The sequence below is a fragment of the Nonomuraea solani genome, assembly GCF_900108335.1.
In the GTDB taxonomy this organism is placed as follows: domain Bacteria; phylum Actinomycetota; class Actinomycetes; order Streptosporangiales; family Streptosporangiaceae; genus Nonomuraea; species Nonomuraea solani.
Window position 1 is genome coordinate 1 of sequence record NZ_FNVT01000037.1, and the last position, 57,671, is coordinate 57,671.

Sequence of the window (57,671 nt, forward strand, 5' to 3'; positions counted from 1 at the left end):
TGGGCTGGCGCGGCAGCCTACGCACCGTCGAACGCTACGTCGCCCAGCTGCGTGAACGGACGGACCCGCCACCGACCGCGCCGACACCCCCGAAACCGCGCAAAGTCACCGGTTGGATCATGTCTGATCCCGACCACCTGACCGCAGGCGCCGCCGTGCAGCTCAAGAACATCCTCGCGCGCTGCCCCGAGTTGCAAGCCACGCGCCATCACGTCGGCAGCTTCGCCAACATGCTCCAGAACCTTGACGGAGCCAGGCCGCCGGCGTGGATCGAGGCCGTCCAGGCCGACGGCCTGCCCGCCCTCCACAGCTTCGCGACCAGCCTCACCCGCGACCAGGCCGCTGTCACCGCCGGACTCACCCTGCCCTGGAGCAACGGCCCCACAGAGGGCACCGTGAACAGACTGAAAATGATCAAGAGAAGCATGTACGGCCGAGCCAACCTCGATCTACTCCGCCGACGAGTCTTGATCATCTGAACTCAACAAGATCAGCGCCAGAGCCAGCAATTGACAGCGCCTCGCGACAAGATCTGTCAGTAACGCACGGGTGGGGGCCCTAGCCGCTTCAGGCAAGAGCATCATCGCCAGCAGCCCGCGAACCTCGGGGTTGTTCGGAAGCAGTTCGGCAAGCGCGCGTCCCAACCAGATTGCCTCTGCCACGAGCTCGTCGCGTCCGCCGTAGCCCTCGTTAAAGATCAGGTAGACGACGGCGAGAACAGCGTCGAGTCGCTCGCGGATCAGGTGATCCGGTGGCACGCGAAACGGGATCCCCGCGTAGACGGAGCGAAAGCGGGAGCGGGGATTGACGCTATCCAGCCGGCGGAAAAGCCCCGCACCCTCACGGTGACTTACCGGCGATGTTGAGGTGCATGTGCGTGTAGTCGAAGGTGATGGCGAACGGCCTGACGAAGTCGTGGCTGAAGTTGGCGATGATGTCGAAGCCGAACTGGCTGGATTGACCGGGCCCGGGCCCCATCGGCGACGACGGACCCGCGATGCCGTCCGCATCGTGCCGGACCGTGTCGCCGAGGCTTATCCGGTCGGGCTTGATCGGGAAGTGCGTTCCTCCGGTGTCCACAGGATGGTCGTAGTCCACCTCGAGTCCCGCACGTTCGGCAATCTCCACGGTCGTGCCGACGCCTGGGCCGAGGCCGCCGGTGTCGAGGGTGATGATCCGTGGCCCGTAGTCGCGGAGGCTGCCCAGCGTGCAGGGAAAGTGGTCGCCGGCCAGCCACAGGGGCACCTGGTCGTATCCGTTCTGCCGGGCCTTCGCCTGAAACCGGCGCAGCTGTGTTCCGGTCTTGCGCCGCAGCACCAGGCTCTTGCCCATGTAGTCCATGGTGGTCAGGAAGTGATAGAACAGCGTCGTCCCGATCGCGCCTGCCGGGCGCGAGCCGTCCGGCGGGCGGGGCATCTCCGGTGTGCCCTCCCCTGTCCACTGGATCGGGATGTTCCTGAGCTCAAGGTCGCCGAGCCGTAGCGAGTCCAGAACGCCCAGGGACAAGGTGATGGGCTGGCTGCCGACGTGCCCCGTCAGTTCGGCGAATGCGCGAAGGCCCAGTTCCTCCGCGACCTCCTGGGTCAAGCCGGCAGTCGCATAGCTGTCGATGAGGAACAGCCGGTTTCGCCCGCCGTTCACCGACGCCTCGACGAATGGCAGAGGGTCGATGGCGTACCAGGGCACTCGTGTGCTCTGCGCGCCGTGCACTTGCCAGGGTGCTCCGTTGATATGGGCGTACTGCTCGGCAAGTGCCTCGTCGCGCTTGCTGCCGGTGCTTCTCAGCAGTGGTATCGCCGGGGCGAGTTGGTCCTGGCGTACGTAACACTCCGCGAGCCGCTGCTTGGAGGCGATGTCACTCGGGGCCAGGTTGACCGCATGGGCCAGGAACCTCTCGGCGATGCCGAACCGATTGGCCAGCAGGGCGATGTATCCCCGCTGAGCCATGGCGTGGGCATTGTCGTGGTCCTCGCGCAGCAGCCGTGCATAGGCGCGATCGGCCCGGTCGAATTCCCCCGCCTTGAAGAGCTGGTCAGCGCTGGTGCCCGTCGAAGCGGCCGCGCTGGTCGACCCGGACCCCAGCACCGGAAGAACCGCACCGGCCGTGACCGCCAGCCCGGCCTGCTGCAGAAATCCACGCCTGTCGACGTTCTCATACGTCATCGCATGCTCCTTGCCGTAGCCCTGTGGTGTGGCCGCCCTTTCTAGCGGCGATGCCCGTGGGGACCCGATGGATGGGAAGGCGGCTCGTCGTGACCGTCCGCCTTGCCGTCCAGGGCGGACCTATCAGTCCTCACCCCGTACAAGGGCAAGGACAAGCCCGAGTCCCAGAAGCAGGCCAACCGCGCTCACGCCAAGCTGCGCGGGCCCGGCGAACGCGCGAATGCCCAGCTGAAGAGCTGGAAGATCCTTCGCAAGCTACGCTGCAGCCCCTCCAAGGCCGGCCACCTGTGCAAGGCCATCGCCGTCCTTCAAAACCACCGCATCGCACAGGCCGCGTGAGGATGAAAAAGGTTCAGTCAATTGGCCCATCAAGAACCTCCCATGCCGGCCTCAGCGGCCTCCTTCTGGCACTTCTCCTGGGCGGCCTTGAAGTCGGGATCCTGGTCCACGTCGCCGTTGATGCGCACCGTGTTGCCCTCAGGGTCCGGGTAGTCTTCCACGCCGTTGTCACGCATGCACTGCGCGACCTTGCGCATCGCCTCGGCCCTCTTGGGATCGCCCCCGTCGGCCCGCTGACCGCTCGGCTGGTGCTGCTTGCAGACCTCCTGGGCCTTCTGCATCGTCTCCTGGGACGTGTCCTTGTCGAGCTTGAACATGACGCCGCCCTGGTTCGGGTCAGGGTCGGGCATGTCGACGCCGTTCTCGCGCATGCACTGGGCGTACTTGAGCATCTTCTCGCGCGGGTCTTCGCTCGGCTTCGCGCTGCTCGCAGCCTGGTTGCCAGTGCCGTTGCCGGTCCTCGACGCCACGTCGGACCCGCCTTCGTCGGCGCCGCAGCCGGCCAGCAGCAGGGTCACCGCGGCCAGGGCGATAAGGACTCGTCCTCGCATGAATGATCTCCTCCGTCGAAGGAACGTCGTTCGAGGGGAGATGCAATCAGAGTGGCCGTTTCCTCAGCGTTTCCACCCTGTCCCGCTCAAAAACACGATTTCGTGCTCTGAGCTGGGGTCTAGCTGCGCGATCAGAGCGGCGGCTGCGACCATCGCAAGGCGTTGTTATCGCTGGTCTACCGGTTGGTGAGGGGCTTGTTCGGCCTGCTGACGGTGCTGGTCCGCTCTGATCGGTCCAAGGACGTTGAGCTGCTGGTGCTCCGTCAGGAGAACCAGGTGCTTCGCCGTCAGCTTGGTGGTCAGCCGCGGTGGGGTCACGTCGACCGGCTCTGGCTCACGGCGTTGTCCCGGCTGATCAGCCGCTGCCGGTGGGCGGAGGTCTTCCCGGTCACCCCAGCGACGATCCTGCGTTGGCACCGCAACCTGGTAGCGCGTAAGTGGACCTTCGCGAGGTTACCGCCATCCGGCGGACTGATGCAGGCGGAACCTCTGGTAGCCTGCGGCGTCGCAGCGCGTCCCGAGATAATCTCCGTTATCTGGCAAGATGGCGATCACCGGCATAGTGCGAGCTGGGCCGCCGTCGTTTGGCGCGGACGCTTCGTTTCCCGGTTATCTGGCAACCCGGCGGATGGTGGAGGTCGGCACGGTGGATCCGGTCATCGCCGAGCAGCTCGGCCGCTCCCACCCGCTCGCCCGGCACCTGGACGACTTCCTCACCGACCTGGCCAACGCCGGGAAATCGGCGCACACCCGGCGCGCCTACCGCGGCGACCTGATCGCCTTCGCCGCCCACCACGGCGAAGAACTTGGTGAGCTGACCGCCGCGCCGGTTCGAGCCTTCCTGGCCGAGCTCGCCGAGCTGTCGCCGGCTAGCCGCAAGCGTAAGCGCGCCGCGATCGCCTCCTTCGCCAAGTGGGCCGTCCGCCACGACCTTCTGGCCGCCAACCCGATGGACCGCATCGGCACCGTCAAGGTGCCCAAGAACCTGCCCCGCCCCGCCGACGTGGCCAAGGTGCTGGCGGTGATCTGCTCACGGCGGCCGCGCAAGGAAACGCCGCTGGACCGGCTGCGGGATCGGGTGCTGTTCGAAACCGCCTACGTCTGCGGCGCCCGCGCCTCCGAAGTCTGCGGCCTGTACGTCGAAGACCTCGACCTGCGCCTGGACGACGAACACGTCCGCATCCACGGCAAGGGCGGCAGCGTACGCACCGTCCTGCTGGACGACCGTGGCTATGTCACCCTGCTCAAGCTCTACCTCGCCCGCGCCGGCTACACCGCCGGGCCATTGTTCCGCGCCTCCATCAACGGCCGCGGCGGTCCGCTGTCCTACGACGCCGCTCACCATCGCCGGCAGAGTTACTGCGCGCAGGCCAGGGTCGAGATCGACATCCACCAGCTGCGGCACGCCCACGCCACCGAACTCATCAACGTCGGCGTCTCCATCAAAGCCGTGCGCCGCCGCCTTGGCCACGCCTCCGCCGAGACCACCCAGCTCTACGCGCTGCTCGACGACAAGGTCGCCGACGCCGAGATTCGGGCCGCGCGACGCCGTCGCGACCGCGCCACCTGACCGGAGGCGGTCCTCGACGACGTCTTCACGATGGACGGTGCGGCAACAGCTCCTGTTCGGCCCGATCAGCAACCAGATCGGTGACCGTGCCTGAGGCGTCGGTGAGACGGACCGACAGACGGGCGCCGTCGCTAGATTCGGTGAACACCAGCAGGGCCTGGTTCCCACCCACCGGTCCCGATCCGAAGGCGTAGGCCGTGCCCTGTAGTTCCCCGGCCGACAGCGCTACCCGGCGGACGTCGGCGTACTCGGTGAGCTCAACCTTGAGCCCTACCAGGCGCAGCAGTTGTGGCGGGGTACTCTCACGCCGCAGGAAGACGTCCGCCGGGCCTGACCAGACGGCTTGCTGCTCAACGCGCACCGGCCACCCCTGCTTGTACATCGCTGCGATCGCGGGTCGCGGGATCGAGATTATCCCGCGTGCTCTCGATCAAGTCGGCGATGCGCCCGACCTCGGTGCCGTCGGCGGTGAAGAGCACATGGTTGAGAGTGAGTTCGCTTTCGTGCAGCTGCCCGTCGTCGAGTTCGACCTGACCGTGAATGGCGACCAGGTCCCGGCGCACGATGGTGTGCAGGTCTACCAGCGGGTGCCTCAGCCGGGCCAGAGGCCCGTCCTGGTCGATGGGCCGCTGCGGGGTGACGACCTCGATGTTGTAATGGCGAGCCTTGCTCGCTGCGGCCTTGGTGAAACCCGAGGCCGAGACCAGCACCAGCCGGTCGGTCGGCACGTCGGCGTGCTTGCCGTGCATCTCCTCCACCCAGGACACGTCGGCCTTGCGGCCCCGGTCGCGGCACTCCACACCGATGCGGATCCGATGGCCGGCCACCTGGGCGGCGAGGAGGACATCGACCTCGCGCGTCTCCCCGGTCGTGCGATCGGGGAGGCCGGCGGATTCGGTGACGACAACGTCCGGATCCAGGTGCGCCTTGACGAAGTAGACGACGGCCTGAAAGTCGTTGGAGCGTGCGGGCACCCGATCACGGTAACCGCCTGGACCGACAGCTCTGCATCGTTGGAGGGGGCAGCGGCGGTGTCGCCATTCTTCTGACTAAATGTGATTGCCCTGCTACTTTCTGCTTATTGGTATCCCGTTGCGGCCGGGAGGTTGCTGTGACCAGACCCGACCCCGAACAGCGGAAAGCCGTCCTGGCCCGGCTGGAGGCCCTGAAGGCTGCCGGGCAACTGAGCACGGAGCACGTGCTGCTCGCGGCCCAAGGGCTGCACCTCAGCGAGCGCACCGTGTGGCGGCATCTCGAGAAGGGTCTGCCGGCCTCGCCGGATTACCGGCTCAGCGAGACCGACCGGGGAGGCCTTCGCCTACTACCGCGGCAACATCGCCGCCGTCCACCGCGCCCGCGCCGCGGCGTTGAGCAAGCAGGACACCATGGGGGCTCCGGTACCGGACTTTCTGGCCTCCGGATGGGCGCAGAGTGCGCCGGTATCGCTGCGCACGCTGCAGCGGGCGTTTCGGCGCGAGCTCACTCCGGCGCAGTTGGCGGCCTGGCGGCGGGGGGAAGAGGGCCGGCGAGCGGCGACCGTGTATTTGACCCGCGCGCCTCCCACCGCAACGAAGTGCGGCGCGTACGCCGCGCACGTCGCCATCGCGGCCGCCCGCCAGGAACTGCTCGTGCTCCCCGTCGCCGACCGCGACCGCATCACCGAACTCATCCACGCCCGCGTTGAACTCGCACGCACCGCGGCGCTCCTGCCCGCCACCGACGCGCACACGCTCCTGCCCGCCCTGACCCGGGCCGCCCAGCGGGTCGAGGCCGCCGCCGACGCCATCGCCCGCCACCCGGCAGCCACGCCGAAGGGGCGGCCGCGTTGATCGCGATGGTGCATCCCGGGCCGCGCTCGCGCACCCGCGACCTGCTGCGCGAACTGTACGGCCCCGGCAAGAGCCGCTACGAGCAGCAAAGCGACCCGCATCTGATCGCCACCCGGGACCCCTTCGAGCCCGACCCGGCACGCACCGACGCGACACTCGACGACCTGGCCACGCACCTCAACCGCCCAGCCGAGCACTACGCCCGCCCGCTGCACCGCTACGTCTGGCACTGCACCGCCCTGACCGCCCGCCACGACCGGCCCCTCACCGACACCACCTGGGCGCAGATCGCCGCCCGCCTCCTCGATGCCGCCGGCATCGCCCCGCTTGGCGACCTCGAAGCCTGCCGGTGGATCGCGCTTCGGCATGCCCACGACCACATCCACCTGGTGGCTACCCTCGCCCGCCAGGACGGACGAATCCCCGAGATGCACGGCAACTGGTACCGAATGCGGGAGACATGCGATCGGATCGAAGCCGAACTCGGGCTACTCCCTGCGCAGGCGTCCCGGACCTGAACCTACAGCGCTCAAGGTCCCACACCGGACCTGAGGCTACGAAGAGTGAGGGATCTTGCTGACACCGGTGTCGCGCCGACTGTCATCCGTTGTCGTTCTCCACTGACATTCCGTGTCGCTCAACAATCGACACACCACCCTCCCTGACGCCGAGCGAGGAGGAGACCCGTCCGCGCCGGCCGTAGGCGATGCGCCGGTGGTGCACAAATTACTCAGGTGTCGTGACCCGACGTCAATGAAAGGGTTTGGGGGCTGCTGCTGTTCGTCGCTGGGCACTCTTGGCATTCGATTCGCCGAGGTGGGCAGGGACGCTGTCATTTGTGGCGAGCATAGGAATCCGCCGGAAGGCCGGAATTTGCGATATGGGAAAAGATCCGCCAATAAATCTGTCAACCCGTGAAGAGTCGCGCCCGCCGGAACGCGTTACACTCCCCATGATCCGCGATGCCGCCCGTCCTGGGAGGAGCGCGTGTACGCCGTTGCCTGGTTCGGGGTGCTCGGCCCGCTGGAGGTGACGGCCGCCGGGCGACCGGTCCCGGTCCTGGGACGCAGCCAGCGCGAGCTGCTGGGGGCGTTGTTGCTGCGCGCCAACGCGCTCGTTCAGGTCGACTTCCTGGTCGAGGACCTGTGGCCGGATCAGCCCCCGCCCACCGCCCGCAGGCAGATCCAGAACACCGTGGGCCGCCTGCGCAGGACGCTCACCGGCGGCGGGGTGCCGTCCGAGACGCTGGAGACCCGGCCGGGCGGCTACTTGCTGCGGGCCTCGCGGGACGAGCTGGATCTGCTGTCCTTCCACTGGCACGTCGAGGAGGGCAGGCGGCTGGCGGGTGCGGGACGCGGCGCCGAGGCCGCCGCCCGGCTGCGTGCCGGGCTGGCGCTGTGGCGTGGCACGCCGCTGGCCGACCTGGACGGCCACTTCGCGGTGGCGCGGGCGCGGCGGCTACAGGAGGACCGGCTCGCCGTACTGGAGGAGTGCCTGGCGCTCGACCTGCGGCTGGGCCGGCACCACGAGGTGGTGGGCGAGCTGGCGGCGCTGGTGGAGGAGCACCCGCTGCGGGAGCAGCCGCGCGCGCTGTTGATGACGGCGCTGCACCGGACGGGGCGCACCGCAGAGGCCCTTGAGGAGTACCGCAGGGCGCGGACGGCGTTCGTGGCCGAACTGGGTCTGGAACCCGGGCCGGAGCTGCGCGAGCTGGAGCGGAGCATTCTGACAGGCACACTCGACCCGCCGCCGGAGCCGTCGGAGCCGCCGGCCGCCGCGCCACCGGCCCGGCGCCGGCCCCGCCAACTTCCGCCGGACATCGCCGACTTCACCGGCAGACAAGAGCTGATCGGCTGGCTGGAGGAGCTGCTGGCCGACGCCGGCGACTCCACGGCCGTCGTGGTCGCGGCCATCGCGGGCCCGGCAGGGGTCGGCAAGACGGCGCTGGCCGTGCACGTGGCGCACCGGCTGTCCGGCACGTTCCGCGACGGACAACTGTACGTGGACCTGGGCGGCGGCCAGGCGCGGCCGGCCGAGCCCGCGGAGGTGCTGGCCCGCTTCCTGCGCGCGCTCGGGGCGCACGGCTCGCAGATCCCCAAGACCCTGGAGGAGCGGACCGAGGAGTACCGCTCGGCGGTGGCCGGGCGGCGCATGCTGGTCGTCCTGGACAACGCGGTGGACGAGGCGCAGGTGCGTCCGCTGGTCCCGGGCGCGCCGGGCTGCTCCGTCCTGGTCACCAGCCGCTCTCACCTGGCCGGGTTACCCGGCGCGCGCCTGGTCGAGCTGAGCGTCCTGGACAGCGCACAGGCGGTGGAGCTGCTGGCGCGCATCGTGAGCGGCGACCGGGTCACGCCGGAGCCGGAGGCCGCCCGCGAACTGGCCCGGCTGTGCGGGCACTTGCCGCTCGCGCTGCGCATCGCGGGGGCGCGGCTGGTGACCCGTCCCGACTGGCCGCTTTCCGAGCTGGCCGGCCGCCTGACCGACGAGCGCCGCCGCCTGGACGAGCTGGCCTACAGCGACCTGGAGGTGCGCGCCGGACTGTCCGTCAGCCTGGGCAGGCTCAGCGCCAGGGCACGGCGGCTGTTCGGCCTGCTGGGCCATCTGTACGCGCCCGAGTTCGCCGCGTGGGTGTGCGCCGCGCTGCTGGACACGACGGCGGCCGGCGCGGCCGCGCTCATCGACGAGCTGACGGACGCCCAGCTCCTCCAGCCGTCGGGCACCGGACGCGGCAGGTACCGGCTGCACGACCTCGTCCGGCTGTTCGCCAGAGAGACCGGCGCCGATGACCCCGGCCCGGCGCTCGCCCGCGCAATGGGCGGCTGGCTGGCGCTGGCGGGGCGCGCCCACATCGCGGTCTCCGGCGGCGACTACGCCACTTTGCACGGCGGGGCGCCGCGCTGGACCAGCGGGCTGCCCGACCTGCCCGACGACCCGCTGGCCTGGTACGACAGCGAGCGGCTCAACCTGATCATGGCGGTGGACCAGGCCGCTGCGGCCGGACTGGACGAGCTGTGCTGGGACCTGGTGAGCAGCACGTACACGCTGTTCCTGACTCGCGGGCACAACGACGACTGGGAGGAGACGCTCAAGGCGGCGCTGGCGTGCACTCGCAGGGCTGGGAACGCGCGAGGCACCGCGACCATGCTCATGGGCCTGGGGTTACTGGGCGCCTACCGGCACGACTACGCCGAGGCGGCCGTGGTGCTGGAGGAGTCGGTGCGCACGTTCCGACAGATCGGCGAGCAGCAGGGCCTGGTGTACGCGCTGGGCGTGGCCGCGCACGTGGACGGCATGATCGGCCGCTATGACGAGGCGGTGGCCTTTCACGAGGAGGCGCTGGAGGCCCACCGCGCCTCGGGCGACCTCGGCGCGGAGGTCCTGCTGCTGCGCTCGCTGGGCCAGCTCCTCGTGGAGATCGGCCGGCTGGAGCGGGCCCGGCCGCACCTGGAGCGGGCCCTGGTGGCGGGCCGCGGCGGCGACCGGCGCGTGCACGCCGAGGTGCTGTACTGGCTCGGCCAGCTCCATCTCGGCGCCGGCGAGGTGGACCAGGCCGAGTCCGACTTCAAGGAGATGCTGGCCATCGCCGAGGACCTCGCCGATCCGCGTGAGGAGGCCGAGGCACGCTACGGGCTCGGCCTCGTCCGGCTCCACACCGGGGCGCTCGGGGCCGCCTCGGGCCTGTTCCGGCAGGCGATGGAGCTGAACCGGCCGCTCGGCGAGCCGCTGACAGACGGCCGGATCAGGACCGCGCTCGCCCTCGTGCACCACAGGCGCAGGGAGTTCCGTCAGGCGATCGGCTACCTGACGGAGGCGATCAGGATCTTCGACGCGATCGACACGCCGCTGTGGCAGGCGAGGTCGTACCGGGCGCTCGGCGACGTGCACGCGGCCCGCGGCGACCGCCCCGCCGCCGACGCGGCCCGCGCCCGCGCCCGCGACCTGTTCACACGGGTCGGCTCTCCGGAGGCCACCGAGGTATAGAAGGCCGGAAATGTCCCTTCTATGAGGGATCTATGACGCGTTCGTCCTAAGCTGCGGGCGCCTGGGGACAGGACGGCACCACCCTCGGCAAGACCCCCTGGCAGTTCCGCCGTCGTCACATCAGGTTCCCGCCCTGGAGGCGCTATGTCCGGGTCGTCGCGTGTCCCGTTCCGGATCCGGGTGATCACCGTCGCCGCGCTGATGCTGGCAGGCATGGGCTTCACCTCCGTCGAACCGGTGGCGGCGGAGCCGCCGCCGCTGGACTGGAGGGCGGCAGCCGACCGGCTGGACAGCGGCGGGGACCCGCCGGCGTCCCCGCCGGTCGAGCGGCCGCGCTCGGCTCCGGCGATCCGCAGCGCCGCCGCGCCGGCGGCCCCGGCGCGGAACCTGCCCGCGGCGGTGTCGGCCGAGGTCACGCTGGGGACAGCCGCCAGTGCCAGGCGCGTGCAGGGCGCGCCGGTCGAGCTGGCCGCGGGCAGCTCGGCGGCCACCGGACGTCGGCTGCGAGTGGAGGTCCTGGACGAGGCGACCGCCGCCCGCGTGGGGGCGTCCGGATTCGTGTTCCGCGTGTCCGGGCAGGGCGGCGCGCCGCTGGGCGAGACGGCGCTGCCGCTCTCGCTGTCGATCGACTACGCCGGATTCGCCGAGCGCTTCGGGGCCGGGTACGCGGGACGGTTACGCCTGGTGGCGCTGCCACCGTGCACACTGGACACCCCGCTACCCGCTGGCTGCGCGGCCCGCGCCACCGTGGTGCCCAGCCACAACGAGCGCGGCAGGTCCCGGCTCATCGCCTCCATCCCTGACCTGACCGCGCTGACGCCGCCGGCGGCCCCGCCCGGGCCCGGCGCTCCCGCGAGAGCGCCCGCCAGGGACGCCCGCGAGGCGGTGCTCGCGGTGACGGCCGCCCCCGAGGGCGAGGAGGGCTCCTACAAGGCCACTCCCCTGTCGCTGTCCGGTGACTGGCAGGTCAGCACCGGTTCTGGCGAGTTCGCCTACACCTACGACGTGCCGCTGCCGGCGGCGCCCGCCGGCCCCACCCCGAAGGTCGGCCTGCGCTACTCCTCCGGCGCGGTGGACGGCCTGGTATCGGGCAAGAACACCCAGGGCGGGCCGGTCGGGGTCGGCTGGGCCGACCTCGCGGACTCCTTCGTCGAGCGCCGCTACAACTCCTGCCTGGACGACGGGCAGGTGTATGCGGACCTGTGCTGGAAGTCCGACAACGCGACCATCTCGCTGAACGGCCACGCGGCCGAGCTGGTGCCCATGGCCGGCACCAGCCCCCGGCAGTGGCGGCTGAAGAACGACCCGCGCTGGAAGGTCGAGCAGCTCACCGGCGCCGACAACGGTGACGCCGACGGCGAGCACTGGAAGGTCACCACCCCCGACGGCGTCCAGTACCTCTTCGGTCGCGGCGTCAACCCCGACACCGGCCAGCGGACCGACTCCGTATGGACGGTGCCGGTGTTCGGCGACGACGCCGGCGAGCCGTGCCACACCGCCGGCCCAGTCCCGTGGTGCGCGCAGGCGTGGCGGTGGAACCTGGACCTCGTCATCGACCCCCACGACAACGTGCAGCAGCGGGAGTATGCCAAGGAGACCGGCCACTACGCGGCGCTGAACGGCTGGCCGGGGCTGGAGCACACCGAGTACGTGCGCTCCGGCGCGCTCAAGACGATCAAGTACGGCATGCGCCGCGCGTCCGGGGAGACCGACCCGGCGACGAAGGTGGAATTCACCACCCGGTACCGCTGCCTGGACCTCGACGACGAGTGCCCTGCGCCGACGGTGGCGACGGCGGCCTCCTACCCGGACACGCCGGTGGACCTGATGTGTTTCACCGCGGTCTGCTCGCAGCACAGCCCGACGTTCTTCACCGCCCTGCGCTACAGCCAGGTCACGACGTACGTCGACGACAACGGGTTCGTCAAGGTCGACACCGTACGGCTCGCGCACGGCCTGCCCGACCCGGACCCGAACCGTCCCGGCGACCGCAAGCTGTACCTGAACTCAGTCCAGCGCACCGGCCACAGCGTGCCGACGCCGCTGACCCTGCCGCCGGTGACGTTCTGGCCGGTCGCCCTGACCAACCGGGCCGACACGGCGAGCGGGTCGCCGGCGATGCCGCACTACCGAATCGCGATCGTCACCAACGAGTACGGCGGCGAGGTCCACGTGACGTACGGGCAGCCGCACCCGTGCCCGGCCACTATCCCGGACCCGCCGAACTGGCACCTGAACACGCGGGACTGCTTCCCCCACTGGCACGCGCCGGAGGGCGGCGCCGCCGGCTTCGCCATCTTCCACAAGTACCTCGTCACCCGCGTCGAGCAGCGCGACCCCCTCGGCAGCGGACGGACGATGGCGACCACCTACCAGTACGGGGACCAGGTGCAGGCCGGCATGCCCGGCGGCGCGTGGCACCACGACCGCGACGAGTTCGTTCCCAATGCCCGCCAGACCTGGTCCGAGTGGCGCGGGTACGCCGACGTCCAGGTCACGCAGGGCACCAGCCGTACCCGGTACCGCCTGTTCCGGGGCATGAACGGGGACCGGCTGGCCGGGGACGCCTTCCCCGGCCCTGGGTCCCGGGTCGTGACCACGTCCAGCCTGGACGGCACCGTCACCGGGGGCCGGGACGAGAACTGGCTCGCCGGCCAGATCCTGGACGAGCAGTCGTCGCGCTCCAACGGCACCGTCGAGTCGGGCACCGTGCGCGGCTACCACGCCCACCGCACCGTTGACGCCGCCGGGCCGGACCCGCTGGACGACGCCTGGTTCGTCGCACCCGCCGACACCGTCACCCGGCTGCGCAACCCCGCCGACGGCGGCTACCTCCGCAAGCGCGCCCAGACCCTCTACAACGGCCTCCTTGGCACGCCGGACAAGCTGATCGAGTACGGCTGGACCCACGTCACCGGCGACGAGCGCTGCACCTGGACGGTGCCGGTGGTCAACGCCGACAAGTGGATGCTGGACTTCCCGGGCTCGGTGACCCGCTACTCCGGCACCACCTGCGACGGGGCAGAGATCGCCCGGGAGGAGTACGCCTACGACGGCGGCGCGTTCGGCACCGCGCCCACGGCCAGGGGCGACCGTACCGGCTCGCGGGTGAAGCTCACCTCGGCGGGGGCGTGGGCCGCGACCGCCACGACTTACGACGCGCTGGGCCGCCCGCTCCAGGAGACCGACCCGAACGGGCACAGGACCAGGACGTCCTATGCCCCCGGCATCGGATATCCGGCGAGCACCGCGGTCACGAACCACCTGGGCCACGTCACGACCACCACCTGGCTCCGGCCCCGGCAGGCGCCCGCGATCGAGACCGACCCGCGCGGCAAGAAGACCGTCGTCGGCTACGACGCGCTCGGCCGCATCGACACGGTGCACCTGCCGACCGAGCAGGGGGCCGGAGCACCCGCGTCCTACCAGTTCGGCTACGTCATCGACCCCAACAAGATCAAGCCTCCGGTGGTCCGCACCCGCCGCCTCCAGGACACCGTCGGCGGGACGCCCCGCTACCTCGACACCTGGACCGTGCAGGACGGCTGGCTGCGCGAGCGGCAGAACCATACGCTCTCGCCCGAGGCCGGCAAGGTCATCGTGTCCGACACCGCCTACGACGACCGCGGCCTGGTCGCCGCCGTGACGTTCCCGCAGGCGCTGTCCGGCGCGGCGGGCCAGAACGTCCTGGCCGCGCCCGCGGGGGGCTGGGCCAACGAGACCAGTGTCGCCTACGACGAGCTGCGCCGGCCCATCTGGGAGATCACCCGGACCACGGGCGCCTACCGGCGCTCCATCGTCGTGGAGTACACGCACGACACGGTCAAGACGACCCCGGACCCGCCCGCGGGCGGCATCGTCCGCAGCACGAGGGACGCCTACGACCGCGCCGTCAGGATCGAGGAGCTCGAGGGCACGGCGTGGCGGCCGACCGTTTACGGCTACGACGCGGCCGACCGGCTCGTCTCGGTCAGGGACCCGGCGGGCAACACGATCACCAACACCTACGACCTGGGCGGCCGCAGGGTCGCGATGAACGACCCGGACATGGGCTCCTGGACCTACGCCTACGACGCCGCCGGCAACCAGACCCGGGCCACCAGCGCGACCGGCACCCAGGTCCATACCGGCTACGACGCGCTGAACCGCATCACCGAGCGCCGCAAGGACTCTCCCACCGGCCCGCTCCTGGCCAGTTGGGCCTACGACGCGTCCGGCGAGCGGGGCCTGTTCGACAAGTCCACCCGCCACGACTCCAGCGGCGACTGGGCCGTCGACGTCACCGGCTACGACGACCGCGCTCGCCCCACCGGGCGGACCTGGACCGTCCCGAGTGGGATCAGCGGCTTGTCCGGCTCCTACACCGTGGGCTACGGCTACGACGGCGCGGACCATCGAACCCGGATCACCTACCCGGCGGTGGGCGGCCTGCCCTCCGAGACCGTGACCACGACGTACGACGCGCTCGGTCTGGCCGGCACGATGACCGGCGCCGAGGAGTACGTCTGGGGCGCCGCCTACGACAACCGCATGCGGCCCACTTGGCTGCTGTCGGGTTCGCGGTCGGTGCCGTTCAGCCGGCTCTTCGACTACGACGCCGACCAGCGCCTGTCACGCCTGCGCGCCGGCGGCGGCAGCAGCGTGGCCCAGGACGTACGGCTCGCCTATGACGCCACCTTCGGCCACGTCACCGAACGCGACACCACGCTGAACGGGCAGTCCTGGCGGGAGTGCTTCGACCACGACGACCTCCAGCGCCTGACCCGGGCCTTCACCACGACCGGCGCCTGCGCCGGCGGCGCACCCGGCACCGGTCCCCGCCCCTACGACCACACCTACGCCCACAGCGCCGACGGCAACCTGACGCGGCGGGTCGAGGGCGCCTCCACCATCACCTACAGCTACCCCGCCGCGGGCTCCGCCCGCCCGCACGCGCCCACCGCGGCCGGGTCCGGCTCCTACACCTGGAACGCCAACGGTGACCTGGTCACCCGCACCGCGGGCGGTAAGACCGAGACCTTCACCTGGAGCGCCGAACGCCTGCTGACCAGGGTCGACGATCCCGGTGGCGACACTTCGTTCGTCTACGACGCCGACGGGACCCGGCTGCTGCGCCGCGGCCCCACCGGCACGACCCTCTACATCGAGGACCACGAGATCACCCACGCGGCCTCCGCGCCCACCCTGGCAGCCACGGGGACCACCAAGGCGACCCGCACCTACTCCTTCGCCAGCATGACCACGGCGGTGCGCACCACCGGCGGCGTCGAATACGTGGCCACCGACAACCAGGGTTCGATCCGGCTCACGATGCCGTCCGGGGCGACGACGCCGGCCCAGGCACGCTCCTACCAGCCGTACGGCAAGCCCCTCGGCACCGCGGAGACCGGCACCGACCGCGGCTGGATCGGCCAGATCGAAGACGAGAGCACAGGCCTGAACCACCTCAACGCCCGCTACTACGACCCCGTTCTGGCCCGGTTCATCTCTCCTGACCCCTTCGCCGACCTCACCCAGCCACAGAGCCTCAACCCCTACGCCTACGGCCGGAACAACCCGACGTCCCTGTCCGACCCCACCGGGCTGCAGGCGCAGGACGACGAGATCACCGACGAGGAGGTCGTCGACGCCTTCGTCTGCGCGGGCGGCGGCTGCGCGGTCGAGGCGAGCACGCCCACCGAGGCCGTGCTCATCGACGAGTACTGCGCGATGGCGGGAGAGCCCTGTCACTCCCTGACGCCGGCGCACTTCATCAAGATGATCGGGGACCTGTTCGCCGCGCCCGCCGCGCTCGCGGACATCTTCGTGGGCGACTGGGTGGACTGCGCCACGGGTGGCGACCTGTGGTCCAGCGCCTGCGGGTGGACGCTGCTCGACGTCATCCCCGTACGGAAGATCGTGGACGCGATCGGCGCGGTCACCTCGCTGCGCCCGGCCGCGAACGTGGCGGAGGAAGGCGCGGAGGCGGCCGGCGCCGCCGACGAGGCGGCCGAGCTGAGGCCCTACGGAGGCCGCGGCGGAGGCCACCATGTACTCGCGAAGAGCGCCTTCCAGGATAAGCCGAATAACGTTGTCGCGCAGAATTACGACGAGCTCACCGCCCTGGCCATGCCCAACTCGGAACTCGCCCGCTTCGGCATAAATCACTGGAGGCTCTCGGGCACCCAGCAGACCCGCTACAGGAACTTCGCCGCCAGGGGACAACCCCTCACCTGGAGCGACATGGCTAGGATCGAGACAGAGGCTCTGGTCGCCCACGGCATGCCCGAGGGCATCGCCCGGGCAACTGTAGACGAGGCGATCGCCGATCTCCAAAGGGCCGGCGTCAGCGGGCCGATACGCACTCCATGGGGAGGATGACATGCCCGACAGCGCCGTCGAGGAGTTCGCCCGGCTTCTCCTCGAACACGTCAGAGATGCCGCGATCCGCGACTGCGACCAGGACCTGAGCCCGGCCCCCGGTACGGTCACCGCCCCGCGCTGGCCCCAGGCTCGCACCGAGGAGGACGTCGCGCTGGTCCGCGCGGTCATCCCTGACTGCGTGGACGCGGCGGTCAGCCGCCTGCTGCTGGCCATCGACCAGGGCCTGCTCCGCCTGTCCTACACCGACGAGAGCGGACGCCGCGTCGATCTGCCCGAGACGGGCATGGGCGAGCTCACGGGCTGGTACATGGGGGGCAGCGACGGCTGGCGCGCCCAGTACTCGGCCGAACGTTTCGTCGACGACTACAGCGACCTCTGATCACCACGGTCCGACATCCCGTGAAGCCCGAAATCGAGCAGGACTTTCCCGGTTTCGTCAAGTGCAACCTGGGTGAGGGATCCTCGAGGCTGGCGCTCTACGAATGGGAGGCAGCGGCACAGGACGCAGGCGTCTGTCCGGAGGGCTCCAGGTTCCGCAGATCTCGCTCCTCAGCCCCTGTGCCCGGACCCGATCTCGGCGGTGTACACGGCTCCACGTACTGGCTGGTCAGGAACCGGGTGATCCCGTGGAGGCGATCGCCGGCGAGCGTCAGCACGATCAACCCGGCGGGTTGTGCGACAGCGCCGGCGAGGTGGTGACAGGTGAAGGCCGGCTGGCCGTTGGCGCGGGTGGGACTCAGCCGTAGGCGCAGGTCCCCGCGCCAGGCGGCGCTCCTCCGCCGATCCCGGTGCGGGCGGTCTGCCGGGCACCTCGTCGCGGTGCCGGTCGAGCGAGATCCGGGCCCGCTGGAGCAGCCCTTTGACAGCGGTCGGTGTGGTGCCGAGCATGGGCGCGACCTCACCAAGCGGGTAGCCGAGCACGTCGCACAGCACCACTACGGCAGCCTGCCGCGGCGGGATCCGCTGCAGCGCGGCCACGAACGCCAGCTCGACCGCCTCCCGCGCCGCGTACCGCGCCTCGGGCCCGGGCTCCGCATCCCGCACCTGCTCCAGCAGCTCATCCGGGTACGGCTGCAGCCACGTCACATCACCGTGGCGGCTGGGCTCCGGCGGCTGGAACGGCGGGGTGGGAGCAAGTGGGATCCGCCGGCCGCGGTCGCGTAGCGCGTTCAGGCAACGGTTGGTGGCGATGCGGTAAAGCCACGAACGCACCGACGCGCGCCCCTCGAAACCGTCCAGGCCGCGCCAGGCCGCCAGGAGCGTCTCCTGCAGCAGGTCTTCCGCGTCGGTCAGCGAGCCCAGCAGGCGGTAGCAGTGCAGCAGCAGCTCATGCCGGTACACCTCAACCAGCTCGTCGAATGCGATTTTCGCCAAGACCGTTCCGTTCCGCGGCTCCCCGGTGTCGTAACGAACAACACTGAAAGGGGAAATATCATGACCAGCCCAGCATTGCAGATCGCGTTGGCCCACCACCGCGCCTGGACCGGCAAGGACCTCGACCTGGCGATGACCTACATCGCCGACGACGTCGTGTGCGACGCCCCGGCGGGGCGGATCGACGGCATCCAGGCGTACCGGGAGTTCCTCGGGCCTTTCGCCCAGCAGCTCCTCATCAGGGCGGAGCTGATCGCCGCGTTCGGGGATGAGAGCACAGCCCTGATCATGTACGACACCGAAACGATCCCCGCCAAGAGCGCACCGGCCGCCGAATGCGTCACCGTCCGCGACGGGAAGATCGTCTACAACCGGTTCCTGTTCGACCGCACGCCGTTCGAAGAGTTCCGCCGCCGACAGTGACCGATGTGCTTATCCGTGGTGGGCGGCGATCGTGCGGGGCACCTGGCTCTCGGTGCCGGGCTTCACGATCACGAATTGCCCATCATGCCGGAGTCCTCGTGCCGGAGGATGTGGCAGTGGTACATGTACGGCGTTGCCGGATCGGTGAACCCGCCGAACTGGACGGCGAGCCGTACCGTGCTCTTCGGCGGCACGAAGACGGTGTCCTTGTGGCCGCTCGCGTACACGGGCGGCTTCTCCCCGTCCACTTCGAGCACCTGGAACGCCACTTCGTGAATGTGGCACCGCCAAGGAGTGGCGGGCGACGGCGACGGCGATCACGCCGGACCTGCGCGAGCGGCTGAACAGCTGCGGCACCTGATCGCCGACGCCAAGGCGGCAGGCGTCGACCGGGTCAACCACGCCACCTACCAGACCGTTCTGGGCACGGCTCCTCCGCTGGCCGCGGTCATGGGACCCCGCGTCGCGCGACAGCGACGGCGTCACCGACTACGTCACCGAGGTGCACCACAGCCCTCATCGGGACGAGCTCGTTCAGGTGCTGGTCGCCGATGACCGCGCCATCCAGGCCGACCTGGCCGCCGAATTCGACCGGCGGCGGGCCGAGCAGTCCGAACAGCGGGCAGGACGCGGCACCGAGCCGGCGCGGCCGACGGCCAGGGCGGGCACCAGCGCCGCCCTGGTCGCCGAACTCCTCACCCTGGCCAAGCAGACCGCACGCCTGGTCAAGCGCTTCCCGCACCTGGTGCAGCTGGACGTCACGCAGCAGGCCGACGCCGCCGTCACCCTGGACGACCTGGACGTGTTCATGAAGTGGGCACGCCAGGTCACCGCCATCCGCGCGGTCGGCGTCCCCGCCCAGCGGCAGACCCCGCACCAGGCCCCGCACCAGGCCCCGCGGCAGGCACAGCGGCAGGCACAGCGTCGCGGGCGGCGCGAGAGCGTGACCACGTGATGACCGAGACGGCCGACAGCGTGAGGAGCAGCGGGGCGAGCGGCGGGGTGGAGGGCGGGATCGTCGGCTGTGGTCGTGGCGATGCCGGTCTCGGCGGCGGCGAGCCCTAGATCATGCTGGAGCAGCTCTTCCCTTCCTTGGTCGAGATTTGAGGCGGTTGTGAGGCGCGGCTCAGTGTCCGGTTTGCGGGCCGGGGCAGCCTTTGCAAGGGCTGTCTCGCCGCGACCTGGGCACCGGGCGCTTGGGCGGTGTGCTGAAAGGGAGGATGACGATGATGTCGCCGGGGAAGAGGAAGCCGGATCGGGTGAGTTGCATGTTCGCCGAGCAGCCGGACGGGAGTTACGTGACGTCCCTGCGGGGCCAGGCGGTGCTGCAGGAGCCGCTGCTGAACAAGGGCACGGCGTTCTCGCCGCAGGAGCGGGCCGAGCTGGGGCTGGACGGTCTGCTGCCGCCGATGGTGGAGTCGCTGGATGAGCAGGCGAGGCGAACGTATGCGCAGTATCGGGCGCAGCCGAGCGATCTGCTGAAGAACGTCTACCTGGAGGCGCTGCGGGACCGCAACGAGGTGCTGTACTACCGGCTGCTGAGTGATCATCTGTGCGAGATGCTGCCGATCGTGTACGACCCGACCGTCGGCGAGGCGATCAAAGCCTACAGCCATGAGTACCGCCGTCCCCGGGGCCTGTATCTGTCCATCGACGACGTCGACGGGATCGAACGGGCGTTCAAGAACATCGGGCTGGGCCCGGACGACGTCGATCTGATCGTGGCCTCCGACGCTGAGGAGATCTTGGGCATCGGCGATTGGGGGGTGGGCGGCGGCGCCGGCATCGCGGCCGGCAAGCTGGCCGTTTACACGGCCGCCGCGGGGATCGATCCCGGCCGGGTCGTTCCGATCGCTCTGGACGTGGGCACCGACAACGAGGCGCTGCTGAACGACCCGGCCTATGTCGGCAACCGGCATGCGCGGGTGCGGGGCAAGCACTACGACGACTTCATCGACGCCTACGTCACCACGGCCACCCGGATGTTCCCTGGCGCCCTCCTGCACTGGGAGGACTTCGGCCCGTCCAACGCACGCCGGATCCTGGAGAAGTACACCGGCCGGATCTGCACCTTCAACGACGACATGCAGGGCACCGGCGCGATCGTGCTGGCCGCCATGCTCAGCGCCGTCCAAGTGTCCGCCACGCCGATGCGTGAACAGCGGATCGTCATCTTCGGCGCGGGTACCGCCGGCATCGGCATCGCCGACCAACTGCGCGACGCGATGATCCGCGACGGCCTGGACCATGACACCGCCACCCGGCGGATCTGGCCGATCGACAAGCAGGGTCTGCTCACCGACGACATGAGCGACCTGTCCGACTTCCAGCAGTCGTACGCCCGCCCGCGCGACGAGGTCGCCGACTGGGCGCGGGACGAGCACGGCATCTCGCTGGCCGAGGTCGTCAAGCGGGTGAAGCCGACCATGCTGCTGGGCACCTCCACCGTCCACGGCGCGTTCACCGAGAAGATCGTGCGCACGATGGCGGCGGGCGTGGACCGTCCGATCATCTTCCCGATCTCCAACCCGACCGAGCGGATCGAGGCGATGCCGGCCGACCTGATCCGCTGGAGCGACGGCCGGGCTTTGATCGCCACCGGCATCCCGATCGAGCCGATCACCTACAACGGCGTCACCTACACCATCGCCCAGGCCAACAACGCCCTGCTCTACCCCGGGCTGGGGCTGGGCGTGGTGGTGGCGCGGGCCCGCCGGGTCAGTACCGGCATGTTCCAGGTGGCGGCTGAGGCCGTCGCCGGCATGGTCGACGTCTCGGCGCCGGGTGCGTCTCTGCTGCCTCAGGTGGACAACCTGCGCGTGGTCTCCGCCACCGTGGCGGTCGCGGTGGCCGACCAGGCCGCTGAGGAGCACCTGGCCCGCACCACTGTAGGTAACACCGTTCAGCAGGTGCAGGAAGCCATGTGGCAGCCCGCCTACCGCCCGATTCACGGGAACGGGAAGTGAGTCCGCCCCGCGTCCGCGACGTGCCGATCGGGCTGCGGGCCACCGGCACGCGGACCGAGAGCGACTCCCTGGGCGAGGTGGAGGTGCCGGCCGAGCATTACTGGGGCGCGCAGACCCAGCGGTCGCTGATCCACTTCGACATCGGCGACGATCGCATGCCCAAGGCCGTCTACCACGCCTACGGCCACATCAAGAAGGCCGCCGCGATCGTGAACGCCCGCGCCGGCCGGCTGCCCCAGTGGCAGGCCGACCTGATCAGCCGGGTCGCCGACGAGGTCATCCACGGCGAGCTGGACAGCGAGTTCCCGCTGTACGTCTGGCAGACCGGCTCAGGCACCCAGTCCAACATGAACGTCAACGAGGTGATCTCCAACCGGGCCATCCAACTCCTCGGCGGACGGCTGGGCAGCAAGGACCCGATCCACCCCAACGACCACGTCAACATGGGCCAGTCGTCCAACGACACCTTCATCACCGCCATGCACATCGCCGCCGCCGAGGCCATCGACGACCACGTGCTGCCCGCCGCGGCCCGGCTGCGCGAGGCCACCGAGGCCAAAAGCCGGGAGTGGGCGCACGAGGTCAAGATCGGGCGTACCCATCTGGAGGACGCGACCCCGCTGACCGTCGGCCAGGAGTGGTCCGGCTACGCCGCCCAGCTCGGCAACGCCTCCGACCACCTCGAGCGCACCCGCAGCGAGCTGTACCGGCTGGCCATCGGCGGCACAGCGGTCGGCACCGGGCTGAACGCACCGCCGGGGTTCGGTGACGAGGTGGCCAGGCAGATCTCCGAGCTCACCGGGCGGCCCTTCACCAGCGCGCCCAACACCTTCGCCGCCCAGGCCTCCTGCGACGAACTGGTGCGCGCCTCGGCGGCGCTGCGCGCCCTGGCCGTGCCGCTGTTCAAGTTCGCCAACGACCTGCGCTGGCTCGGCTCCGGGCCGCGTACCGGGCTGGGCGAGCTCATCTTGCCGGCCAACGAACCCGGTTCGTCGATCATGCCGGGCAAGGTCAACCCGACCCAGGCCGAGGCCATGCTGATGGTCGCCATCCAGGTGACCGGCAACGACACCGCCGTCTCGATGGCCGGCGCCGAGGGCAATTTCGAGCTGAACGCATTCCGCCCGGTCATCATCAAGAACGTCCTGCACTCGGCCCGCATCTTGGCCGACATGATGGACCACTTCCGCCGGTTCCTCATCGAAGGGACCCAGCTCAACACCGAAAGGCTGCACCACAACATCGATCATTCGATCATGATGGTGACCGCGCTCAGCCCCGTCGTCGGCTACGACCAGGCCGCCCGCATCGCCCACCACGCGCTCGACAAGGGCCTGACGCTCAAGGACGCAGCACTCCAATGCGGGGTCTCGCAGGACATCTATGACACGGTCGTCGACCCCGAACGCCTCACAAAGCCCGGAGTGCCCAGCCCGGATGGCAGAACCCGACGCTGAGCAGGTGGCCCACCGGACGCCACGTCCAGCCCAACACTCCTCAAACCACGAACCTGGCTCGTCCAAGCAGGTCCGTGGGGGGTGACTGGGTGGCGCTGGTCACCGATCCGAACTGCCCTCCTGAAATCCTTGGCGAGTTGGTTCATGACCCACGCGGAACAGTTCGCTGGGACATACCCTCACATCCGAACATCGATGCTCAAGTCCGTCTCGCGATAGTACGACCTCCCGACGTCGACCTGCGCCGCCTCCTCGCAGAAACAGACAACCTTGACCGCGAAACCGCCCAGCACCTCCTTGCCGATCCCGTCGATAAGGTGCGGGCCGCTCTGGCGGCCCGCACAAGCTATACCGACATCCCCGCTCGCCAGCCTTGCGGCCCTGCGCCGGTCCCTCCTGCGCCGCTCACCAGCACTTCAACGATGAGGTACAGGCTTAGTGGTCGAAAAGGCTGATCAAGCGCGCAGGAACTCCATGGCGCGCTTGTCAAGCTGCTGGGCCGAACGCAGCCCCCGGTTACGGAAGCGCGACAGGTCGCGCCGCATGTGGGTGATGGCCTTGCGGGTGCGGGCGGAGGCGACGCCGTCCATGCGGTCCATCGCCCGCCACCAGGTGGCGCAGGCGTGGTCGATGCTGCCCTGGGCGAGGAGGAGTTCCGCCTCGGCGACCAGGTCCAGGGCCACGATGCGGGCGTAGGTGGTGGCGGGGCGGCAGGCTGCTGCCCGGCCGTACTGCTCGGCTGCGTTGCGGAGGTCGCCGAGGGCCTGGAACACCTTGGCCGACCGGGACCACACCGTGCCCTCCGGCGGCCCCCACGCTTGGGCCCAGAACGGCAGATCCGCGTCCTGGCCCCGGGCAAGGAGATCATGCGCCCGCTGGGTCTCCTCGATCGCTTCGCGTCGCTGGCCGCTCGTGGCCAGGGTGTTGGCGTGCGTGATGCGGAACAGCGCCTCGGTGGCCGGATCCACCTTGCCCTTGGCGCAGCTCAGCGCGGTCGCGGCCAGGCCCTCACAGTGCTCGGGGCGATTCAGCTTCAGACCCTGCATGGCCATGGTGCGCATCACGAACGCATCCTGGCTGGTGACGCCGGATTCGACGGCCAGCTTGTAGGACCACAGGTAGTAGCGCTGGGCCAGCCCTTGCTGGCCGGCGTCGTAGGCTTTCCACCCGGCCAGGTGCACAGCTCGGGCGGCGGCCGAGAGCATCTGCTGGCGCACCTGATCGGTGCGGAAGCGGCCCCGGCACAGCGCGGCCACGTCATCGCACAGGTACTGGATCAGCGCGGTGCGGCCGTGCTGGCCGCCGTGGCGTTCGTCGATGTCGGTGAAGGCGGTCACCATGTCGCGCACGGCGGTGACCTCGGCCATGCCGACGGTCAGGCCGGTCCGCGCCGACGTTGTGCACGGTGATCGCTCGGTCTGCTACTGCCCGGCGTCGCCGGTGGTGGTGAGGGTGGCGTAGAAGGCCCGCACGTCCTCCACCAGCAGCCCGGGCGACTCGAGCGCCAGGTAGGCGCCGCCGCCGGCGAGCTCGGTCCATCGCACGATGTTGGCGTCACGCTCGGCGAAGCGGCGGATCGTGACGTCTTCCCTGGCCAGGAGCGCCCCGGTGGGGACCGTCACCCGCGGCTTGGGCGCGTAGGCGCCCGGGTCGTGGCGCACCTCGTAGTAGAGGTTGGCCACCGAGCCGGCGGTGGCGGTGAACCACATGACGCTCACGTCGGTCAGGATCCGGTCGCGGGTGAAGGCGTCCTCGGGCAGCTCGGCCGCCGAGTCGGTCCATTCCTTGAATTTCTCCACGATCCACGCGAGTTGCGCGACCGGCGAGTCGGTCAGGCCGTAGGAGATGGTCTGCGGCCGGGTGGACATGATCTGGTTGAAGCCGAGGCCGTCCTGCATGAAGGTCTGCATGATGCCCAGGCGCCGCTGTTCGTCGGCGGTGAACTCGGTCTCCTCCGGGGAGGGGAAGGCGACGTAGGCGTTGACGTGTACGCCGACCAGCCGCTCCGGCACCTGGCGGGCCAGCTCCAGCCCCAGGTTGGCGCCTCCTCCGCCGCCCTGCGTGCCGTACCGCTCGTAGCCGAGTCTGGACATCAGCTCGGCGAAGGCGGCAGCCGTGCGGGGGACCGTCCAGCCCGGCGAGGTGAGGTAGCCGGAGAAGCCGACCCCCGGGCAGGAGGGCACGACCAGGTGGAAGTGGCGCGACAGCGGTTCGAGGACGTCGAGGAATCCGATCACGCCGCCGGGGTTGTCGTGCAGGAGCAGCAGCGGCAGAGCGTCCTCGGAGCTGGAGCGGATGTGGAAGAAGTGGATGTTCTGCCCGTCGATCTCGGTGACGAACTGCGGGTGCTTGTTGTACTCGGCCTCGGCCGCCCGCCAGTCGAAGTCGTTGAGCCAGTAGTCGGCCAGTCCCTTGAGGTAGTCGAGCGGCACGCCCCGGCTCCAGCCCTGTCCGGCGATTTCGCGGGTCCATCGGGTGCGGCGGAGCCGTTCGTGCAGGTCATCGAGGTCGTTCTGGGCGATGTTCACGCTGAATGGCTTCATGTCCACGAGATTAGGCAAGGCCCGGCACGGCAGCATGAGTCATTCCATAGGTAATATCCGGACATATGCTTCGGGGACGTGCGCGCGAGTCGCGCACCATTGACGAGTTGCTCAGTGACGCACGAGCCAGCCGGAGCGGCGCGCTGGTCATCCTCGGCGAGCCGGGCATCGGCAAGACGGCCCTGCTGGATCACGCCGCGGCGGCCGGCGATGTGCAGGTCCTGCGGGCGACCGGCATCGAGGCGGAGGCGGAGTTGCCGTTCGCCTCGCTCCACCTGCTGTTCAGGTCGGCGCTCGGTCGTCTGGACCGCATCCCCGAGCGGCAGGCCGCCGCGCTGCGCGGCGCCTTCGGGCTCGGCCCGGCCGGTACGGGAGACCGGTTCCTGATCGGGCTGGCCGTCCTGTCGCTGCTCGCGGAACTGGCAGAGGACGGCCCGGTGCTGTGCCTGGTCGACGACGCGCAGTGGCTCGACAGCGCCTCGGCGGACGCGCTGGTCATAGCGGCCAGGCGACTGGCCGGTGAAGGGGTGGCGATGCTGCTGGCCGCCCGCACCGGGTTCACAGCGCCAGGCCTGCCGGTATTGGAACTGGCAGGCCTGGACGAAACGGCCTCGGGCGAGGTGCTCGACTCCGTCGCCCGCCCGCTGACCGCCGAGTTCCGGCAGCGGATCCTCGCCGAGGCCGCCGGAAACCCGCTCGCACTCCTGGAACTGCCGAAGTCCGGTGAAAGCCAGGGGGAACTCTCGCTCACCACCCGGCTGGAGGAGGCCTTCGCCCACCAGGTGGACGGGCTGTCCACGGCCGCGCGCGTCCTGCTCCAGGTCGCCGCCGCCGACGCCACCGCGGATTCCGCGATCATGCTGGCCGCAGGACGCGCGCTGGGCTGCGCCCCGGAACACCTGGAAGAGATCAGCGCGGCCGGTCTGATCCGTACGGCCGACGGTTCGCGGCTGGAGTTCCGTCATCCGCTGGTCCGGGCGGCTGTCTGGCAGCGGACGCCGCTGGCCCGGCGGCTGGCCGTCCATCACGCCCTCAGCTTTGTCCTGGAGGGTACGGCGGACGCCGACCGCAGTGCCTGGCACCTGGCCGCCGCCACGCTGACGGCCGATGAGCAGGTCGCGGCACGGTTGGAGGCGACCGCCGCCCGTGCCCACGCCCGCAGCGGCTACGCCGCGGCCGCCTCGGCCTACGAACGTGCCGCCACGCTGAGCCCCTCGGCCGACGAGCGCGCCCGCAGGCTCACCCTGGCGGCCGAGGCCACCGAATTCAGCGGCCGTTTCGATCGGGCCAGAACCTTGGCGCTCGGCGCCGGGAACCCCGGCGCCGAGCTGACTTCCCGCCTGATCCGCGTGCGGGCCTGCTCCGACTACGGCGAGGGGCACCTGCAGGGCGCGCACGCGATGCTGTCGGCCGGCGTGGACCACCTGGCCGCCACCGACCCGAGTTCGGCGGCCTGGCTGCTGCTGGATGCCGCCTCCATGATCTGGCTCGACGGCGACCGTGACATGGCCCACCGAACGGCCGAGCAGCTCGACGCGCTGCGGGTGCCGCCCGACGCCGACGTCGTCGCGGTCCACCAGCTGTGCCGCTGGTTCGTCGCGCTCGCCCTCGGTCGCCTCTCCGCCCGGCTGCCGCCGCTGGCCCAGGTGGTCGAGTCCGCTCGCGCCCAAGCCGGACCCGACCGCCGCGGACTGCTGCTGATCGGCGGGCTCGGCCTGGCCGACTACGACGCCCGCACCCACCAGCTCGCCCTGGCGGCCACCGCCACCATCCGCGCCGAGGGCCGCATCGGGCTGCTACCGCAGGCGCTGACCTTCCTGGGCCGCGTCGAGTACGCCCGCGGCCGCTACGCCGACGCGCGCGGCTTCGCCGAAGAGGCCGCCAGCATCGCCGCTGACACCGGGCAACCCGCCTGGTCACGTCTGGCCACCATCCTGCTGGACCAGCTCGCCGCCGTCCACGGAGACCCGCTCGACCCCGCGAGCGCCAACCCCGCCGCGCTCGCGCTCCTCGACCTCGGCCAGGGCCGCCCCGAGCAGGCCCTGCTCCGGGCGGAGGCACTCGTGTACGGCAAAGCCCGCAACAGAACCCCCGCCATGCACCTGGTACCCGACCTGGTCGAGGCCGCCGTGCGCAGCGGTAGGAACGCCCGCGCGGCCGAACCGTTCACCCGACTGGAGTCCTGGGCCGAGATGCTGCACCAGCGGTGGGCCGACGCGCTGGTCTCCCGCTGCCGTGCCCTGCTGTCCACCACCCCGGACGCCGACGCGCACTTCCGTGCCGCGCTCGCCGCGCACGAACGGCCCTTCGACCGCGCCCGCACCGAACTGCTGTACGGCGAATGGCTGCGCAGGGCCCGCCAAACCAGCGACGCGCAAGAGCACCTGCGGGCCGCACTGGAGGCGTTCGAGTGGCTCGGCGCGCGCCCCTGGGCCGAGCGGGCACGCACGGAGCTGGACGCGACCGGCTGGAGCACCCAGCGCAACACCGGTGCCGACCGCTTCGCCCAGCTCACCCCGCAGGAACGACAGATCGTTCACCTGGCCGCCCAAGGGCTGTCGAACAAGGACATCGCCGCGCATCTGTTCCTGAGCCCGAGAACCGTGGGGCAACACCTCTACAAGGCCTTCCCGAAGCTCGGCGTCACCGCACGCACCCAGCTCGCGAAGCTCACCCTCAGCGACTGACAGCCCTCCACGAGCAGACGAGCGCGGGCCGTCCGCACCCGACCTTGGACTTCGACTCCGGGGGCGAGGAACCACGGGACAGTCATTGGCGGTACGGGCTGTTCGAGCAGGTCAGGGCGGTGCACGACCATCCGTGTTGACCGGCCTTGCACCGCCACCGAATCAGATCACCCATGATGGTGATCCGTTTCGGATCAGGTCGTAAGTTCCGTCTTCAAAGCAGTCCGGGCACGCGGCCTGCATCTTGAGTGGTCTATAGTCACGCCGCGTGGGACTAATCTTCAACGCTGTGGGCGGCGAACTCCCGCTGGTGCAACGGGTGTGGTCGGCGAGCTGTAATGCCACGACCAGTTTTAACTCGGCGGCCAAAGCCTCATCCATGATCGCGTTTGCGCGGGGCGATGACGGATTGACGGTGCACGTGCGCGGACCGGAGACGAGGGGCACATCGCTGACTTGCCCGGAGGGCTGGGAGTTTTTCGGCGTGGAGTTTCGGCTTGGTGCTTACCTACCGCTGTACCCGCCCACCGGTCTGACCGACCTCAGGGATGCGTTGTTGCCGACCCTGCCGGGCGGCCGGATCTTGTTGGACAACCGGGACTGGGAGATGCCGACCGAACAGAACATCGACGTCTTCGTCGACCGGCTGGTGCGCGCAGGTTTGTTGTACTTTGACCCTCTCGTCGACGAGATCCGGCACGGCGAACGGCCACGCGCCATGTCGGAACGGATCGCGCAGATCCGATTCCGCCGGGCCGTCGGGATCTCACACCGCAAGCTCGCCAGCATCGAGCAGGCACGGCACGCCGCGCAACTCCTCAGGGCGGGGAGATCGATCGCCGACGTGGTCACCGCCGGTGGCTATTACGATCAGTCGCAGCTCGCGCGGGCGATGCGGTGGGCGACCGGTCACACCCCGGGCGAGTTGAGGTCCGGTATCCCGTTTCTGGCGTTGTGATACGGGTTCGGTTCGATACAAGACGGACCGAACAGCCGGATGGTTGACTCCCGGGCGTGCGAAAACTGATCGAATACGACTACCTCTCGATCGATGGGAAAATGTCCGGCGACGCCTGGTGGACCGGGCAGGTGAAGGTCGCCTCCAACGACAACCACTTCGCCTATCAGCTCCGGCCGCTGTCCTCGGCGGTCGGACTCGTGCTCGGCCGGGTGGCCTATGAGAGCTTTGCCCAAACCTGGCCGACCATGACCGGCGATGTCGCAGACAAGATCAACTCCTTAACCCAAGCGCGTCGCCTCCACCACGCTGACCGAGACCACGTGGAACGCGGAGGTACTGGCCGGCGATGCGGTCGAGGCGGTCGCCCAGCTCAAGGAGGCCAGCGACGGCACATTGGTGAAGTATGGCAACGGCCCGTTCAGCCGGGCGCTGGTCGAGGCAGGTCTGCTCGACGAGCTGCATCTGAGCATCTCCCCATTCGTCGCTGGATCCGGTGAGTCGCTGCTGTCCGGCATCCGTACTACCGCCATGGACCTGACGAAAGTAACCGAGCTCGGTAACGGCGCAGTGGTGCTGACCTATATGCCGAGCCGGTAGACAGCGACGAGGGGAATCGACATGACTCAAGGTGCATACGCCTCAGTGAACGGCATCGACCTCTACTACGAGGTTCTGGGCGCCGATCAGCCCGGTCCGCCGCTGATCATGCTGCACGGCGGCGCGTACACGTTCCATCTGAGCTTCGACTCGCTGCTGCCAGCGTTGACCGCTGAGCGGAAGGTGATCGGTGTCGAGTTGCAGGGGCACGGGCACACCGCCGACAGCGACCGGTCGTTCTCCATCCGGCAGTGCGCCGAGGACGTGATCGCGCTGCTCGATCATCTCGGCGTCGAGCGGGCCGACTTGTTCGGCTACAGCCTGGGCGGGCTGGTCTCCACTGAGGTCGCCATCTCGGCCCCGGATCGGGTCGGCCGGGTCGTGCTGGCGGCCTCGCATTTCCGGTCGACCCGATCCGAGGCGTATTACCCCGAGATCACGGCGTTGGAGCTGGATTCGCCTCGGATGCCGACCGAGGAGGAGTCCACGGCGATGAAACGCGCCTACGACGAGGTGGCGCCGAATCCCGAGGACTTCTTCCCGTTCGTGGTGAAGATCCAGCCGGCAGTGCACGATTTCGAAGGGTGGACCGACGAACAGCTGGCCAGGCTGACGATGCCGGTCTTGATCATCATCGGCGACACCGACTTCGTCCGGCTCGAGCACAGCGTCGAGATGAAGCAGCTGCTGCCGAACGCGCAACTAGCGATCCTGCCGGGCACGAAGCACCTGCAGGTCATCCGGCCCGACCTGGTGCTGCCGATGGTCACCGCGTTCCTGCGCCAGTGATCAGAGCCAGGCAGGTGCGCCACGGCTGGAGCTGGGCCGGTTTGGTGGACACCTGATCTCTGGGAACCCTGGTTCCCGGAAGAAGGAATCTGCTGTGCCGAACAACTATCCGCCGGAGTCCCACCAGCAGATGGTGGAGCTGGTGCGCGCGGGACGGACGCCGGGGGAGCTGACCAAGGAGTTCCAGCCCTCCGCGCAGTCGATCCGTACCTGGGTGCGCCAGGCCGACCTGGATGACGGCCGCCGCCAGGACGGCTCAACCAGCGCCGAGAAGGAGGAACTGACCCGGCTGCGCCGCGAGAACAAGATTCTCCGCGAGGAGAATCCCCCACCTAAGACCCCGACGGCTACGATCATACTTTCGATCATCGCCCAGGGGTGACGCTAGCGTCCGGCGAACCTGAAGCTGAGTGACTTACCCCAGCTAAAGCAGGACTCTCGGGCACGCGCAAGCAAGTGACAAACTGAGTGACATCGCGGATGAAAACCCCCGCTCACCCAGGCATGACCCTGCACACTGCCCAGGGCTCTGACCACCTAGAAGGGACTGTACGGCCACTGGCTCTGGCACGAATCCGGTGGTGACGGTGAGTTAGGAGACTAGGATCATCTGTCTGAGCAGCGGGAATCCAGCGCGGTCATACATAGTCCTCTTGATCAACTTCGTCTTGGTGTTGACGCCTTCCATGGGGCCATTGCCGTAGGGCAGGGTGAGCCCGGCGATGACGGCATCGATGTCCTTTTCCAGGCCGTTGGTGTAGCTGTGGAGGGTGGGGAGGTCGTCGGTGCGAACCTGTTGGATCCAGGCGGGCAGGTTGTGGCCGTGTCGCTCGGTGAGGATGTCGGCGAATTCGCGGACCCGCGTGGCGAGGGCGGTCAGGTCCCGATCCAGTCGAGCAGGGGCCGCGTGGACGTACGCGGATCGGTGAGGTCAGTTGTGGTCCATGGTGATGAGGACACAACCCTGCTTGCGGCCGGAATCGACGCGCCGGTGCGCCTCGGCGGCCTCCGTGAGCGGGTGGCGCCCGTCGATGACGGGCCTCATCTGGCCGGCCTCGGTGATCTCGGTGAGGAAACGCAGGTCCGTGGCCTTGTCGGTGTTGCGGCGCAGGCCGGTGAAGGCGATGGCCGCCCGCTTGTCGCCGAACAGTCGCGTCCGGAACGACTGCAGGAAGATGCCGGGCGAGGGGTTGGTGCAGAGATAGACGCCGCCGCTCTTCAGCACGCGCCTGCTGCGGGAGAACGTGCTCTTGCCGGCGGCGTCGAAGACGACGTCGTAGGTACGGCCGGGGCGGGTGAAGTCGTCCTTGGTGTAGTCGATGACCTCGTCGGCGCCCAGCCCTTTGACCAGGTCCAGCTTGGCGGTGCTGCACACCCCGGTGACCCGCGCCCCGAAGTGCTTGGCGAGCTGCACCGCGGCCGCGCCGACGCTGCCCGCCGCGCCGTTGATGAGGATCTCCTGGCCCTCCCGTAAGCGTGCGTTGTCCCGGAGGAAGGGCAGGGCCGTCAGCACACCGTCCAGTACGGCGACGGCCTCGGCGTAGTCGAGGCCGGCCGGCATGACCGCCAGCGCCCCGTCCTCGCCGACGCGGACGTACTCGGCGTGGGCGCCCAAGGCCGGACCCGTGTCACCGAAGACTCGATCGCCCACCGAGAAGCGGGTCACGTCCTTGCCGACCTCCACGATCTCCCCGGCGAACTCGCCGCCCAGCGTCTTGGCCTTCGGTTTGACGGGACCGGTGAACAGCCGCGCCAAGAAGGGTTCGCCGGCGCGGAAGGTGGTGTCGCTCGCCGTCACCACCGTGGCGTGGATCTTCACCAGCACGTCCTTGTCGCCGGGAGCGGGGGCGGGCACGTCCTCGACGCTCAGTACCTCGGGGGTGCCGTACTTGCGGTAGGTCACTGCCTTCATGGGGTGTCCTTTCTCAGGGGAGTTCGCTGTCGGGATACTGAAAGACCTCTTCGAGCGGTACGCCGAACACCCGGGCCAGTTGGAAGGCCATTTCCAGCGAGGGTGAGTAACGCCCCTGCTCGATGGCGATGATCGTCTGCCGGGTGACGCCGACGCGGGCGGCCAGATCCGCCTGGGTCATCTCGCCGCAGGTGAACCGCAGGTAGCGCAGCGAGTTGGTGATCTTGGTGGGCTTGGGCATGGTCAGAAACCCCGGCGGTAGGCCACGATCTTGACGATCGAGGAGACCAGCGCGTCCAGCACGAAGGCCAGATAGAGCGCGTTGGCGATCCAGAAGTGCGCCACCCCCGCCAGGGTCAGCAGGAACGCCCCGCCGACGCCTGTCGCCAGGACGAAATATCCGGTCTGCGTGGCGTACCGGAGGATGCCGGCGTCCCGTTCGTCGCTGTGCCGCGCCTCCTTGGGCGCGCCGATCAGCATGGTGGTCAGCATGTTCGCGACGAAGCCCGCTCCGATGGCGATCAGCAGCGGCCGCGCGTAGGAGATCTGCGTGACGTCGGTGCCGGCCAGCCGCCCGAACACGATCACCGCATAGATCGCCGGCACCACGAACGCGACCGCCGCGTAGATCCAGGCCCGCTTCTCTTCGTACGACATCTCGGCCCCCGTGTACAGAATCTTTGACATGTCCCAAAGTAAAAGACAGCGGACACGATGTCAACGATTCTTAACATCGAAAGGCTTCAGCGCACCTTGCGGAGTCTGCAGGCGAAGCACTTGTACGCCTGCTGGCCGGAGAGGTTGTCGTAGAACCGGTCGTCCAGGAGGGTGTTGGCCGCCTCGTACCGGGGATCGCCGAAGATGTCCCCCACCCTCTGCGCGGGCCCGAACGTGTTGGGCAGGAAGATCGTGTCGGGCCGGATGCCGGGCTCGATGAGGACCGTGCCGGTCACCGCGCCGCGCGGGCTCTCGACCAGCACCGGGTCACCGTTGGCGAGTCCGTGCCGGTCGGCGGTGGCGGGGTGGATCTGGACGAGGCGAATGCCGTTGAGCTGTTCGCCGGTATAGGTCCAGTGCGTCACGCCGGCGAAATGCGCGACGCTCGGGCGCCCGGTCATGCCCATCAGCGGATACTGCCGGTGCACCGTCCCGTCGGCGGGCGTGCCGAGCCGTACCGGATGGGTGAGCGCCTGAGGGTTGACCGGATTGGCGATGAAGGCGGCGTCATAGGTGAGCGTCGGGTTCCCGCCCGTCACCTCCGGGTGGGTGAAGAAGATGGGCAGCGCGTGGTGGCCGCTGGGCACGAGCCTGCTCTCCAGCTCGGGCGTGAAGATCTCCGCCTTGCCACTGGGGGTGAGGAAGCGCTTGCCGGCGTTGCCGGGGTCGAGCGAGCGGGCGGCCTGATACCAGGAGGGGTGGTCGAGGTAGAGGGTGCTCACGCCCGGGTGGCCGGCGGAGGGGCACGGCCAGCGCAGCGGCTCGGTACGGGCGCGCATGCGTTCCATCGTCATGCCCCCGGCGCCGGGCGTGTTGGCCACGAAGGTGGCCCACAACTTCTTGTAGTCGTTCCATTCGAGGGGGAACGCGTCCGCCCAGTAGGACGGTGGGTGGCGCCGGTCGTTGCGGGCGAGCGCGTGCGCCAGCCCGATGAAGATCTCGGTGTCGGAACGTGACTGCCCCACCCTGGGCACGGCGGCGTCCTGCCAGCGGATGGCGCGGTCGTCGCGGCGCATGTAGACGCCCTCGAACTCCAGCCCGGCGCACACGGGCAGGATGACGTCGGCGTAGTAGGCGGCCTCCTCCATGAACAGGCCGGTGTAGACGTAGAAGGGCAGCGTCTCGAAGGCCCGCCGGACCTTGGCCGTGTTGGCCGAGCTGATCAGGGGGTTGCCTTCGGTCATCACGGCCTTGAGGCGGTACGGCCGCCCGCTGATGACGGCCTCCGCGAACGCGTCGGGCCCGACGGGGAGAGCCGGCCCCGGGTCGGGGACGCCGGTCTTCAGCGGCGGCAGCCCGAGCCCGCCCGGCCAGGTGTTGTGCATGAAGTTGCAGCCGCCGCCGGGCACGCCCACGTTGCCGGTGATCGCGGCCAGCATCGCGATGGCCCGGTAGGTGTCGAAGGCGCCGAGCTGGTGGGAGATGCCGGCGTTGCAGAAGATCGCGGCCGGTTTCGCCGTGGCGTACTCCCTGGCGATTCTGCGGATCGTGGCGGCCGGAACGCCGGTCACGCCGGCGGCCCACTCCGGCGTGTAGCCCTTGGCGGCCACGTGCTCGCGAAGCTCGTCGAACCCGAGCACCCACCGGTCGACGAAGGCGCGGTCGTAGAGCCCTTGGCCGATGACCTCGTGCAGCATTCCGAGGATCAGGGCGAAGTCGGTGTGCGGCTTGGGGGCGAGCCACTCGTCGGCGAGCGCTCCCGTGGGCGTCCGCCGGGGGTCCACCACGATCAGCCGGGCCCGGGTACGCTGCCGGGCCCGCAACAGGTACGCGAAGGTGACCGGGTGCGTCTCGGCCTGGTTGGTGCCGAGCATCAGCAGATAGCGCGCGGCTCCGAGGTCCTCCTTGCCGGTCGCGGGGTCGACGCCGTATCCGTTGGTGAAGTTGCCCAGCCCGAACGTGGCCGCCAGCGCGTTGCCTCCCGCATCGTTGCAGACAGGGCCGACGTCCGTGTCGTTCGGGCTGCCCAGCAGGCTGAACAGCCGGTGCGCGAGTGCGCCGGCTCCGCGCGGCATGCGTCCCGTGGTGCGGTTGGCGATCGCCCGCGCCTCGCCCTGGTCCCGGAGCGCCAGGAAGCGCCGGGCGATGAGGTCGAGTGCCGTGTCCCAGGTCACCGGCTCGAACTGGGAGCCGGGGTCCCCCTTCGCCCCGCCGGTGCGGCGCAGGGGGGTGGTGAGCCGCAGCGGGTTGTAGGTGAGCTGCGCCATCATCGGCGCCTTGACGCACAGGTTGCCGTCCTGGACGGGGTCCGACCGCTCACCGCGTACGTCGATGACCCGGCCGGCCTTCATCCGGATCTCCAACCGGCAGTCGCAGTTGCAGAACTGGCAGGCGCCCGCCACGGTCTTGTCCGGCCGCAGGGCGGCGGACCCCTCCACGAAATCGGGCATCGAGGGGCCGGACGCGGCCTGCGCGGCGTACGGCACGAGTGTCGGCAACGTGCCCGCGACCGCTCCCGTCCCGCCGAGGACGGCCCCCCGCAAGATCGACCGGCGTGAGACTGGTTCCTTCATCGCACGTCCTTCAGACGAGAGGGGCGGTCGTTCAGCAGGCGCCGTTGCAGCCGCAGATCTGTGCCGATGGTTCGGGCGCGGCGAGACGGTACGCGGGTTGCGGGTAGGCCGGTTGGAACGCGCGCTCGCCGCCGCACCGCTCGACCTCGGCGGCGGCGACCTCGGTGGCCGCCCGGACGGCGGCGGCGATGGCGTCGTCCAGTTGGGTCGGTGCGCATGCGATGCGGGCGTTGATACATGCCTCCGCCTCGGCGAGCGGCCCCGGGGCAGGACCGTCCGCGACGGGTGCTCCGCCGCTGGAGATCAGGCTGAACCTGGAGAGTACGCCCGGCGCCCGCAGGGTGATCTTCGCGTGCCCGATCGCCCAGCCCTCGTCCTGGGCGGCCTTGGACAGGTGTTCCAGCAGTGTCCGTGCCCAGAGGTCGCCGTCGAAGCCTCCGGGGGCGCGCACGATGAGGGTCTGGTTCAGCCAGGCGAGCGCGGCCTCGGCCCTGGCGTAGCGGTTGTAGTCGATCTCCACGTTGCGCGGTGCGGCCGTCTGGCTCATCCAGGTCTTGATGAGCTGGTCCATGCCCCTTCCGGACTTCGCCGAGTAGCCGGCCACCGTCGCGGACGGATATCTGATGTGCAGCTCGTCCAGCGCGGCCTGGGTCGTCTCCGCGTCGAGCAGGTCGATCTTGTTCAGGGCGATCACGTCGGCCTCTTCGAGCTGCTTGGCGAAAAGGTAGGAGAGATCGGCGTTCCCGTTGTTCGACGACAGGGCCGCGAGCCGTTCGGCGTCGACGACGGTCATGAGCGAACCGGCGGTGAAACGGTCTCCGTAGTATCTCCGCAGCGGCCGGAGTACGGTCGCCTGCAGGTCGGCGCAGCTTCCCACCGCCTCGGCCAGCAGCGTCCCGACACCGTGGTCGTTGATCAGATCCATGGCCACCTTGACGAGATCGTCGAAGCGGCAGCAGAAGCAGCCGCCGGTGACCTCTCCCGTCTCGGCGGCGGATCGCGCCAGTTGCGTGTCGACGAGTTCGGTGCCCTGATCATTCGTGATCACCGCCACCCGCCGGCCGTCTTCTCGTAGGCGTCTCGCGGTCTCGAGGAGCGTGGTGGTCTTGCCGGCCCCGAGAAAGCCGCTGATTGTCATGAATTCAATCATCGCCTGCCGCCTCACTAACCGATGCTTTTGTCGCACAATAACGACGTGAACCGCGGCCGATCAAGCCGTTCAATTAAGCGCCGATCTAATTAAACGACGGTCTAAGAAATGCCACGAGAGCCCTCCCACGCGAGCGCGGCGGTTTCGGCCTGCCGGTCGAGCAGCATCGACAGATCGGCCAGCCTCGCGGCCACCGCCTTGTAATGGATCCAGGTGCCCTGGCGCCGGCTTTCGACCAGGCCCGCCTTGCGCAGGACCTTCAGATGGTGGGAGATCGTCGGTGCCGCGAGTTCGAAGGCCTTCGTCAGGTCACAAACGCAGGGCTCGCCATAGGCGACGATCATCGACAGCAGTTCCAGTCGTACGGGGTCGCCCAGTGCCCTGAACATTTCGGCGAGGTCTGCCGCCTCGTGGCCGGTCAGCGGCCGGATCGGGGTGGCGGTGGGACAAATCAGAGTGACATCGGACTCCAGCACCACATCAGAGTGCCAGCCGGCCTTTGCCCCGACAAGCCGCAGACCGGCCGGCGGTCAAACAAAATTCGAAATCCGTCTATACATGATCGTTCACGGAGTGGAAATTGCCTGTTAATCGAAGCGCCTTTTATCGTCGGCGGCACGTCCAGTGGATCGGAGGCGTCCCGTGACCGTGGTGATCTTCATTCTTCTCGCCGGTCTGGCGGCCGCGAACGGCGGCAACGATGTGTCCAAAGGAGTGGCGACGCTCGGCGGAGCGGGGGTCGTGAGCTATCGCACTGCGGTCGTCTGGGGGACGGTCGCCACGCTGGCCGGCTCTCTGTGCTCTCTGGTCCTGGCCGAACGCATGACCGCGCTGTTCTCGAAGGGCATCGTCAGCGCGCCCGCGACCGATCAGTTCGCCTTCGCGGTCCTCTTGGGGACGGCGAGCTGGATCGCGTTCGCCACGCTGGCCCGGCTGCCGGTCTCCACCACTCAGGCCCTGGTCGGCGCGCTGATCGGCGCGGGGTTGCTGCTGACCTCGTCAGGATCGAGTGTGCACTTCGAGGTGCTGGGCACCAAGGTCGTGCTGCCGATGCTCGCCAGCGTCCTGGTCGCGTACACGCTGTCGGCGCTGCTCAAGCAGGTCCGGCGCCACGTCGCGAAGGAGCATCGATGCACGTGCGCCGGCGATGACACCCCAGACGGCTCGTACGGTTCAGGCACCGCCGTTCTCACCGAATGCGCGGTCCACCGCGACCGGGCGGCACGCGGGTCGAGAGTGGTGACGGCCGCGCACTGGCTGTCCAGCGGCGCCGCGAGTTTCGCCCGCGGGCTGAACGACACCCCCAAGATCGTCGCGATCGGGACGTTCTCCCTGATACCGGCGGGCATGACGATCACGCAGGTCCTTCTGACCGTGGCCCTGGCCATGGCCGCGGGATCGATGGTCGGCGGGCTCCGGGTGGCCCGGCGCCTGGGAGAGGACGTGGTGAAGATGTCGCACGGCGAGGGCATGACGGCGAACGTCACCACGGCGGTGCTGGTCGGCTTCGGGGCCGGGGCGGGCCTGCCGATGTCCACGACGCAGGTCTCCACCGGCGCGATCGCCGGGATCGCGGGGCACGAGGTCGGGCGGCTCAACCTCCGCTCCCTGCGCGACTTCCTGATCGCCTGGACGGCGACGCCCCTGGTCGCCGCGGGCATCGCCGCCCTGGCCTTCTTACTGGTGAGCTGAGCCGCCGCCGGGGGCGCCCGCGGTATTCAGGCCGGCAGCCGGCCGAGGCGGCGGTTCAGGGCCGCGACGCCCACCGCCAGTTCCTCCACCGCGATCGACAGAGCCGGGCGGAGTCGCACCGATCGGGAGCCGCACGGCAGCACCAGAACGTTCTCTTCCGCGCGAAGCGAGGCGACCAACAGGTCCCTGCGGCCACCGTCCGGCAGGTCGAAGGCGCACATCAGCCCTCTCCCCCGCACATTCGACACCAGGCCGGGATGGTGGCCGCGCAGCGTTTCGAGCTGACCGAGCAGCCAGGAGCCGACCGAGCCGGCGCGCTCGATCAGCTCGTCACGCTCGATGATCTCCAGGATCCGGCGGGAGCGGACCATGTCGGCCAGCCCACCGCCCCAGGTCGAACTGATCCGCCCGCCGACCGCGAAGACGTTGTCCGGCACCTCGTCCACGCGCCGGCCCGCCATGATCCCGCCGAGCTGCGCCTTCTTGCCGAAGGCCACCACGTCGGGCTCCAGCCCGAGCTGCTGGTACGCCCAGGGCGAGCCGGTCATGCCGACGCCGGTCTGCACTTCGTCGAGGACGAGAAGCGCGTCCCAGTCGCGGCAGAGCCGCTGCATGGCCAGCAGGAACTCCGGTCTCATGTGATTGTCGCCGCCTTCGCCCTGGATCGGCTCGGCGATGAAGCAGGCGATGTCGTGCCCGTGCCTGGCGAAGGCCGCCTCCGCCTGGTCGAGAGCACGGCGCTCGGCGGCGACGATGGCGTCCAGGTGCTCCGCGACGGGGAACGTCACGGTGGGAGTGGCCACGCGGGGCCAGTCGAAGAGCGGGAAACGCTCGGTGATCGCCGGGTTCGTGTTGGTCAGGGAGAGGGCGTATCCGCTGCGGCCGTGAAACGCCATCGTCAGATGGAGTGCTTTCTTGCCCAGGCCGGCCGGACGGCCATGCGACTCGTTATGGCGGCTTTTCCAGTCGAAGGCGCACTTGAGCGCATTTTCGACGGCGAGGGCGCCTCCTTCCACGAAGAACAGGTGCGGCAGCGCCGGATCTCCGAGCACCCGCGCGAACGTGTCGACCAAATGCGCGAAGTGTTCCGTATAGAGGTCGGAATTGCTGGGCTTGTTGACGGCGGCTTCCGCGAGCAGTCCCATGAACGCGTCGTCGCCCACGATGCCGGGCGGGTTGATCCCGAGCGGCGCGGACGCGAAGAACGTGAAGAGATCGAGGTATCGGTCGCCGGTGACCGCGTCGACCAGCCACGATCCCCGGCTGCGGCACAGGTCCAGCGTTATGGGAAGGCCGTCCGTCAATATGTGGCGGGCGAGTCTACGCCGGATGAGACTGTCATTCAACGCTGCTCCTTTCGACGCTCGACGCTGCCGACATTAACGCCATCGGCACGTCCGCGGGACGAAGTCGAACAGGCGCCCGCGGGTAAACTATTGAACCCCCGATAAATGGCGAAGGGCATTACCATGGCACCCTTCTATAAGGTCTTTGATCTGCCTCCGGCCGCCCCGTCCGTCCTGACCGAGTTCGAGACCCTGCCGCTGGATCCGTACACGGGCGGAAGGCAGCGCAGCAGACGGTTCGCGCAATACCGCATCCGGTTCGACGCCCGGACGCGCGGCTGGAGGCTGGAGCTGCTGCCCCATCGGCCGTTCCTGCAGCCGCCCACGGTCAACACCTTGGTCGGCGGCCTGCCGCGAAAGCTCGAAGCCCTGAGAATCGACCCTTCGCCGCAGATCGACGCCGCGGCCGGTCAGATCGGGCTGGACGAAGGGCATGACTGGCACATCAACGTCCACCAGTGCCGCGTCAAGGTCGGGCCCGGCGTCGCCGGCGTGTCGGTGCCCGAGGGCCCGCACCGCGACGGCCACGACTACGCGATGCTCGCCGTCTTCGCACGGCACAACATCTCGGGTGGCGAGAACCAGTTGATGCCGCTCGGCGGCGGCGAACCGTTCTTCCGCGTGACGCTGCAGCCGAACCAGGCGCTGGCCTTCGACGACACGGCCATGTGGCACACGGCGACCGACCTCGAATCGCTGGACGGCGGCTTCGGGCACCGCGACCTGTGGATCGTGGTGTTCAACCGCTGGGACCGCAGGAAATACGGAGAGGAATACGAGGCGCAGGCCGTCGCGGGAAGCACCGTCACGGGAAGCACCGTCACGGGAAGCGCCGTCACGGGAAGCGCCGCCGCGGGAAGCGCCGCCTCATGACGCGTCCGCAGACTCGTGCCGTCCAGGCCTGGGCGCCTCCCCCGCCGGCGTCGCGCCCGCTGGCCGTTCCGCTCTACCAGACCTCGACCTTCGCCTTCGAAGATCCTGACGCGTGCGCGGAAGGGCTCCATCACCCGGACCGCGGTTACACCTACAGCAGGCACTCCAACCCCACCACCAGAGCGCTCGAAACCACGGTGGCCGACCTCGAAGGCGGCGCGGCGGCGCTCGCGGCCGGCTCCGGAATGGGCGCGATCAACGCGGTCCTGCTGGCTTTGTTGAGTCCCGGCGACCATCTCATCGCGCAACGGCGGCTGTACGGAGGAACCGGCAGCGTGCTCACGCGCCTGGCGGAGCGCTTCGGCATCGCCGTCACGCGCGTCTCCTGCGCCGATCCGGGCGAGCTGACCGCCGCGGTCCGGCCGGAGACGAAACTCCTCTATCTGGAGACGATCGCCAACCCGACGACCGAGGTCGCCGACCTGCCGAGGCTGCTGGCGGCGGGCCGCGCGGCCGGATTGACCTGCGTGGTGGACAACACCTTCGCCACGCCGATCCTGTGCCGTCCGATCGAGCACGGCGCCGACGTGGTCGTCCACTCCGCGACGAAATACCTCGGCGGCCACGACGACGTGGTCGCCGGGCTGGCGGTCTTCGGCGATCGGGAGCTGTACCGGCGGGTGTGGCGGTTCGCGGTGGACCTGGGCACGGTGGTGGATCCGTTCGCGTCCTGGCTGGTGCTGCGCGGGCTGAAGACGCTCGCGCTGCGCGTGGAGCGGCACTGTGAGAACGCCGGCCGCCTGGCGCGCATGCTGGCCGGGCACCCCCAGGTCACGCGCGTGCTCTGGCCGGGGCTGCCCGGGCATCCGAGCCACGACCTGGCCGGGCGGATCCTCGACGGCTACGGCGGCATCCTGTCGTTCGACCTGGCGGAAGGTCTTCCCGGAGCCCGCCGGTTCCTCACGCGGTTGCGGTGCGCGGAGCTGGCCACGTCCCTGGGCGGCCCGCGGACCCTGGTGCTGCACCCCGCGACGACGTCGCACCGGGAGCTCGACGGCGCGGGGTTGCTCGCCGCCGGCATCGGCCAGGGCACCGTCCGTGTGTCCGCCGGCCTGGAGCACCACGAAGACCTGCTGTCCGACTTCACCCAGGCGCTGAAGGCATAGCCGCCACGAGGGATTCGCCCAGCGAGGTGCGCCGGTAGAGGACCCGGTAGCCCGCACGCGACCGGTCGACGAGCCCGGCCTGGTGGAGAATCGCCAGGTGATCGCCCACCGCGCCGACGGAGAGGCTCAGCCCGGCGGCGAGCTGGCTGGTGGTGGTGGGCTCACGCAGCTCGTGCAGCAGCCGGGCGCGCGTTCTTCCCATGAGCCTGGCCAGCGCGGACGCCCGGTCTCCGCCCTCGGAGGCGAAGGCGGAGCGGTGCCCGGCCGGGTAGACGAGCGTGCAGGGCCACGGGTCGTCGGCATAGACGGCCAGGCCGGGCCAGACGAAGGCGCTCGGCACGAGAAGCAGGCCACGCGACGGCGTGAGCCGCTGATCGGGCGCGCATCGTGCCAGCTCGATGCCGCCCTGCTGCCAGCGGATGCGCGGATGCAGATCGTTCAGGGTCTTCGCCCATCCGGCTCGTCCGAGCATCGCGCCGTGCGCGGTGACGTCCCGCTCATAGGCGGAGCGGATGCGCGGCCAGTCGGGAGCGAGGAGGCGCTCCCACGCGTGCTCGAGCGCATCGACGACCAGACTCACGATCTCCGCGCTTGCCAGCATGCCGCGGACGCCGGAATCCGTGACAGGACGCGTCCGCGAACAGCGTCTGATCTCCTCGCGTGCCAGCGTCAGCGGCGTGGCCCGGACGGCCGCCAGGTCGTCGGCGAAGGTCTGGGCCATGCTGTGCGGCGGCGGCGTGATGAAGCTCGCGTTGTACGCGCCGCCCTGCAGCGCGAGCAGCACGCCGAAGCCCGCGTCCCTCCGGAGTTCGTCGTACACGGGCGTCAACCGGCGTATCCAGCTCTGGGCGGGATAGCCGCGGGACATGCCGCTGAGCACCCGCAGCACACCCATCAGCTCGAACAGCGGCGACACGGCGAACCGGCTCGTGGCCAGTTCCTCCGACGACAGCTCTATCCTCATCGCGCGCGTCAGCCGCCGGCCATGGCGCCGACGATGAGGAAGGGCTCGGCTCCTGTGCAGATCATGCTGGGCAACGGGGTGTCGGGCGGGTCGAAGGAGACGTCCTCGCCACAGGCGAAGAACTTGACGAGCGCTCTGCGCCGGCCGGTGGCCTGGTCGCGCAGCGTGCCCCGGAGCATGGGGTAGCCGGCTTCCAGGGCGTCCAGCAGCAGTCGCTGCGTGGCGGCCGCCTCGCCGTCGAACCGCAGCGTCACCTCACCGTCGACGCACGCCAGCCGGCGCAGATGTGTGGGGAGCACGACGCGGATCATGGCAGGACCTGCGCTTCCACGGAGAGGACGGCGGGAAGGTGCCTGGCGATCGCCTCCCAGGAGTCGCCCTCGTCGGCCGAGGCGAACAACTGCCCTCCCGTGGTGCCGAAGTAGACGCCGCACGGGTCCAGCGAGTCGACGCTCATCGCCCCGCGCAGCACGTTGACGTAGCAGGGGTCCTCTGGGAGGCCCTTGGCCAGCGGCTCCCATTCGTGGCCGCCGAAGCGGCTGCGGAAGACACGCAGGTCGCCGTCCAGGGGATAGTGCTCGGACTCGCTCTTGATCGGCACGACATAGACGGTGTCGGGCTCGTGCGCGTGCACCACGATCGGGAAGCCGAAGGCCGTGGGCAGGTCGCCGCTGATGTCCCGCCAGGACTCGCCTCCGTCGTCGCTGCGGTTGACGTCCCAGTGCTTCTGCATGAACAGCACGTCGGGGCGGGCAGGATGCATCGCGATCCGGTGCACGCAGTGCCCGACCTCCGCCCGTGGGTCCGGCAGGTCCCGCGAGTACAGACCCCGGTTCTTCGGTACGAACGTGGCGCCGCCGTCGTCGGACCGGAAGAGGCCGGCGGCGGAGACGGCGGCGAAGATCCGTCCGGGACGGGTCGGATCCAGGGTGACGGTGTGCAGGCAGAGGCCGCCGCCGCCCGGCTCCCACGTCGGCGCCGACTCGTGCTCGCGCATCGCCGTGAGCTCCGTCCAGGTCGAACCGCCATCAGAGGTACGGAACAGCGCGGCGTCCTCGACCCCCGCGTACACCGTGTCAGGGTCGGCCGGCGAAGGCTGGAGCTGCCAGACCCGGGCGAACTCCCACACGTGGGGCGTGGCGTCCCCCCAATGCCAGCGGTGCGTGCCGGGCGGGCTCTGATAGGAGAAGTCGTTGCCCACCGGCCGCCAGGTCCGGCCGCCGTCGTCCGAGCGCTGGACCACCTGGCCGAACCATTGCGTGGACTGCGAGGCGTAGAGCCGTTGCGGGTCGGCCGGAGAGCCTTTGACGTGGTAGATCTCCCAGCCGGGGAAGTGCGGGCCGGTGATGTCCCACTGCCGGCGGGCTCCGTCGGCGGTCAGCACGAAGGCCCCTTTGCGGGTGCCGACCAGCAGCCGTACCCGGCTCATCGGGGCCCTCCCGCCGATGTCAAAGCCTGCGCGTCCAGCGTCCGGGAGAGCATACGGTCGCCCACCCGCGTACGCAGGATCACCTTCATGTCCTCGCCACGAACCACCCGCAGGGTCCGTTCGGCCGTCCAGCCCGCGAAGCGGAACTCGCCCGCGCCCCGATGGACGAGCCCGTAGACGGGCTCGCCGTCGAGATACAGGGCCAGTCCGCCGGCGTGCCGGTCGACACTGGCCGGCACGCCGGGCTGGTCCCGCAGGAAGGCGCCCTCCGGTTCCTCCCAGGAGCGGAAGGATTCGGGCATCGTGAAGCGGCAGCGCAGTGCCTCCAGGCCGCCGGGGGCCGGATGATCCGCTTCGGGCTCGAAGATGGTGTTCTCGTGCACCGCGGCGCCGTGGAAGACGGGCGGGAAGAGCGACAGGAGCGCGGGGGTGGCCAGCGAGTCGATGACCAGGTGCACGCGGACGGTGTCACCCGTGTTCTGGACCATGTGGCCACGGGTGAAGTCGGCGTACCAGACGGTGCCGGGCTGCCAGCAGTGGACCTCGTCCGCGATCGTCAGCGTCGCCTCGGGCATGGTCACGATGGGCACGTGCAGCCGGGCCGATCCCCAGGGCAGCCCCACCTTGGTGTCGCTGTGCACCGGCGTGCGCGCTCCGGGGCCCAGCGCCATGAGGCGCACCGACGCGAGCCGCGCCGGGATCGCCTTGAGCACCTCGGCCAGATAGGGCAGGCGGGTCAGCCAGGGCGTGTCGGCGAAGTCCGCCAGGTCCGGCCCTCCCGCGTCGCCTCGATCGCCGTCGCCGCCGATGCTGCGCAGCGGGATGGTCCTCCAGTCGAGCTTGGTGGCGTAGTCGCCGATCCCCTCGCCCGACACGATGCGGATCTCCTTCCAGGTCGTGGCCCTGATCTGTTCGAGGTCCTCCAGCAGGCGCGCGACGTCGAAGGAGAGATCGAGCCGGGCGGTCGGCGGCAGCGTCGCCAGAATGGGCGCCTGGGGCCAGGGATCGACGGCTGACATGTGCTTACCTCCGTACTCGCTCGTCAGCGCGGGCGTGCCGTTACGAACATGTGGTTCAGGCCGCGTAGCGTGCCCGTCGGGCGTTGCACCGGCGGCTCGGCGAGGGTGATGCGGTAGCGCTCGCTGAGCTGGGTGAGCACCGGCATGTGCAGCGACTGGGCGAGATGCGCGCCGATGCAGGCGTGCACGCCTTTGCCGAAGCCCAGGTGCGGGTTCGACTCCCGGGTGAAGTCGAGGTCGTCCGGCCTGCTGAAGACGGCCGGGTCCCGGTTGGCCGCGGCCGGCACGAGGAGGACCTCCGTGCCCCGGAGAATCTCCTTGCCACCGAGCGTCACGGTCTCCGCGCAGCCGCGCGTGTCCACCTGCACGGCGCCGGAATGGCGGATGAGCTCGCTATAGACCTGGTTGGTCACCTTGAGCGGCTCTTCGCCGTTGAGCAGATTGCGTTCGACTAGCGTGCGGGTGATGCAGCTCAGGGTGCTGCTCGACGAGAGGAAGCCGGCGACGAACATCTGGCGCAGCGCGTTGAGCACGTAGCCGGTCAGCGGGCCCGTCTTGGTGAAGTCGACGTGTGCGAGCAGCCCGGTGGGAGGCGGGTTGATCGCGTACGGCGCCAGGACGCTCGTACAGTATCTGCGCGCCTCGACGCCGGGCTCCAGCAGGCCAGGGTTCAGCCCGAAGTCCATGCTCAGGACCAGGCGGCGCTGGGCCTCGTGGAACTTGGCCTCCTCGCCGAACTTCGGGATGCCGAAGAACAGGCACATGCTCTTGAGGGCGAGGGGCTCGTTGAACTGCTTGACGAAGTCGAAGCGCTCCGGGTCCAGAGTGCCGAGGAGTTCGTCGGCGACCTTCGAGCAGTCCTCGACCCACATCGAGATGTCGAGGTTCCGCATGGCCTCGATGAGGATGTGCCGGACCTCGGTGTGCTCGGGAGAGTCCAGCGTCTGCAGCCCGAGAATATCCTCGGGAGCCTCTTCGCCGATCTTCCGGTAGTCGTTGATGAACGTCTGCGGGTCACCGAGGATGCGGACGCAGTCGTCGTACTTCGTGACGATCCAGGCGTGGAGCTGCTCGTGCCAGTGGACCGGATCCTCGCGCTGCAGGTGCCGATAGACCGAGTACGGGTCGGCGAGCATGCTCGGCGAGATGGGTGAGAAGATCTCCATGCTGTACTCCCCTGGATGTCAGACGACGAAGACCGGGCCGCAGCCACCGTTCTTGACACGGCGGCTCGGGCGTCCGAACGGCGGGCTCTTGCGGACGATGGCCGCGGGCACGGTGTCGCTGACCGCGAAGTAGCCGTAGTCCACATATGTCGGCTCACCTGCCAGCGAGCCGTCCTTCACGATGGAGGTCATGGTCGGGTGCGACTTCGCCATCCGCTGCACCAGCCACGCCTCACCGGCGGCGACGGCCTCGTCGAGGGCCGTCAGCCACCGTGCGGGCTCGCTCTCGCAGCCGATCGTCACGCCCCGGCCGCCGTAGCCGGCGCCCGGCTTGAGCACCAGTGACTCGCGGTTGTCCGCACACCACTTCAGCAGGTCCACGCGGGTGCCGTCGACCTCGGCCTGAACGTCTTCCACGACGCGCGTCCAGGGCACGAACGTCCCGAGCACGTCTCTGATCCCGGACGGAAGGTTGCCCGCGTCCAACTCCTCGGAAAGGGTGGCGAGGATGGTCTTGTTGAGGGCGATCGCGTCGTCGAGATCGTCCACGATCAGCACGCGTCCCGCGCGTCCGGCGGCCAGGATCGGGGCCAGCATGGGGTAGTTGCCGACAGGGTCGGGCTCTTCGCCGGCGACCCGGTACAGCAGCGCGCAGCGCTCGCCGGCGTAGGCCACCCCGCCGTCACTGACGTCGAGGTCCTCGACCGCGGCGGCCTCCGCGCGCAGGCCGTGCCGGCGCAGCTCCTGCGACAGACCATGGCAGTCGTCGCACGCCCCGCCGAGGTCGGCCTTGAACTCGATGACCAGGACGCGGGCCTCGGACGGTGACTCGCCCGCCTCTGCCAGCCGTTCTCGCAGGTAGGCGGCGAGCGCGCCGACGACGTCGGTGCGCTGCGCTCCCCGTTTCCGCAGGAAGTCGCCGATGAGGGGCGACTCCTCGAAGAGCCGTCCCAGGATGTCGGCGTCGGGCATGTAGCCGCACGACGAGCCGGCGTTGGGCTCGACCATGGTGATGCCGTCGTCGTGGATGACGACGTCGGGCCGCGCGATCGTCATCCAGCGCGGCCTGCGCGCCGCGTCGACGTAGCGGAACGTCGGTTCCTCAAGGCGCAGCGCCTCCGCGAGCCGGTGCCAGGAGCCTCGCAGGCGGCCCTCGAAGATCAGGTCGAGCGCCTGCTGGAAGGCCCGGTGGCAGCGGGCGAAGCGGTCGGCCACCTCACGGGGAACCAGCGCGGGCGGCACCGGCATGCGGTCGCCGACACAGCAGCTGAGGCGGCTCTCACGCAGCCCGGCCAGCGCGTCCTCGGCGTCGTCGAAGTACGCCGCCAGCTCGGTGGCATGCTCCTGCGCATAAGCCTGCAATTCGAAATTGAGCGCGTGAATTCGCTGCTCTAAGGTCTGCACCGGCTCTCCTCGGGAAATCTGGTACGTTGTGCCGCCCCCTGCGCCAACCGCGGACAGGGGGCGGCCGCTCATTTGTCACGTCATTGTCTGGCGCGTTTCATTTCAGTGGCGGTAACGCATGGTCCACCTCCTTGACGGACAGCGTAGCTGGCGGGCGCGTTTTCCATTCCCGCGGAAGCCGAACGGTCAAGCGATTTCCGGCTTTTCCAGAGGAATGGCTCAGCAGCGGACGCAGCAACGGCCCGCGCCTGCCTCCAAGGCCTGCTGGTGGCGTTGTGACCACAGCTCGTCCACCGCTGGATCAGGGTGTTTCCAGTCGTAATAGAAGCCACGGTCGATCAATTCGACGCCGTCCAGCCATGGGGAGCCGAGAAGAGGCGATCCCTTGTAGAGCAGCAGCCGGGTCTGGCGCGCGGTCGGATCGACGGCGATTCCCGTCTCGTCCAGGAAATCGTCCAGGGCTCGGATCTCGTCCAGGCCGATCCAGGGCGTGAAGGTGATGAACGAGGGGCGCAACTCGATACCGGCGGCATTCGCCACGCGAATGGCCTTCTTGATGCCACGGACGTCTATGCCCTTGTCGAGGATCTGCAGGAGCCTGTCCGACGGGAACTCCAGGGCCGAGGTCACCACCCGCAGGCCCAGCTCCGTCATCCGGTTGAGCTCGGCCTCGAATTCCAGAATGTGGTCGAAACGGGTGGTGAGCTCGAACGTCACCGGTCCGAGCCGCCTGGCCACCGCCTCCATGACGGTCAGCGCGTGGCGGCGCGTGTTGAAGAACTCGGCGTCGATGAAGACGAAGTGCCCGGCTCCCTGGGCGGCGAGCTGTGTCGCGTCCGCGAGGACGACGTCCGGATCGATCGGGATGGCGGCGACACCGTAGGCGGCGTAGACGGCGCAGTAGCTGCAGCGGTGATGGCAGCCGCGGGTCGCCTCGATGTTGCCCAGCAGCCCGAACGTCGTCCTGTGCGCCGGATACTGGCTGATCGGCGGGAACAGGTCGCGGGCCGGCACCTGCCACTGCCGTGCCGCGTGCCGCTTGGGCCTGACCCGGTGACCGGCGGTGAGGACGCCAGCGAGCCGATCCACCGTGACCTCGCCACGGGCGAAGGCGATGAGGTCGGCGGCCATGCCCTCGGGCTCGTCCACGATCACGCCGTCCGCGGTCCGCGCCAGGGTGGCCACGTTGAGCCAGGCGTACTGACCGAAGACGAGCACGCGCCGCGCTCCCAGAGCCTTGAAGATGGCGGCCAGCCGCGCTCCCGTCTCGATGCCCTCGAAGGAGGGAATCGAGATCAGCACCAGGTCGAAATCTCCGCCGGGAAAATCGAGGGGAAATCCGCCCGCGTCCCATCCGGTCACTTCGGCGCCGGCGGCGCGCAGAGATCCTGCCGCACTCGCCGCCAAAATCGGCTGCAACTCGGCTTCGAATGCGGAAACAATGGCCACCGACGGAACGCTCATCGAAAGTACGCCTCCCTCGGCCGGATTTTCGTGCACCATTCTTACATCGATGTCGGCGGTATCGACATGTTCGCGTTCGGCGGGAATTAAGTGGATTTTCCCGGCGTCGCCACGACCGTGGCTTCTGGAATGTAATCCGGCGCCGGCAGCAACGCTCGCTTCGGCAGCAGCGGGCCCGCCATCGCGGTGGTAATCAGTGCCATGAGGACCATGAGCGTGAACATCGCGCCGTCCAGGACGCCCAGGCTCACCCCCACATTGAGAATGATCAGCTCTGTCAGCCCGCGCGTGTTCACGAGAATTCCGAGAGTCGTGGACTCCCGCCAGCCCATGCCGGTCATCAGCGCCGGACCGGTGGCGCCCACCATTTTCCCCAGGCAGGCGACGACGACGATGGCCGCCAATTCGAGATATTCGACGCCGGTCAGCGCGCCGATGTCGACGCCGAGCCCGGTGACGATGAAGAAGACGGGCATGAGAATGAGGCTGACATGGTGGAGGGGCACTTTGAGCCCCTGCCGCAGCACCTCGGCGGGCTCGCGCGGCATGGCGACACCGAAGGCGAAGGCGCCGAAGATCGCGTGGATGCCGATGAGCGTGGTGGCGTACGACGAGATGAGCACGCCCGCGCAGAGCAGGACGATCAGGAACGGTGACACGCGTTCCCTGGCCCACCGGTCGATCACGGCCTTCAGCAGTGGGCGTACCAGCAGCGCCATGACCAGGACGTAGACGGCGGACAGCGACAGCGTCTGGAGGAAGTCCGCCAGGTCACCCGACGTGGCCAGCGCGGCCACGAGGGCCAGCAGGCACCAGGCCAGCACGTCGTCTATCGCGGCGCTCGCCAGCGCGAGCGCCCCGACCCTGGTGAACATGAGCCGGTTGTCGGCCAGGATCCTGGCCAGGACGGGGAACGCGGTGATCGACATCGCGGCGCCCAGGAACAGCACGAACGCGGCGAGCGGCACCCGCTCCCCGCCGACCACGGCGTGCCGGTCGTACAGGAAGAAGCCCAGGCCCACGCCCAGGCCGAAGGACAGCGCGATCGAGGAGAGCGAGACCGCGGCGGCCGTCTTCTTCTGCCGGCCGATCAGCTGCCGCTCGAACTCCCATCCGACGCCGAACATGAAGAACAGCAATCCCACCTGGGCGATCATCTTCAGGTGCGGCCGGGCCTCGTCGGGGAAGATCACCTCGGTGGGGTTGCCCGGCAGGAGGCCGAGCAGGCTCGGGCCGAGCGCGATGCCCGCCAGGATCTCGCCGATGACGACCGGCTGGCGGAACCGGGTGACCAGCCGTCCCAGCACGGCCCCGACGATGAGGATCAGCGCGACGTCCACGATCACCATGGCGCCGATCAGTTCACTTTTGTCGTGCATGCCTACCCCTCAGCGGACGCTGCGTCCTACTTGGTCTCCATCGGACGAGGGGTCCGGATGAGGCTCGGGTCGTCCATCTCGATCGGGGCCCTCGTCGCGGGCTGCCCGTTGCCTGTGCCTGAGCAGGAGGTCGGGGCCGGCGGTCCGGGCTCCTGCTTGAGCGGCACCGCCAGGGCCCGCCCCACGAGGAGGACGCCCAGCACGGCGGCGACACCGCCGCTCAGTGCTATCACCGCCGAGACGGGTACCGCCAGTGCGACCGCGCCCGACACCGCGGGGCCGATTCCCTGCACGGTCATCAGGCCCGTGCTGCGCAGGCCGAAGGCCAGGCCGCGCTTGCCGTCGGGGATCGAGTCCACGAATCGCAGCTCAAGGCCCAGGTCGTAGGCCAGCCCGATGCCGCTGAGCAGCAGGAACGCACCGGTGATCACCACGGGCAGGTTGAAGACGAGCGCGATCAGCGGCAGTCCGGCGACGAGGGGCAACCACAGGGTCAGCCGGTCACGCAACCGCGCGTCGGTGACCCTGCCGAAGAGCAGGTTGCTCACCATCATGCCGACCGCCAGGCAGGCGAGCAGCACGCCCGCGGCGGAGGCGGAATAGCCGTTCTGCGCCGTGTACGGCACGATCAGCGCTTCGGCTCCCGTCACCAGGCCGGGCGGGATCCACTTGGCGAGCATCAGCGTCCGGACGGACGGGGTTCCGAGAAGCTGGAAGTTCTGCCGCCAGCTTTCGGCGAACATGGAAAGCCGCCGTTGCGGCACCAGGGCGCCGCCGGGCGCCGGAGCGGAGGGGAAGTCGGGCAGCCCGAGCCGGATCATCAGAACGCTGGCGATGTGGAAAGCGGCGCTGATCACGATGGTGGTCTCCGCGCCGAACGCGGCGACGCTGAAACCGGCCAGCGCGTTGCCGACCAGCTGGGCGGCCAGCGGCGCGCTGCACCACAGCGCGCGGCCTTTGACGTAGTCGTCGCCGCTGAGCACGTCGGCCACCAGCCGGCTCGACGCGCCCTGGTAGAGCGGGGTCACCAGGGCCACCGTCGCGACCAGGACCAGGCTCACCGCCACCGGCGGGTGTCCCAGGCCGATGATGAGGCCGGCGCTCGCGTCCATGGCGAACAACGTCGCGAGCAGCGGCCGGGGCCGCAGCCGGTCCGCCAGCGTGCCGAGGAAGCTGGAGCCGAGCATCTGCGGGACGAACGTGATGCTGTAGGCGACGGCCGACAGGAGAGGCGAACCGGTGGCGGCGAAGACCGAGACCGCCAGAGCGAGCGCCCGGACCGCGTCGCCGGTGACGGCGAGCGTTCGAGTCAGGAAGAGCACACGGAACGCGGGTCGCGCGAGAACACTCCGGTACGTGGAAGCTCGCCGCCGATCACTGATCTCTGCCATGCCGTCAGTATCTGGCGGCAGAAATCACCCGCAAGAGTTTCGTGCACCGCCGTAAGTCTATGCGTTCTCGGTGTTCAACACGGAAGATCGGCAACAATTCGAATCTTCCGAATGCTCCAATTGACAGGCGAAGTTCTGCCATTTACTGGCCACCTGGCGGGCGATTGTCGCGACGGACTGACGGCAGTGCTCCGGCATGGTGTCGAGGAACGACTCCAGGTCTTTGGTGTCGATGGCGTGCAGATGCAGCCAGCGCAGGAAAAGCCGGCCGGCCTCTGTGTATTTCAGCGATGGATCTTTCGTCAGCCGCGCGAGTATCGCCTCCAGGCAGACGGCGTCCTTGGCCAGCGCGAGCTGTGAAGTCGGCTTGTCGGCCGCCGCCAGAGGGAGCGCGCGGCCGTTCGCTTCGCGCTTGTGCGGAACGGGATCGTCGCCGCGCAACATTCTCTGCCGTACGTCGTGGACCGTCGCCAGGGAGACGCCGGAGGCCTTCGCGACCTTGCGCAACGGCATCGTCGGTGCGTCCTTGAGGATCTCCGAGGCACGCCGGCGGCCGTCGGCAGCGTTCATCGGCCGCATTCTGCCGTCCAGGCCCAGCCGCTCGTTCGACTGCGGCAACTCCGCACTCGAACGGATCGCCCGAACGGTCCGGTCGGACAGTCCCGTCCGCGCGGCGACGGCCCGATCGGACCAGTGGGGATGAGATCGGATGATGCGCGCCACGGCGGCGCGCCGGTCCGCGTGCGTCAGCGGCATGCCATGCGTGACGTTGCGCTCTACGGAAATGACGAACGCGTCGTCGTCGGTGCCATCGTAGAAGTGCGCGGTGATGACTTCCTTGCCGTTCAATTGCGCCGCGCGAACACGGTGCGCACCGTCGATCACCCGCATCGTCGTTCGCTGCACGAGAATCGGCGGCAGCTCCGCGTCGATCTCCGCCAGGCGTTGCACGTGCTCGCGGTCCTGACCGTACAGACGTGGAGAGGCTTCCAACACGAGCTGGTCAAGTGGCACCAGGGCCACCGGGCACCGCTCCCCCGGGAAATGATCGATAGAGATGGCTTCTGACACGTGTTGCTGTGCAGTCCGACCGGACTGGTCGTGCGGCTTCTGCATGGACGCCCCCGCATGGAGTCCCACATCGACTGGCCAACCAGCGAGGGTTATTTTGTCATCCATGTAATCAATTGAGTAGCTCCGGAACCCGCTGTTCAGATCGCTTTGACATGTGATCTGTGGTTCATGGGTTCGAATTCGGCCCGTCCTGCCGCTACGACCTGCCGCTTTACGCGGATCCGCGGCCGCGTCATCCGATCGTGCGTCACGCCAAAGTCGCACTCCTGTTCGACCTTTCCGCTTGGCGCGGGGCGGCGAGGTCGTGGGCGGAGCGGGCCAGCCAGATCATGATCAGGACGCTCGCGACCACACCGAGAGCCTCGACGGCGCTTCCCTCCGCCGGGAGCGGCATCGCCACCAGCACCAGAAGGATCGGTGCCACGAGGGAGGCGATACCGTACACGACGGTCGCCGTCCCCCAGCGGTCGTCATACCCTTGGGCCCGCAGGGCCAGCGCCAGCCAGGCCAGGCACGCCAGGCCGCAGATCAGCTCCAGCCCCTCCAGGATGGGCCCGGCGGTGAGGTCGACCACGCTGATGACGGTGAACCCGCCGTACCCCAGCACTCCCGCGCCCCGCATGTAGGGCCGGTCGCCGCCCAGCACCCGCATGAACAGCAGCACGACCACCCACATCACCGCAGAGTCGATCACCGTCGCATCCACCCCGGCCAACGACGCGATGACGTGGCCCAGCCACGTGGCGGCCGTCGCGACGTAGAACGCCACGCGCAACCGCAGCGTCCTCTGGTCCTGGTCGGGCGGCGGCCCCGCCAGCGGCCCGCGCAGGACCTGCCAGATCCCCCAGGTCCAGAACACCCCGGCCAGGACCAGGAGGAGCAGGTTCTGCCCTGTCGCCGTGGCACCTTCGGTCACGGGCGTGAACAGCGTCAGCCACCACAACGGGCCGAGGTTGCCGGAGATCAGGGCGGCGACGACGGCGAATGTCAGCGCGGCGGCGTACAGGCCGGCGACGAGCAGGGCGGGCCGGGCTGAGCGGTGACGACGTAACACGGGGCGCTTCCTGGGGGATCGGAGGAGATGAAGGAGAACGCCTCACCCTACAATCGATCATGACGAGTGACGTCAGGCGGAGGGCGTGTCCTCTCTTTGTCCTCCCTATGTCCTCCTTGTGTCAGGGTCATGTCGCCGTCGCACCCTCACGACCGCGACGTGAATCCGCCGCCGAGGGCGTCGGACACATGATCCAGCAGACGTGGTCGGGTCAACGTCATGGGCTGGCACACGCTGGACCCGGAGGGGTTACGTGATCCCGGTTCCAGGCGGGTTATGACCGCCTGCTTCCCGCCGACGACATGTTCGCCGAACACGCCACGACCGGGCCGGAGCACTGGGCCGAGGACGGGGTGCGCCCGGCCTGACCGGAGCCTCTCCTCAGAGGAACACGCGAGCGACCTCCAGCACCGATCGCGGTTTGGCCGCCCCCGCGGCGGCGTCGAGATCGGCGTATTCGCTGCCCCCGGCTTCCGCCTGCTTCAGCACGGCGTCGAACGCCTCAGGAGTCCGGATGGCGATGAGGACGTTCGCGTCGGCCACGGCGAGATGAGCGATCTGGTGGGCGATCGTCCAGCCCACGGCCGGGGTCGGCCTGGATCAATCGGCGTGCGCTGAGACCAGCGCGTCAAGCTCACCCCCTTCAGCCACCAGGTCGGGCAGAGCCCGATCGCGCTCCACACCGGACATATCAAGGCCATAGTCCAACATCGGTGCCCCCTCCACACGTAGTTGATCAAACGTGGTCAGGCCAAGCGAAGATCGCCGTGTCGCAAGCGTCACAGGAGAAGGGAATTATGCCGCGTCTCTGAGCAAAAGCGCTGATCAGGAACGTGCAACAACGTCAAAAAGGCTTCACGTGAGCGGCGGATCGAGCATCCTGGCATGGCCAGAACCTGCCCGAGCAGAGCTCTCATTCGCTGGTCCCCCTTTCCTTGAAGAGGTCCTCGTGACTCGGTATGCCATCGACCGTGCCCACAACACGCTGCTCGCACAGTGGGACACCGGTATCGGCGACACGGCCACCATCGTGGCCCGGCTTACCCACGACCAACTCCACCAGAACACCCGCCGGCTCGCCGCGGAGCTGACCCGCCTGTCGCACGTCTGCTGGCGCTCGTACACCCACCCCGCCAACGCCGCCGACCGGCACGGCCCCCACAGTCTCGGCTGGCACCGGCAACAGGAACGCGACGCCTTCACCAAGATCCTCCCCATCCTGATCGCCACCGCGCGACCCGCCGACCAGCCGATCGGCACCAAGGTCGAGCAGGCCGCCCACGCCGTCGCCCATACCCTGCGCGTGCTCGACACCTCGCAGCTCACCACGTACGTCACCACCGACGTCGCCGCCGAACTGGCCGCCATCGAACAGGCCGAACGCGGCGACCTGTCCGAACGCGCCCAGCAAGCCGTCACCCTCAGCCGCGAGGACACCTCACCCCTGCAGATCTCCCAGGCCGACACCCTCCTGCACGACAATCCCTTCGGCAGCCAGGCCCTCTTCACCGAGGTGGATCCCACCGCGGCCGCCATCGCCGCCGCCCACTGGTTCTACGCCGCCGTCACCGTCACCGCCCAGCACACCGGCCTGCACCCGATCCAGGTCATCGCCGGCGCCGCGCAGTCCGACAAACCCCTCGCCATCGAGAGCCTCACCGACATCACCACCGCTCTCAACGCCGGCGCCCGCACCCGGCACGTGGTCATGCCCCTCATCCGCAACGCCCTGCACGTCGCCGACGGCCACGTACGCGGCATCCGCGACATCCAGCACCGCATCGCGGCCGTCCAGGAACTGATCGGCAAGACGCACACCGACCTCGGCCCGGACGCCGTCTACCTGCCCCTCACCTCGCTCGACCCCGCCCGGCCCGCTCCCGACCTGCTCGACAACCTGCTCCACGGCATCCACACCTGCTGGCACCTCTTCCAGCACCACACCGGCCTTCAGAGCCCCGCCTCCGAACTCCGCCGAGCGTTCCTCACCGCGACCCGGCAAGAAGCAGCCGCCCGGACCGAACGGCTGCTGTAGCACCCGAGCATGAACGCCGGGGTCCGGGGTCAGTCGCGGCGGGTTCGGAGCAGGGCGGCCATGAGGAGGGCGCCCAGGGCTACGAGGACGGCGGCGATGGTGAGCGCGAGCGCGAAGCCCTCCGTCGCGGCGCCCGGTGAACCGGCTTGGGAGTCGCTGTGGCGTGCGCTCACGGTGACCAGGACCGCGATCCCGACCGCCCCGCCCACCTGCTGCACCGAGGTGAACAGGGCCGAGCCGAGACCGGCGTTCTCCTCGGTGGTGCCCGTGACGGCGGCCGCGGTCAGGACCGGCAGGCTGAGGCCGCATCCCAGGCTCGTGACGAGCATGCCGGGCAGCACGCCGGTCGTGTACGGGTCGCCCGCCGCCACGCCGGACAACATCAGCAGGCCGGCCGCGCTGACCAGGAAACCCAGGACCAGAGTCCAGCGCAGGCCCAGCCGGGTCAATGCGCGGGCGGACAGCCACATGCCGGTGAGGATTCCGGCGCCGTAGGGCAGGTAGGCGAGGCCGGCCTGGAGCGGGTCGTACCCGAGCACGGTCTGCAGGTGGATCATCAGCAGGAACGCCATCGCGTACATGGCCACGGAGAACAGCAGGGTCGCGCCGTTGGCGACGGCCCGCGTCCGATGGACCAGGAACGACATCGGCACCAGCGGCTCGGCCACCCGCGACTCCACGGCGACGAACCCGGCGGCCAGGACGGCGGCCGTCAGGAGAGGAGCGATGACGGCCGCGTCCGCCCAGCCCGATTCGCGGGCCTGGAGCAGGCCGTAGACCAGGGCCAGCACGGCGGCCGTGCCCAGCAGGGCGCCGGGTACGTCCAGGCGTGGCCGGCGGGTGGCCCGGCTTTCCGCGACCAGGCGGGGCATCAGCGCGAGGGCCACCGCCGCCACGGGCAGGTTGATCAGGAAGATCCAGCGCCAGGAGACGAGGTCGGTCAGTACCCCGGAGATCACCAGGCCGCTCGTGCCGCCCAGGGCCGCGACGGCGCCCCAGACGCCCAGCGCTCTGGTGCGCTCCTCGTCGCCGGGGAACAGCAGGGTGATCAGGGACAGCGCGGTCGGCGCCGCCATGGCCGCGCCCCCGCCCTGGACGAACCGCCCGGCCACGAGCTGCCACGGCTCCTGGGCGAGCCCGCAGGCCAGACTCGCCACCCCGAACAGGGCCACCCCGAACAGGAAGACGCGGCGCCGGCCCAGCAGGTCGGCCGCGCGGCCGGCCAGCAGCAGCAGCCCGCCGAAGGCCAGGAAGTAGGCGTTGACGACCCAGGCCAGGCCCGCGTCGCCGAAGCCCAGTTCGTCGCGGAGGCTGGGCAGGGCGACCGACA

At 69.4% G+C, this 57,671-nt stretch carries 48 protein-coding genes and 3 pseudogenes (1 of these 51 running past the window's edge); 21 read left to right on the forward strand and 30 right to left on the reverse strand.

Going from position 1 to position 57,671, the window contains the following annotated elements:
- Positions 1-479 (forward strand): transposase (locus C4V41_RS56975; RefSeq protein WP_235031032.1); only part of this gene is annotated, 479 nt, incomplete at its 5' end.
- On the opposite strand, the gene C4V41_RS65995 is transcribed toward C4V41_RS56975, so the two are convergent.
- A complete protein-coding gene (locus tag C4V41_RS65995; protein ID WP_200824968.1) occupies positions 450-758 on the reverse strand; it encodes a DUF6596 domain-containing protein in 309 nt (102 codons plus the stop codon). The two genes, C4V41_RS56975 and C4V41_RS65995, sit on opposite strands and share 30 nt — an antisense overlap.
- A gap of 82 nt (positions 759-840) precedes the next feature.
- Positions 841-2,163 (reverse strand): aspartyl protease family protein, encoded by a 1,323-nt coding sequence (locus C4V41_RS56985; protein WP_103964423.1) that lies wholly within the window; start codon positions 2,161-2,163, stop codon positions 841-843.
- Positions 2,164-2,280: 117 nt separating this feature from the next.
- On the opposite strand from C4V41_RS56985, the pseudogene C4V41_RS56990 reads away from it, so the two are divergent.
- Positions 2,281-2,502 (forward strand): annotated as a pseudogene (locus C4V41_RS56990) (transposase family protein); the annotation flags it as partial.
- A 29-nt stretch (positions 2,503-2,531) separates the two neighbouring features.
- Here the strand turns inward: C4V41_RS56990 and C4V41_RS56995 are convergent.
- Positions 2,532-3,053 carry a hypothetical protein gene (locus C4V41_RS56995; RefSeq protein ID WP_146104215.1) on the reverse strand — a complete coding sequence of 174 codons (522 nt, stop codon included), beginning with the start codon at positions 3,051-3,053 and terminating at the stop codon, positions 2,532-2,534.
- Positions 3,054-3,699: 646 nt separating this feature from the next.
- Here C4V41_RS56995 and C4V41_RS57000 point away from each other — a divergent pair.
- On the forward strand, positions 3,700-4,623 hold the full coding sequence (locus tag C4V41_RS57000) for a tyrosine-type recombinase/integrase (protein WP_235031033.1): 924 nt from the start codon (positions 3,700-3,702) through the stop codon (positions 4,621-4,623).
- Positions 4,624-4,648: 25 nt separating this feature from the next.
- Here C4V41_RS57000 and C4V41_RS57005 read toward each other — a convergent pair whose 3' ends face one another.
- On the reverse strand, positions 4,649-5,005 hold the full coding sequence (locus C4V41_RS57005) for a hypothetical protein (RefSeq protein WP_103964426.1): 357 nt from the start codon (positions 5,003-5,005) through the stop codon (positions 4,649-4,651).
- On the reverse strand, positions 4,974-5,597 hold the full coding sequence (locus C4V41_RS57010) for a restriction endonuclease (RefSeq protein WP_103964427.1): 624 nt from the start codon (positions 5,595-5,597) through the stop codon (positions 4,974-4,976). Before C4V41_RS57010 ends, C4V41_RS57005 begins: the two co-directional genes overlap by 32 nt.
- Before the next feature lie 411 nt (positions 5,598-6,008).
- Between C4V41_RS57010 and C4V41_RS61430 the strand changes: the two genes are divergently transcribed.
- From C4V41_RS61430 to C4V41_RS57035, 5 genes are all read left to right on the forward strand, one after another.
- Positions 6,009-6,452 (forward strand): hypothetical protein, encoded by a 444-nt coding sequence (locus C4V41_RS61430; RefSeq protein WP_146104216.1) that lies wholly within the window; start codon positions 6,009-6,011, stop codon positions 6,450-6,452.
- Between the two features lie 5 nt (positions 6,453-6,457).
- Positions 6,458-6,970: a relaxase/mobilization nuclease domain-containing protein gene (locus C4V41_RS57020; RefSeq protein WP_103964429.1), complete on the forward strand. Its 513-nt coding sequence runs from the start codon at positions 6,458-6,460 to the stop codon at positions 6,968-6,970.
- Positions 6,971-7,439: 469 nt separating this feature from the next.
- Complete coding sequence (locus C4V41_RS57025) at positions 7,440-10,433, forward strand: AfsR/SARP family transcriptional regulator (protein WP_103964430.1); 2,994 nt, start codon at positions 7,440-7,442, stop codon at positions 10,431-10,433.
- Between the two features lie 144 nt (positions 10,434-10,577).
- A complete protein-coding gene (locus C4V41_RS57030) occupies positions 10,578-16,793 on the forward strand; it encodes an RHS repeat domain-containing protein (protein ID WP_103964431.1) in 6,216 nt (2,071 codons plus the stop codon).
- Between the two features lies 1 nt (position 16,794).
- Positions 16,795-17,175 carry a hypothetical protein gene (locus C4V41_RS57035; RefSeq protein WP_103964432.1) on the forward strand — a complete coding sequence of 127 codons (381 nt, stop codon included), beginning with the start codon at positions 16,795-16,797 and terminating at the stop codon, positions 17,173-17,175.
- A gap of 170 nt (positions 17,176-17,345) precedes the next feature.
- Here the strand turns inward: C4V41_RS57035 and C4V41_RS57040 are convergent, their stop codons facing one another.
- Positions 17,346-18,170, reverse strand: coding sequence for an RNA polymerase subunit sigma-70 (locus C4V41_RS57040; protein ID WP_200824969.1), 825 nt, complete (start codon positions 18,168-18,170; stop codon positions 17,346-17,348).
- A 60-nt stretch (positions 18,171-18,230) separates the two neighbouring features.
- Here C4V41_RS57040 and C4V41_RS57045 point away from each other — a divergent pair, with 60 nt between their 5' ends.
- Positions 18,231-18,593 carry a nuclear transport factor 2 family protein gene (locus C4V41_RS57045; protein ID WP_103964433.1) on the forward strand — a complete coding sequence of 121 codons (363 nt, stop codon included), beginning with the start codon at positions 18,231-18,233 and terminating at the stop codon, positions 18,591-18,593.
- Between the two features lie 68 nt (positions 18,594-18,661).
- Here the strand turns inward: C4V41_RS57045 and C4V41_RS57050 are convergent, their stop codons facing one another.
- Positions 18,662-18,862: a multicopper oxidase domain-containing protein gene (locus tag C4V41_RS57050; RefSeq protein ID WP_235031034.1), complete on the reverse strand. Its 201-nt coding sequence runs from the start codon at positions 18,860-18,862 to the stop codon at positions 18,662-18,664.
- Between the two features lie 233 nt (positions 18,863-19,095).
- Between C4V41_RS57050 and C4V41_RS57055 the strand changes: the two genes are divergently transcribed.
- From C4V41_RS57055 to fumC, 3 genes are all read left to right on the forward strand, one after another.
- Positions 19,096-19,548 carry a hypothetical protein gene (locus C4V41_RS57055; RefSeq protein ID WP_146104218.1) on the forward strand — a complete coding sequence of 151 codons (453 nt, stop codon included), beginning with the start codon at positions 19,096-19,098 and terminating at the stop codon, positions 19,546-19,548.
- 313 nt (positions 19,549-19,861) lie between these two features.
- Positions 19,862-21,559, forward strand: a complete 1,698-nt coding sequence (locus tag C4V41_RS57060) for an NAD-dependent malic enzyme (protein ID WP_200824970.1) — start codon at positions 19,862-19,864, stop codon at positions 21,557-21,559.
- Positions 21,556-23,016 carry a class II fumarate hydratase gene (gene fumC / locus C4V41_RS57065; RefSeq protein ID WP_103964436.1) on the forward strand — a complete coding sequence of 487 codons (1,461 nt, stop codon included), beginning with the start codon at positions 21,556-21,558 and terminating at the stop codon, positions 23,014-23,016. Before C4V41_RS57060 ends, fumC begins: the two co-directional genes overlap by 4 nt.
- 455 nt (positions 23,017-23,471) lie before the next feature.
- Here the strand turns inward: fumC and C4V41_RS57070 are convergent, their stop codons facing one another.
- Positions 23,472-24,383 (reverse strand): hypothetical protein, encoded by a 912-nt coding sequence (locus tag C4V41_RS57070; RefSeq protein WP_103964437.1) that lies wholly within the window; start codon positions 24,381-24,383, stop codon positions 23,472-23,474.
- A 54-nt stretch (positions 24,384-24,437) separates the two neighbouring features.
- Entirely contained in the window at positions 24,438-25,559 is a 1,122-nt protein-coding gene (locus C4V41_RS57075) for an epoxide hydrolase family protein (RefSeq protein ID WP_200824971.1), read from the reverse strand.
- A 65-nt stretch (positions 25,560-25,624) separates the two neighbouring features.
- On the opposite strand from C4V41_RS57075, the gene C4V41_RS57080 reads away from it, so the two are divergent.
- The 5 genes from C4V41_RS57080 (at position 25,625) to C4V41_RS57100 (ending at position 30,975) form a co-directional block, all read left to right on the forward strand.
- Positions 25,625-28,246, forward strand: a complete 2,622-nt coding sequence (locus C4V41_RS57080; protein ID WP_103964439.1) for an ATP-binding protein — start codon at positions 25,625-25,627, stop codon at positions 28,244-28,246.
- 268 nt (positions 28,247-28,514) lie between these two features.
- Entirely contained in the window at positions 28,515-29,204 is a 690-nt protein-coding gene (locus tag C4V41_RS57085; RefSeq protein ID WP_146104219.1) for a helix-turn-helix domain-containing protein, read from the forward strand.
- A gap of 339 nt (positions 29,205-29,543) precedes the next feature.
- Positions 29,544-29,804 (forward strand): dihydrofolate reductase family protein, encoded by a 261-nt coding sequence (locus C4V41_RS57090; RefSeq protein ID WP_268808939.1) that lies wholly within the window; start codon positions 29,544-29,546, stop codon positions 29,802-29,804.
- A gap of 45 nt (positions 29,805-29,849) precedes the next feature.
- The gene (locus C4V41_RS57095; protein WP_103964442.1) at positions 29,850-30,593 is read left to right on the forward strand and encodes an alpha/beta fold hydrolase; all 744 of its coding nucleotides are present in this window, start codon (positions 29,850-29,852) and stop codon (positions 30,591-30,593) included.
- Positions 30,594-30,687: 94 nt separating this feature from the next.
- Complete coding sequence (locus C4V41_RS57100) at positions 30,688-30,975, forward strand: transposase (protein WP_103964443.1); 288 nt, start codon at positions 30,688-30,690, stop codon at positions 30,973-30,975.
- Positions 30,976-31,185: 210 nt separating this feature from the next.
- Here C4V41_RS57100 and C4V41_RS57105 read toward each other — a convergent pair.
- The 7 genes and pseudogenes from C4V41_RS57105 to C4V41_RS57135 all read right to left on the reverse strand — a co-directional run.
- Positions 31,186-31,476 (reverse strand): annotated as a pseudogene (locus tag C4V41_RS57105) (transposase); the annotation flags it as partial.
- A 48-nt stretch (positions 31,477-31,524) separates the two neighbouring features.
- On the reverse strand, positions 31,525-32,505 hold the full coding sequence (locus tag C4V41_RS57110; protein WP_103964445.1) for an NAD(P)-dependent alcohol dehydrogenase: 981 nt from the start codon (positions 32,503-32,505) through the stop codon (positions 31,525-31,527).
- A 13-nt stretch (positions 32,506-32,518) separates the two neighbouring features.
- Complete coding sequence (locus tag C4V41_RS57115; protein ID WP_103964446.1) at positions 32,519-32,746, reverse strand: helix-turn-helix transcriptional regulator; 228 nt, start codon at positions 32,744-32,746, stop codon at positions 32,519-32,521.
- Between the two features lie 2 nt (positions 32,747-32,748).
- Positions 32,749-33,192, reverse strand: coding sequence for a hypothetical protein (locus tag C4V41_RS57120; RefSeq protein WP_103964447.1), 444 nt, complete (start codon positions 33,190-33,192; stop codon positions 32,749-32,751).
- A gap of 56 nt (positions 33,193-33,248) precedes the next feature.
- Positions 33,249-35,735 carry a molybdopterin-containing oxidoreductase family protein gene (locus C4V41_RS57125; RefSeq protein WP_103964448.1) on the reverse strand — a complete coding sequence of 829 codons (2,487 nt, stop codon included), beginning with the start codon at positions 35,733-35,735 and terminating at the stop codon, positions 33,249-33,251.
- Positions 35,736-35,766: 31 nt separating this feature from the next.
- The gene (locus C4V41_RS57130) at positions 35,767-36,873 is read right to left on the reverse strand and encodes a GTP-binding protein (protein ID WP_200824972.1); all 1,107 of its coding nucleotides are present in this window, start codon (positions 36,871-36,873) and stop codon (positions 35,767-35,769) included.
- A gap of 113 nt (positions 36,874-36,986) precedes the next feature.
- Positions 36,987-37,361: an ArsR/SmtB family transcription factor gene (locus C4V41_RS57135; RefSeq protein ID WP_235031036.1), complete on the reverse strand. Its 375-nt coding sequence runs from the start codon at positions 37,359-37,361 to the stop codon at positions 36,987-36,989.
- A 166-nt stretch (positions 37,362-37,527) separates the two neighbouring features.
- Between C4V41_RS57135 and C4V41_RS57140 the strand changes: the two genes are divergently transcribed.
- Entirely contained in the window at positions 37,528-38,577 is a 1,050-nt protein-coding gene (locus C4V41_RS57140) for an inorganic phosphate transporter (RefSeq protein ID WP_160150761.1), read from the forward strand.
- Positions 38,578-38,603: 26 nt separating this feature from the next.
- Here C4V41_RS57140 and lat read toward each other — a convergent pair whose 3' ends face one another.
- On the reverse strand, positions 38,604-39,923 hold the full coding sequence (lat, locus tag C4V41_RS57145) for an L-lysine 6-transaminase (RefSeq protein WP_103964451.1): 1,320 nt from the start codon (positions 39,921-39,923) through the stop codon (positions 38,604-38,606).
- Between the two features lie 123 nt (positions 39,924-40,046).
- Between lat and C4V41_RS57150 the strand changes: the two genes are divergently transcribed.
- Both C4V41_RS57150 and C4V41_RS57155 read left to right on the forward strand, forming a co-directional pair.
- Positions 40,047-40,796 carry a 2OG-Fe dioxygenase family protein gene (locus C4V41_RS57150; RefSeq protein ID WP_103964472.1) on the forward strand — a complete coding sequence of 250 codons (750 nt, stop codon included), beginning with the start codon at positions 40,047-40,049 and terminating at the stop codon, positions 40,794-40,796.
- Positions 40,793-41,962: a trans-sulfuration enzyme family protein gene (locus C4V41_RS57155; RefSeq protein WP_103964452.1), complete on the forward strand. Its 1,170-nt coding sequence runs from the start codon at positions 40,793-40,795 to the stop codon at positions 41,960-41,962. Before C4V41_RS57150 ends, C4V41_RS57155 begins: the two co-directional genes overlap by 4 nt.
- Here the strand turns inward: C4V41_RS57155 and C4V41_RS57160 are convergent.
- The 12 genes and pseudogenes from C4V41_RS57160 to C4V41_RS63715 all read right to left on the reverse strand — a co-directional run.
- Entirely contained in the window at positions 41,940-42,926 is a 987-nt protein-coding gene (locus tag C4V41_RS57160) for an ArsR/SmtB family transcription factor (protein WP_103964453.1), read from the reverse strand. The two genes, C4V41_RS57155 and C4V41_RS57160, sit on opposite strands and share 23 nt — an antisense overlap.
- Positions 42,927-42,934: 8 nt before the next feature.
- Complete coding sequence (locus C4V41_RS57165; RefSeq protein ID WP_235031037.1) at positions 42,935-43,225, reverse strand: MoaD/ThiS family protein; 291 nt, start codon at positions 43,223-43,225, stop codon at positions 42,935-42,937.
- Between the two features lie 8 nt (positions 43,226-43,233).
- Positions 43,234-44,355, reverse strand: a complete 1,122-nt coding sequence (locus C4V41_RS57170) for a WD40/YVTN/BNR-like repeat-containing protein (RefSeq protein WP_103964455.1) — start codon at positions 44,353-44,355, stop codon at positions 43,234-43,236.
- A complete protein-coding gene (locus tag C4V41_RS57175) occupies positions 44,352-45,374 on the reverse strand; it encodes an aspartyl/asparaginyl beta-hydroxylase domain-containing protein (protein ID WP_103964456.1) in 1,023 nt (340 codons plus the stop codon). Before C4V41_RS57175 ends, C4V41_RS57170 begins: the two co-directional genes overlap by 4 nt.
- Before the next feature lie 23 nt (positions 45,375-45,397).
- Positions 45,398-46,540, reverse strand: coding sequence for a cytochrome P450 (locus C4V41_RS57180; RefSeq protein WP_103964457.1), 1,143 nt, complete (start codon positions 46,538-46,540; stop codon positions 45,398-45,400).
- A gap of 18 nt (positions 46,541-46,558) precedes the next feature.
- A complete protein-coding gene (locus tag C4V41_RS57185) occupies positions 46,559-47,944 on the reverse strand; it encodes a hypothetical protein (RefSeq protein WP_103964458.1) in 1,386 nt (461 codons plus the stop codon).
- Positions 47,945-48,163: 219 nt separating this feature from the next.
- The gene (locus C4V41_RS57190) at positions 48,164-49,408 is read right to left on the reverse strand and encodes a radical SAM protein (protein ID WP_160150762.1); all 1,245 of its coding nucleotides are present in this window, start codon (positions 49,406-49,408) and stop codon (positions 48,164-48,166) included.
- An 86-nt stretch (positions 49,409-49,494) separates the two neighbouring features.
- The gene (locus tag C4V41_RS57195; protein WP_103964460.1) at positions 49,495-50,787 is read right to left on the reverse strand and encodes a cation:proton antiporter domain-containing protein; all 1,293 of its coding nucleotides are present in this window, start codon (positions 50,785-50,787) and stop codon (positions 49,495-49,497) included.
- A gap of 26 nt (positions 50,788-50,813) precedes the next feature.
- A complete protein-coding gene (locus tag C4V41_RS57200; protein WP_103964461.1) occupies positions 50,814-52,178 on the reverse strand; it encodes an MFS transporter in 1,365 nt (454 codons plus the stop codon).
- Between the two features lie 57 nt (positions 52,179-52,235).
- Positions 52,236-53,294 (reverse strand): ParB/RepB/Spo0J family partition protein, encoded by a 1,059-nt coding sequence (locus tag C4V41_RS57205; RefSeq protein WP_160150763.1) that lies wholly within the window; start codon positions 53,292-53,294, stop codon positions 52,236-52,238.
- Positions 53,295-53,499: 205 nt separating this feature from the next.
- Positions 53,500-54,306 carry a hypothetical protein gene (locus C4V41_RS57210; RefSeq protein ID WP_103964463.1) on the reverse strand — a complete coding sequence of 269 codons (807 nt, stop codon included), beginning with the start codon at positions 54,304-54,306 and terminating at the stop codon, positions 53,500-53,502.
- A gap of 381 nt (positions 54,307-54,687) precedes the next feature.
- A pseudogene (locus C4V41_RS63715) lies at positions 54,688-54,894 on the reverse strand (maleylpyruvate isomerase N-terminal domain-containing protein); the annotation flags it as partial.
- Positions 54,895-55,255: 361 nt separating this feature from the next.
- On the opposite strand from C4V41_RS63715, the gene C4V41_RS57225 reads away from it, so the two are divergent.
- Positions 55,256-56,341, forward strand: coding sequence for a hypothetical protein (locus C4V41_RS57225; RefSeq protein ID WP_103964464.1), 1,086 nt, complete (start codon positions 55,256-55,258; stop codon positions 56,339-56,341).
- A 29-nt stretch (positions 56,342-56,370) separates the two neighbouring features.
- Here C4V41_RS57225 and C4V41_RS57230 read toward each other — a convergent pair whose 3' ends face one another.
- Positions 56,371-57,671, reverse strand: the 3' portion of a protein-coding gene (locus C4V41_RS57230; protein ID WP_235031038.1) for a DHA2 family efflux MFS transporter permease subunit. It continues 106 nt past the right edge of the window; the window shows 1,301 of its 1,407 coding nt (coding positions 107-1,407); the start codon falls outside the window, past its right edge — the gene reads right to left on this strand; its stop codon occupies positions 56,371-56,373.

What these genes read in the sequence shown, in the direction of transcription:
- C4V41_RS57190 (WP_160150762.1), bottom strand. Translation starts at nt 49,408, where the DNA reads ATGAGCGTTCCGTCGGTGGCCATTGTTTCCGCATTCGAAGCCGAGTTG.
- C4V41_RS57070 (WP_103964437.1), bottom strand. Translation starts at nt 24,383, where the DNA reads ATGGCCGAGGTCACCGCCGTGCGCGACATGGTGACCGCCTTCACCGAC.
- C4V41_RS61430 (WP_146104216.1), top strand. Translation starts at nt 6,009, where the DNA reads ATGGGGGCTCCGGTACCGGACTTTCTGGCCTCCGGATGGGCGCAGAGT.
- C4V41_RS57060 (WP_200824970.1), top strand. Translation starts at nt 19,862, where the DNA reads ATGTTCGCCGAGCAGCCGGACGGGAGTTACGTGACGTCCCTGCGGGGC.
- C4V41_RS57035 (WP_103964432.1), top strand. Translation starts at nt 16,795, where the DNA reads ATGCCCGACAGCGCCGTCGAGGAGTTCGCCCGGCTTCTCCTCGAACAC.
- C4V41_RS57075 (WP_200824971.1), bottom strand. Translation starts at nt 25,559, where the DNA reads ATGAAGCCATTCAGCGTGAACATCGCCCAGAACGACCTCGATGACCTG.
- C4V41_RS57080 (WP_103964439.1), top strand. Translation starts at nt 25,625, where the DNA reads ATGCTTCGGGGACGTGCGCGCGAGTCGCGCACCATTGACGAGTTGCTC.
- C4V41_RS57200 (WP_103964461.1), bottom strand. Translation starts at nt 52,178, where the DNA reads ATGGCAGAGATCAGTGATCGGCGGCGAGCTTCCACGTACCGGAGTGTT.
- C4V41_RS57110 (WP_103964445.1), bottom strand. Translation starts at nt 32,505, where the DNA reads ATGAAGGCAGTGACCTACCGCAAGTACGGCACCCCCGAGGTACTGAGC.
- C4V41_RS57170 (WP_103964455.1), bottom strand. Translation starts at nt 44,355, where the DNA reads ATGAGCCGGGTACGGCTGCTGGTCGGCACCCGCAAAGGGGCCTTCGTG.
- C4V41_RS57195 (WP_103964460.1), bottom strand. Translation starts at nt 50,787, where the DNA reads ATGCACGACAAAAGTGAACTGATCGGCGCCATGGTGATCGTGGACGTC.
- C4V41_RS57175 (WP_103964456.1), bottom strand. Translation starts at nt 45,374, where the DNA reads ATGTCAGCCGTCGATCCCTGGCCCCAGGCGCCCATTCTGGCGACGCTG.
- C4V41_RS57155 (WP_103964452.1), top strand. Translation starts at nt 40,793, where the DNA reads ATGACGCGTCCGCAGACTCGTGCCGTCCAGGCCTGGGCGCCTCCCCCG.
- C4V41_RS57180 (WP_103964457.1), bottom strand. Translation starts at nt 46,540, where the DNA reads ATGGAGATCTTCTCACCCATCTCGCCGAGCATGCTCGCCGACCCGTAC.
- C4V41_RS57125 (WP_103964448.1), bottom strand. Translation starts at nt 35,735, where the DNA reads ATGAAGGAACCAGTCTCACGCCGGTCGATCTTGCGGGGGGCCGTCCTC.
- C4V41_RS57020 (WP_103964429.1), top strand. Translation starts at nt 6,458, where the DNA reads ATGGTGCATCCCGGGCCGCGCTCGCGCACCCGCGACCTGCTGCGCGAA.
- C4V41_RS56995 (WP_146104215.1), bottom strand. Translation starts at nt 3,053, where the DNA reads ATGCGAGGACGAGTCCTTATCGCCCTGGCCGCGGTGACCCTGCTGCTG.
- C4V41_RS57120 (WP_103964447.1), bottom strand. Translation starts at nt 33,192, where the DNA reads ATGTCAAAGATTCTGTACACGGGGGCCGAGATGTCGTACGAAGAGAAG.
- C4V41_RS56985 (WP_103964423.1), bottom strand. Translation starts at nt 2,163, where the DNA reads ATGACGTATGAGAACGTCGACAGGCGTGGATTTCTGCAGCAGGCCGGG.
- C4V41_RS57160 (WP_103964453.1), bottom strand. Translation starts at nt 42,926, where the DNA reads ATGAGGATAGAGCTGTCGTCGGAGGAACTGGCCACGAGCCGGTTCGCC.
- C4V41_RS57030 (WP_103964431.1), top strand. Translation starts at nt 10,578, where the DNA reads ATGTCCGGGTCGTCGCGTGTCCCGTTCCGGATCCGGGTGATCACCGTC.
- C4V41_RS57150 (WP_103964472.1), top strand. Translation starts at nt 40,047, where the DNA reads ATGGCACCCTTCTATAAGGTCTTTGATCTGCCTCCGGCCGCCCCGTCC.
- C4V41_RS57045 (WP_103964433.1), top strand. Translation starts at nt 18,231, where the DNA reads ATGACCAGCCCAGCATTGCAGATCGCGTTGGCCCACCACCGCGCCTGG.
- C4V41_RS57115 (WP_103964446.1), bottom strand. Translation starts at nt 32,746, where the DNA reads ATGCCCAAGCCCACCAAGATCACCAACTCGCTGCGCTACCTGCGGTTC.
- C4V41_RS57205 (WP_160150763.1), bottom strand. Translation starts at nt 53,294, where the DNA reads ATGCAGAAGCCGCACGACCAGTCCGGTCGGACTGCACAGCAACACGTG.
- C4V41_RS57005 (WP_103964426.1), bottom strand. Translation starts at nt 5,005, where the DNA reads ATGTACAAGCAGGGGTGGCCGGTGCGCGTTGAGCAGCAAGCCGTCTGG.
- C4V41_RS57130 (WP_200824972.1), bottom strand. Translation starts at nt 36,873, where the DNA reads ATGACAATCAGCGGCTTTCTCGGGGCCGGCAAGACCACCACGCTCCTC.